Below are 51,851 nucleotides of genomic sequence, written 5' to 3' on the forward strand. Positions count from 1 at the left end.
CCCCCCCCCCCCCCCCCCCCCCCCCCCCCCCCCCCCCCCCCCCCCCCCCCCCCCCCCCCCCCCCCCCCCCCCCCCCCCCCCCCCCCCCCCCCCCCCCCCCCCCTTTTCCAGATGTGTATAAGAGACAGCTTCTATCTTACGGTCTACGATCTTGCCATCTCGGCCAGCCTGAGCCACCCCGTTTTTAAAACTATACACTAAATCGTATTTTAAAGGAACAACCTGTTTTCCTGTTTTGTCAATAGCTCCGTACTTGCCATCAACAAGCACAACTGCCAGCCCTTCTTTAAAGTCGTAAGCATCGTCATATTTAAACGGGATCACTGGTTTATCGTTTCGGTCTATATAACCCATTTTGCCATTTAAGGTAACGACAACAAGCCCTTCGGAGAAAGAGCTAGAAGGGCCATATTTAAACGGAATGACAACTTTCCCAGCCTTATCAATAAAACCAACCCTTTCTTCGGCAACCATAGCCAATCCCTCCGAAAAACTTCCTCCACTTTTGTATATAAAAGGTATTACCAAATGGTTTTCTTTATCAATATACCCTACTTTATTATCGCGAACTACCTTTGCCAAACCCTCCGAGAAATTAGTGGACCCTTCATATTCGAAAGGGATTACTGTTTTTCCTGTTTTGTCTATAAACCCTCTTTTTTTATCCTTTACTACCCTGGCAAGCCCTTCCGAAAAAGCCGATGCTTCATCATACAGGTAAGGGATAACCGTTATGCCTTTCTGGTCGACATAACCATAACGTATACTTACCTTTTTGGGCTTCAGCTCTTGCGAAAACGTTGCCCTAGCTAAAGTTAGACTAAACAATAAAAGGATTAAGGTGCTTTTCATCGGATTGATTTATGACAGGAATTATCTTTATCCTGCTAAAGTAGACCTATCGCATACCGGGTACAATACCTAAAAACGGGTATTTTTTAGAGTCTTTAGTCCATAATTAATAGGACATGGTTAGAAGTCCAAGTGTTGGAGGGTACACCTAAAAATTGTTCATGTAACATGAAAGAGGGAGGATGGAAGTGTGCATCCACAATCAACGAATGACTACTCAGCTAACTCGTTAATTAGCTGGCAGTTTTCTCACAATGGGTACCGAGAGGTCAGTTTGCAACCAGCCAATGCCTAATGAACCACCGATTAACCAGCACCCAACCTCTCTTCTACAAAACCAAAAGGCAGCAAGCTTTTCACGCTTTTCACTTTGATGATTTGGCCACCGATGCAATAAAACAGTACCTCGATCGGCGAATTTTGACGCTTTTCGCATTCGGCCATCACCTGCAGGCAGGAGCCGCAGGAAGTAACCGGGTTTTCGATCTTAAAATTATGGGTAAAGGCCGTAATCGCCATGGTTTTGATTACGGCATTTGGATTATTGGCGCCAATGGCAAAAAGTGCCACCCGCTCGGCGCAAAGGCCTGATGGATAAGCTACGTTTTCTTGGTTGCTGCCCAAAACAACCTGTCCATCGGCCAACAAAATAGCCGTACCCACTTTAAATTTAGAATATGGAGAATAGGAAGTAGACAGAGCTTCTTCCGCTTTTTTGCATAAGATTTGGTCGCCTGCATCGAGCTCGCCCAGGCTTTCGAAAGTCTGATAGCTAATGCTAAAACTAAGTGTGTTCATAAACTAAACATACAGATTATTTGCGTAAAACTTAAAATACCTATATTTAAATAGCATTTTTGATGTTTTATCGAACATTTTAAAATTTTGTTTGTTCTTTTGAGTAGACAGACGGCACGGTTTTGGCTAAGGGTTCGAGATCGATTATCACAAATTACAGCGCTTGAAGAAGTATTTACGCAAAGGTTTAAAAATTATCCTATGGACTATCGTCGGCATATTGGCGCTGTTCATCCTATTGGCCATTTCGCTCAACATTCCGGCGGTGCAAAATTTTGTGAAAGACCAGGCCATTACCTATCTTAAAAAGAAAACTAAAACCGAAGTCAGGCTCGAGAGCATTAAAATTGCCCTGCCCAAAGATGTAGTGCTCAACAAATTCTACATCGAAGACCAAAAGAAAGATACGCTGTTATACGCCGAAAAGCTCAGTGTTGACATCAGCCTGTTCAAGCTGCTCAAAAACACCATCGAAATTAACAATATCGAGCTCAAAAACATACGTGCCCATGTAAAGCGCATCAATCCCGATACCAGTTTCAACTTTTCTTTTTTAGTTCAGGCCTTTATGTCAGAACAAAAAAAGCCTGAAGAAAAGGTAGACAAAGACACCACCTCTACGCTTAAGTTTTCGGTAGATAAAGTCCTGTTTCAAGACATCGGCATTACCTACCGTGACGATGTAGCCGGCAACGACGTGAAATTGTACTTGGGCGAGTTCAGCACCAAAATCAAGGATTTCGACCTCAACAACCAGCGCTACATCATCAAGCAACTGAGCCTCAAAAACACCTCGCTCAACTACTTGCAACAGAAACCGTTGACCCAATTGGTGCAGCATATTGCCCAAAGCGTTGACAGTACCGAAAAAGCGCAGGGCAAATTACCTTATATCGAGGTGCAGGATTTTGCCTTCAACAACGTAAAGGTCAACTACGACGACCGGTTATCGACCATGAAGGCAGTAGCGGCCATCAATACCCTGGGCTTTGTTAATTTAAAGGTAGACCTGACCAACAGCAAATACGAAACCGATGAGGCCAAGCTGAGCCAATCCAATATCTTGTTTGCTTTTAAGCCTGCTCCGACCAACACAGCCAAAACCACGAAGGCCGATACGCCTGCCAAACCATCGCCACTGGCATTGCTCATTAAAAAAATCGACTTGCAGCAAAACAGTTTCCAATTCGACAACCTGGGAGCCAAGCCCACCAATACAGGCATCGATTTTAATCATTTGAATATTACCGCGCTCAATTTAGGGGCAAATCAGGTAAGCTATAGTGCAGCGGGCATTAAGGCCAATGTGGTTAACGGCTCTCTAAAAGACAAAAGCGGCTTTATTTTGAATACCTTAAAAGGCGATGCCGTGTATAACGATAAGCAAATCAGGCTGAACAATTTTACTTTGGCTACGCCAAATACCCACATCGAAAACGTTACTTCGCTCGATTATACTTCTTTAAACGACCTGACCAAACATCCCGAAAAGGTAAAACTAAGCCTATTGTTCAAAAATACAACGATTGGCTTAAAGGATGCGGGCTTTTTCAGCAATGCCATTCCGGCCAATTACCGCAACGAAAAAATAAAGGTTAATGCCAAAATCAATGGCTACCTGAACAACCTCGATATACCGCAGCTGCAGGTGAGCGGCTTAAAGAATACGCAGATCGACATCAGTGGCAAGGCCAAGGGACTGCCCGACATCAACAAGGCCTGGCTCGACCTGAACATCAAAAAATTGCATCTTACCAAGGCCGACGTGCTGGTGGCCGTACCCAAAAACACCTTGCCCAGCAATTTGCAGCTACCCAACGTAATTGATGCCAAAGGCAATTTTACCGGTTCGATGAGCGATTTCAACACCAAGCTCAACATACAAACCGACATGGGGTCGGCGCTGTTAACGGCCAGTATGAAAGGGCCGAAAGGCAGGGAAAGCTACAAAGCCGATGTAAGCCTGAACAACTTTAACGTGGGGCGCCTGTTGAAACAGGAACCAACCTTGGGACGCATTACGGTTAAGGCCGATGTAAGCGGCACGGGATTGGACCCTAAAAAAATCAATGCCAAATTTAACGCCAAGGTACTTAACGCCTACTACAACAAATACAACTACCGCAACTTGAGCATTAGCGGCAACTATGCTAACCAGCGCATCGCCATTAAAGGCAGCATGCCCGATAGCAATGCCAATTTTGACCTCGATGCACAAGTTGACATGGCCGGTAAATATCCTGCGGTAAAAGCCGATTTAGACTTGAAACAGCTTGACCTGCAAAAGCTCAATTTTATGGCTTCAGAACTTAAGTTGGCGGGCAATGTAAAAGCTAACGTCACTACCGCCGATGTAGATTACCTGAACGGCGATATTTTCGTTACCAGTCTGCAAATGGTTAAAGACGGCAGGAGATTCAACGTTGATACCATCCAGCTTCATGCCGTTTCTACGGCCGATGCCAATAGGCTTACCTTAAAATCGGAACTGCTGAGCGCCAAGGTAGATGGCAAGTACCAGTTGAGCAAAGTGGGCTATGCTGTAATCAACCAGATCAACAAATATTACCAATTTGGCCAGGTTACGCCTGTTCCCGATCAACGCATCAGGTTCGATGTACATTTTTATAATCCTAAATTTTTACAGGATTTTGTACCCGAGCTCACCACTTTCGCCCCATCAACGCTTAATGGCTTAATCGACACCCAGAAAGACAGCCTGCAGCTCAATGCCTTTTTTCCGAAGGTGGTTTATGGCGATTTCAGGATAGACACTGCGCGCCTCACCGCAAGCAACACCGGTCAGCAACTCAATTACAAACTATTGGTCAATAGCCTACAAAGTTCGTCTATCGCCTTGTTCAACACCGAAATTTCTGGTATGGCAGCCAATAACCAGCTTGGGCTTAATGTTTTCTTGCGCGACAGGCAACGTAAAGACAAATATGTAATCGGGGGTATTTTCAGGTCGATGAACAAGGATTTCAGGTTCAACATCGACCCGGCCAAATTGATGCTCGATTATGAAAAATGGACCATTGCCCCAGAAAACTTTATCCAGTTTGGTGCATCGGGTATCTTGGCCAATCAGTTCAACATCAGTAAAAACGAGCAGTTGCTGGGCATCAATAGCATCAGCAACACGCCAAATTCGCCGATCAAGGTCGAGTTCAAAAACTTCCAGATAGAAACCCTCACTAAATTTGCCGAAACGGATACGACTTTGGTGGGCGGTATCATTAATGGGCAGGTAGACGTCAAAGACCTGGCCACCAATCCCAAATTCGAAGCCAATGTCAACATCAACAAGCTGCGTTACCAAAAAGACCAGTTGGGCGACCTGAGCGTTTTGGTTAACAACAATACCACCAACGCCTTCGAAGTTGATGTGCGCTTAAAAGGTGTTCATGAATTGAGGGCAAGTGGCTTCTATTACACGGCACCAGAAAGTGCGCTCGACCTAACGCTCACCATCGATAAAATAGACCTCAAGGCTATCCAAAGCTTAAGCATGGGGCAGATCAGGTATGGCAGAGGCACAGTGAGTGGCCAGCTTACGGCCAAAGGCGCGCTAGCCAGCCCGAAAATATTAGGGGCTTTGAAATTCAACAATGCCGGCTTCAATGTGGCTTATATCAATTCGTTTTTTACCATCCCCGACCAAGAGCTTACATTTAACAACGACGGCATTAAATTCAACAACTTTACCTTGGTCGATTCGCTGGGCAAAAAAGCAACCGTCAACGGAATGATCTATACGTCCAGCCTGAGCAATGTAGGATTTGGCCTCGATATCAGAACCAACAATTTCAGGGCGCTTAACTCTACGGTTGCCGATAACGACATGATTTATGGAACGGTGTTCTTAACCAGCAACATCAAGCTGAGAGGAACGCTGAAACGCCCAGATGTAAACATGAATATCAATGTAGACAAAGGCACACAGTTTTTCTATGCCTTGCCTCCCGACGACCCATCGGTTATTGAACAGGAAGGAATCGTGGAATTTATAGATGCTGATGCGCCGCCATTTAATGGAAAGAAAGCCTTAAAAACCGACAGCGTAACCAAATCAGATATCCAGGGCATGAACCTTACCGCAAGGATAACTACCGATCCAGAAGCCGACCTTACCGTGGTAGTGGATCCTAGCAATGGCGACGCCCTACACGTAAAAGGCGATGCCAACCTGAACGTTACCATTGATCAAAGTGGCAAAATCAGCATGACAGGCAGGTATGAAGTGGTAGACGGTTCTTACAACCTATCGATTGGCCCACTTAGCAAAAAAGAATTTAAGCTGGTTAAAGGCAGTACCATTATCTGGACCGGCGAACCTACCGCCGCCAATGTAGACCTTACGGCACTTTACGAAGTGAACGCGGCGCCAATTGATCTTTTAAACGGCTCTGAAAAAGCGGAAGCCAAAAACAAATTGCCTTTCCAGGTGTATTTGTACATGAAAAACGAATTGCTTAAACCTTCCATTTCATTTAAAATAGATCTGCCCGAAAATGAAAGAGGCGCTTTAGACGGTGATGTTTATACCAAGTTGCAAAATGTAAACCGCGACGAAAACGAGCTGAACAAACAGGTTTTCGCCTTGCTGGGCTTTGGCAGGTTCTTCGCCAACAATCCGTTCCAAAGCTTGGCAGGTGGCAGCAGCGCCTCGTCAATTGCCCGCCAGAGCGTGAGCAAGCTCTTAACCGAACAGCTCAACAACCTGGCTTCCGATCTGATCAAGGGCGTAGACATTAACCTGGGCCTCAACTCTTCTGAAGACTACAGCAGCGGTGCCATGGAGCAACGGACCGATTTGGAAGTTGGCCTTTCTAAAAAACTATTGAGCGACAGGCTGACCGTAACCGTGGGTAGCTCTTTTGCCCTCGAAGGTGCCAAAACCCCAGGACGCGATGCCAACAACATTGCTGGCAACGTAAATATAGAATATGCCCTATCGGCCGATGGCAGGTACCGGTTGCGCGCTTATCGACGTAACCAAAACGATGTGATTGTACAGGGCCAGATCATCGAAACCGGCATTGGCTTTACCCTGGTTATCGATTATAACAAGTTTAGGGAGATTTTCCAGAAACGCAACAAAAGAAACAGAGCCAATGTTGAACAGAAACCGAAAAATGAAAAAGTTAATTAAATCCCTTGTTTTGATCGGACTTTGTTTTGTTTTAGGCAGCTGCAGCAACCTGAAATACCTCAAACCTGGAGAAAGCCTGTACGTAGGTGCAGAGGTTAACATCAAAACCGACAGCGCCAAACGTATTGACGACCAAAAAGCGGTGAAACAAAGCCTGGAAGACAAGACCCGGCCCAAACCCAACAAAACATTTTTGGGGCTCAGACCGAAACTGTATATCTATAATCTGGCCGGCGAACCTACCAAACCCAAAGGCATACGCCATTGGTTGCGCACCAAAGTTGGCGAACCGCCAGTGTTGCTGAGCCAGGTAAACCTAAAGTACAACAACAGCGTATTGAAAAGCTACCTGATCAGCCAAGGTTACCTACAGGCCGATGTAATCGGCGAAACCGTGGTGAAGAACAAAAAAGGGAAAGCCATTTATACGGCTTCTCCGGGCAAGCGCTATAAAATCAGTCAGGTTACCTTTCCGCCTGATACGGGCGTATTGACCAAGATCATTAACCAGTACAAAGGCAATACCCTCTTAAAAGTTGGCAATTTCTATGATCTCGACACCTATAAAAACGAACGCATCAGAATAGATAATGATTTAAAGGAAAACGGCTATTTCTATTTCAATCCCGACTATCTAATTATGCAGGTAGACAGTACCATTGGCAAAAATTTGGTAACCGTGCATGTCAGCATTAAGAAATCGGCACCCGATGCCGGCCTTAAGCCCTATTCCATTAAAAACATTAATATTTACCCAAGCTATAGCCTAAGGCGCGATTCGGTGCTAAGGCATTTAAAGCCCTTTGTTTATAAAGATTTTAACATTTACGACGACCGCAATACGTTTAAACCGGGCGTATTTGATCGCCTGGTGTTTTTTAAGAAAAACGAATACTATAACCGCAAAGACCATAACCAATCGCTGAACAGGATGGTAAATATTGGTTCTTTTCAGGATGTAAGGGCCGAGTTTCTGCCCGTAGACAGCTTTAAGAACAATCAGCTTAACCTGAATATCTACCTTACGCCGTTGAAAAAGAACTCGCTCTCGTTTTCGGTAACCGGTACCAGCAAGTCGAACAACTTTGTGGGTTCTGAAATCAAGCTCACCCAAACTACGCGCAACTTGTTTAGGGGTGCCGAGCAATTAGACATCAGCCTTAGCGGTGGTTTCGAAACACAAGTAAAAGGTACGGCACAGGGCAAAAATTCCTATTCGTTTACTGCCGATGCCAAGCTGACCTGGCCAAGGTTCATCATCCCTTTCTTCAAGTTCAACAGCACTACGGCTTTTATTCCCAAAACCATTGTTACCGGATCTTATCAGTTGCTCAGCAGGGGCTCTTTGTATAGCCTTTATGCTTTTAAGGGCGAGTTTGGCTATAATTTTAAGGAAAACCTTTACAAAGAACATACTTTCAATCCTATTTCGGTGAGCTACATCAGGCCTGGCTTTCCCTCAACCCAGGTAAGAGACAGCTTGTTTAACGCCAACCCGCTGTTGCGTACCTCGCTCGACAGGCAGTTTATCATTGGAAGCAACTACAATTTTACGTACACCAACCAAATGGAAAACCAAAGGCGCAACAATACGTACTTTAACGGCAGCATTGAAACAGGCGGCAATGTTTGGGGCCTGTTTGTACAAAAAAATGCAGCCGGAGAACGCGCACTTTTCAATGTACCTATTTCACAGTTTGTACGTCTGGAGGCCGATTTGAGGGATTATTACAAGGTTACGCGCAATGTAACCTGGGCCAATAGGCTAAATGTAGGCTATGGCTATGCCTATGGCAACAGCACTTCGCTCCCTTTTATTCGTCAGTTTTTTGCTGGGGGAAGCAACGATATCAGGGCTTTTCCGGCCCGGACATTGGGACCCGGAACATTTAAGGTTAAGCCAGAGGAAAAATTTGCCGACCAAGGCGGTGACGTCAAAATTATGCTCAACACCGAATTGCGGTTCAAACTGGTTAGCGTGCTCTATGGCGCCGCCTTTATTGATGCCGGAAACATTTGGTTAAGAAAAGAAGATCCAGATAGGCCGGGTTCTGCCTTTAAGGCCAAGAATATTTTAAGCGAAATGGCCGTGGGCACCGGATTGGGCCTCAGGGTTGATGCCTCTATTTTTGTGGTTAGGCTTGATGGCGCCTTCCCGATCCGGAAACCTTACCTGCCTAGCGGCCAGCGTTGGGTGCTGAACCAGGTAGATTTTGGCAGCAAGAGCTGGAGAAAAGAAAATCTAATTTTAAACATCGGCATCGGATATCCGTTTTAATAACATGATGAAATTAGCAACCAAGATCAAGAACTTCTTTGTGGATACCGGGCACTTGTTTATCGCTGCCGGAAAGGGCTTTGTAGAGGATCGGGTAACCAAGTTGAGTGCGGCCCTAGCCTACTACACCATATTTTCGCTTTCGCCTTTAATTATTATCATTATTTCTTCGGCCAGTTTGATTTATAGTCAGGATGCCATTGAAAACCGGCTTTTTTCGCAGATCAACAAACTGGTGGGCCACGATGCCGCCGTACAAATACAGAGCTTTGTAGCCAATGCCAGTTTATCGGGCAAGAGTTCTTTTGCCCTTGTAATTGGTATTGTGGTGCTGGTTATAGGTGCTACCGCGGTATTTACCGAGATACAAGACAGCATCAACCTGATTTGGAAAGTAAAGGCTGTACCCAAAAAAGGCTGGAAAAAACTGGTAACCAATCGCCTGCTTTCTTTTTCGCTGATTGTATCGTTGGGCTTTTTGCTCCTGGTATCGCTCGTGGTAAACAGTTTGGTATTGAGCCTGGGCAACAAGCTTTCGCAGTTCATCCCCGAAATTACAAGCACCACTGCCGTCATCATCCTGGTGCTGAACAACGTGCTTACCTTTGCGGTAGTAACGGGTGTATTTGCCGTAATATTTAAAGTATTACCCGATGTCATTCTGCGCTGGAAGTCGGCACTGGTGGGCGCAGCCTTTACGGCATTGCTTTTCGGTTTGGGCAAATACCTGATTGGGCTTTACCTCCAAAAATCCAATCCCGGATTGGTTTTTGGTTCGGCAAGTTCCATCATCATCATCTTGCTATGGATTTACTATACTTCTATTATCCTGTACTTTGGCGCCGAATTTACACAGGTTTATGCCGAAAAATACGACCATGGCATTGCCCCTACCAAATATGCGGTACACCTTAAAACCGTTGTGGTAGAGAAGAAGGTTGATGTACTGCCCCCGCAGCATCCGGAAGACACGGCTTAGTTTTTAGTTTGCAGTTTTCGGTTAACAGTTAACAGTTGATAGTTTAACAATTCTAGGCAGCAATGCTCCTTAAAAGTAGGAAGCTATCTTATCAATAAGTTCTTTTTCCGAAAAAGGTTTGAGCACCAAATCATTAATACCCGATTCGATATACTTTTGGCGATCTTCCTGCAATACGTTGGCCGTAACACCCAAAATAACAATGTTACGCTTGACGGGATTCACGTAGGTTCTGATCCGGCGCGTTAGCTCTACCCCACCCATTTCGGGCATCTGAATATCTGTTAAAATCAGATCGTACGGGTTTTTTTCGAACAATTCGTAGGCTTCCTTGCCATCATAGGCTACATCGGTATGCAGCTTATATTTTTTAAGCACGGTTTGCGCCAGCAAAATATTCATTTTATTGTCGTCGGCCAGCAAAATGCGCTTGCCTTCTAAATGGCTCACGCCCTGGCCAACCACAAAGCTCTTCACTTCTTCGCTGTTTTCCTTGCATATTTCGTAGGGAATCTCAAAACTGAAAGTAGAGCCTTTGCCTACTTCGCTTTTTACGCCGATACGCCCCCCATGGAATTCTACAATTTTTTTGCAGATGGCCAGGCCTAAACCGGTGCCTTTTTGTTTGAGCTTACTCGACGAGTAATAGACCTGCGCAAACTCATCGAATATCATATCCAGATCTTGCGGGGCAATACCAATGCCGGTGTCGATTACCTGAACCTGCAATACCGCCTGTTTTTTGGTATTGGGAATGATTTCGGCCTTGATGGTTACGGAACCCTGCTCGGTAAATTTGATGGCATTGCTCAACAAATTCATGACAACCTGCTTCAAGCGAAGCGAATCGCCCATAAAGCAAACGTTCTTTTTAAACGACAGTTCCTTATTAAGCTTCAGGTTCTTGTTAGCAGCCTGAATGCTGATGCTGTTCACGACTTCGCTAATGGCATCGAGTGGCACAAAGGCAATCTTGTCGAAATTTACCTTTCCGGTTTCATATTTAGAAAAATCAAGGATGTCGTTTACCACATCTAACAGCATGACCGACGAACTTCTGATGGCGCTAACCTGTTCGCTCTGTTGCGGATTAAGCTGGCCCTGGCTCAACTGCTCCGAAAACCCGATAACCGAGTTGAGCGGCGTTCTGATCTCGTGGCTCATGTTGGCCAAAAACCGGCTCTTTGAAATGGCATATTGAGAAGCTTTTTGACTGTAATTGATCAGCTCGTTCTCGTTTTTGTAGATTTTCCAAAGGTTATACAAAATGGCCAGTACCAATACCAGCAACAGCACAATGCTGAGTACAAACATTTTGTCGATGCTCTTTACCGTGGTTTCGATATTGCCTTTGAGTTCCGTACGGTTTATGGCTACGAATTTCCGTTCATAGCTTTTGTAGTCGCGCAACAGCGTAACCAGTTCGGTAATGATCTGGTTATTGAGCTCGAGTATTTCGGCCTCATGCTTATTCAGCGTACGATTAGTGGCATAAAGGTTACGAAAATAATCGTTCATCTTTTGCCATTGCAGCTTGTTAAAGTCTTTGCTTTTTGACGAGGTATCGAGCTTTACTTCGGTACGTACCAGTTTTTTGCTGGTATCGGCGGCTTTGCCTTTCTCTTTTTTCCTCGAAAATGCATCGGCTAAACGGCCAAAAAGATTTTTTTCTGGACCCTTTTGCTGTGCCGTATGGATGGTATCAACAGAAACCATGGTTTTCAGCTTGCTGTAGGTCATTTGCCTGGCATTGGTTGGCTGAAACTGGTTACGGGTCGAATCTATGCCCAGCGAAACCTTGATCAGGCTATCGGCCAATATCCTTAGCCTTAGGTACAGGTCGGTTCTTGCCTTTTTCTGCTCAACCAGTCCCTTTAAGCTTTTTGGCGCATTTTTTTCCTTCTCCACATCAATATTGTGGATGTTTTCTAAAGTGGTTGAAACAAAATTGATGCTTTCCCAATAGGCCTTGATGTATTTTTTTTCGCCGGTTGCGGTATACAGCCTACAATTGTTGTCGGCTTTGTACAGCATCACAATCGCAGAATCGATTTGGGTATAATCTTCTTTTAAGGAGGTAAACTGATTGGTAAAATACCTCAGATCGTCTGTCTTGCTATTTCGTACGTAGAAGAATATCGCACATAAGAACAGCGTCAATATGAGGAATACAACAAGGCTATAGCGTGTTGAACGGTTTTTAGCGGATGTAAGAGGCATAGGAGCTCGTTATTATAAATCTTAAACCCAATGCAGGGATTTTTCAATAACAAATAGGGACATACAAGTATACGCTAAAAAAGCGTTGCCCAATAGTTAAAATTTAAAAAATCTAGAATCTTTCTATGCTTGGTTGCCTAACCAACTAGGCCACTTCCAAATCCTCTGGGGCTGTCTCTTTGTTTTCCGCTTCTTTAATTTCGTCTTTTTCTATCCTTAGGTTTTTGATAATATGCTGCTGCCTTTCCGGCGTATTTTTGCCCATGTAATATTCCAGCAAGCTTTTAATGGTCTGCTCTTTGAGGATTACAGGATCCAGCCTGATGTCTTTGCCGATAAAGAGGCCGAATTCGTCGGGAGAGATTTCGCCCAAACCCTTAAACCGGGTAATTTCTGGCCTGGCGCCCAATTTGGCAATCGCCTCTTTGCGTTCTTCTTCGCTATAGCAATAAATGGTTTCTTTTTTATTGCGCACCCTGAACAATGGCGTTTGCAGGATGTAAACATGCCCGGCTTTTACCAAATCTGGGAAAAACTGCAAAAAGAAAGTCATCATCAGCAAACGGATGTGCATGCCATCTACATCGGCATCGGTAGCGATAACGATATTGTTGTAGTGCAAGCCCTCCAAACCGTCTTCAATATTCAGTGCGTGCTGCAACAAGTTAAATTCTTCGTTCTCGTATACTACTTTTTTGGTGAGCTCGTAACAGTTGAGCGGTTTGCCTTTTAGGCTGAATACGGCCTGGCACTCTACGTCTCTCGATTTGGTGATCGAACCCGAAGCCGAATCGCCCTCGGTAATGAAAAGCGTGGTTTCGTATCGCCTATCGTGCGTGCTGTTGAAGTGGATTTTGCAATCCCTCAGTTTTTTATTATGCAAAGAAGCTTTTTTGGCGCGGTCGTTGGCCAGTTTTTTAATGCCTGCAATATCCTTGCGCTCGCGCTCCGATTGCAAAATCCTTTTTTGCAGGGCATCGGCTACATCGGCGTGTTTATGCAGGTAATCATCCAGCTCCTTTTTCACGAAATCGTTGATGAAAGTACGTACCGACGGCCCGTCTGGCCCGATGTTTTGCGAACCCAGTTTAGTTTTGGTCTGCGATTCGAAAACCGGCTCCTGTACCCTAATGGCAATGGCGGCAATGATCGAAGCCCTGACATCGGAAGCATCAAACTCTTTTTTGTAAAACTCGCGAATGGTTTTCACCACAGCCTCCCTGAAGGCGGCCTGGTGCGTACCTCCCTGGGTAGTATGCTGGCCGTTGACAAACGAGTGGTAATCTTCGCCGTACTGCTGACCGTGGGTCATGGCAATTTCGATATCGTGTCCTTTGAGGTGGATAATCGGATAGCGAATTTCTTCGGGCTTGTTTTCTTTAGAAAGCAGGTCGTAAAGTCCGCGTTCCGAAAAATATTTTTGGTTGTTGAAGTTGATGGTCAGTCCGGTGTTCAGGAAAACATAATTCCAGATCATGCTTTCTACAAAATCGGGAATATAGTGGTAGTTTCTGAAAATGGTTTCGTCAGGATAAAAAGTAATGGCGGTACCGTTACGCTGCGTAGTTTCGATAATAGGGTTGTCTACAACGATTTCCCCTTTAGAAAATTCCACTTTTTTGGTTTTGCCATCGCGGTACGACTGCACGGTAAAGGCGGTCGACAAGGCATTTACCGCCTTGGTACCCACGCCGTTCAAACCTACCGATTTTTGGAAGGCATTGCTATCGTATTTGCCCCCGGTGTTGATTTTCGATACGCAGTCGATCACTTTGCCCAATGGAATGCCCCGGCCATAATCGCGCACATTTACCTTGTGGTCTGACAGGGTAATTTCGATGGTCTTGCCGGAACCCATTACAAATTCGTCGATAGAGTTATCTACAATTTCTTTTAGCAATACGTAAATCCCGTCGTCCTGAGCCGAGCCATCGCCCAGCTTGCCAATGTACATCCCTGGACGCAAGCGAATGTGCTCTTTCCAGTCGAGTGAACGTATACTATCGTCGTTATAGATTGGTTCTGCCATAATTTTTATCAGTTTTATGCGTCTCTGCAGTCGTGCGAAATGGAAATATGCCGAAAGAGGATCTCCTTTGGCACCTTAGATTCTCCATTCCTACAAATTTAATCAAATCTGATGGGGTTTTAATCATTAGATTTCAACAATTGCACATCTTGAGGTTCGCAGGTTCATTAGGCGATGGGGCTGTTGCAGGATTTGAGGAATAACTGACTGGGCTAATCAACTACTCGTTGCAACTAAAAGTCATAGCTATTGCTAAATTGTGGCTGTTGTTAGGTAATCCGCCCTAAGCTTTCGGCTCAAGAAACCCTTTCGGCTTTGTACTCCACACTAAAATCCCTATCTTCCAAACATCAAACCTTAATGCATGCAACCTAAAAAGCAGCTATCTCTCTTTGACCTTTCGATGATTGTGGTGAGCCTCGTTATCGGAATGGGCATTTTCCGTACCCCAGTAAACGTAGCCAACAAGGCACAAATTCCAGAATTATTTTTCGGGGCTTGGGCCATAGGCGGCTTTGTGGCGCTTTGCGGGGCACTAACCTATGCCGAAATCGGGTCGCGCTATCCGGTTACCGGTGGCTATTACAAAATTTTTTCGGTGTGCTACCATCCTTCCATTGCCTTTGCCATCAACTGCATCATTGTGGTTTCTAATGCGGCATCGGTGGCGGGTGTTTCGCTCATCGGTGCCGAGTACATCAGCAAAGTGATCCTCAGTACCGAAATGCAAACCCAAGAGTACCGCATCCTCATTGCCGCCATCAGTATCATTGTTTTTTATGCCATTAATCTTTTGGGGCTCAAAACCAGTTCTAAAACGCAGAATGTATTGACCATCATTAAAATCGTGATGGTTTTGACATTGATTGCGGCCGTATTTTTTGGCAGTCATGGCGCAAGTGCTCCTTCGGTATTTAAAACCGCCACAGGTGCTGCTGCCGGTTGGGCCGATTATGGCAAGGCTCTGGGGCTTTGCTTAATCGCCGTATCTTTCAGCTTTGGAGGCTACCAGCAAACCATCAATTTTGGGGGCGAAGCCAAAGAGGCCAAAACGGTTATTCCGCGTGCCATCATCGTGGGCTTGGGCATCATCATTACGCTTTACCTGGCTATTAACTACGCTTATGTAAAGGTAATCGGCTTTGAGCAACTGAAAAGCGCCGAGAGCATTGCCGCCATCTTGGCCGGTCAGATTTTTGGTCCCGCAGGCTTCGTTTTGCTTTCGGTACTGATTTATTTTTCGGTGCTGGGCTATGTCAATGTAAATCTGCTGAGCAACCCCAGGGCCATGTATGCCATGGGCGAAGAGCGGGCCTTGCCAAGTATATTTGCCAAAAAAACCAAGAAACACGACGTAATGATCGTGAGCCTGACGGTTTTTACCATCATCTCGATTTTTACCATTTTCTACGCCAAAACTTTTGATAAGATACTCAACTACACGATTTTTTTAGACAGCATCGGCATGGCGTTTTCGGCCGCTACCATTTTCTACCTGCGCAAAACCACAGCGCATTTAGACAAAAGCACTATCTACACCATGAAGCTTTACCCCATTTTGCCTATCATTTTTATCGCGGCCTATTTGTTTGTGGCCGTTAGCATTTACAGCGACGACCCGAATGCGGCCCTGAATGGGCTTTACATTTTCAGTGGCTTTGTGCTCATTTATTTTATCAACCGATATGTTAACCGTAAAAAAACAATAGCCTAACCTATGGACCTGTCCTATATTTTAAATGAATTGGGAGAAGAAAGGGCCAATTATTTCAACGCCGTAGCCCCTCCTATTGTACAAACGAGCAATTTTTGCTTCGATACTGTAGCCAATTTCAGAAATGCATTGGCCGATGAATACCAAGGCAACCTGTATTCGCGTGGCTTTAACCCCACCATTGATATTTTAAGAAAAAAGCTAGCGGCTTTAGATGGTGCCGAAGATGCCCTGGTTTTTGCCAGTGGCATAGCCGCAGTAAGCATTCCGGTAATGGCTTTGCTGCAGCAAGGCGATGAAGTGATCTGCGTAGAAAATCCATACAGCTGGACCATTAAGCTTTTTAAGGATTTGCTGCCCAAATTTGGCATTAGCTGCACCTTTGTTGATGGAACAGACCTGCATCAGTTTGAAGATGCCATTACGGCAAAAACCCGGCTCATTTATCTCGAATCGCCTAACACCTTTAGTTTTGATGTACAAGACTTAACAGCAATTGCCCAGCTGGCCAAGGCACATGGCATTTTAACCATGATAGACAACAGCTACTGTTCGCCGATTTACCAACAACCCATTGCGCATGGCATCGACTTGGTAGCCCAATCGGCCACCAAATACCTGGGCGGGCATAGCGATGTAGTAGCGGGTGTACTTACGGGAAGCAAAGCGCTGCTCGAACAGATCTTCAACAACGAATACATGAACATCGGGGCATGCCTGGCTCCTCAAAACGCCTGGCTCTTGTTGCGTGGCTTGCGCACCCTGCCCATTAGGCTTGAGAAAACAAGCGCAACGGCCGAGCAGGTAATCTACTACTTGGAACAGCACCCCAAAGTAGCCCAGGTGCTTTATCCTTTCAGTAAGGCCAACAAAGACCTGGCCCTCGCCAAAAAACAAATGAAGAAATGCGGCGGTTTATTTAGCATCCTACTCAAAGATGCTTCGCTAGAAAACATAGAAAAGTTTTGCAACAGGCTGCAGCATTTTTTAATGGCTGTATCGTGGGGTGGTTACGAAAGCTTGGTTTTTCCGGCCTGTGCAGGCATCAGCAAAAATGATTTCGACCAAAACAACAAACGCCACATCCTCATCCGGTTGTATATCGGACTTGAAGATGCCAATTATTTGATCAAAGATTTAGAACAAGCATTAGCCCCTTTATAAATGCCTTTAAAAAAACTCTCTTTTAAGAAGCAGCTGGCTTATGCCTCCGGAATGATGGGTTGGAGCATCATGACCAACCTCATTATTGTGATGCTGCTGTATTTTTACCTGCCCCCCAACAACTCGGGCCTGGTGCCTTTGGTACCGCAGCTGCTGGTTTTTGGGGCATTCAATATTCTTTCGCTCATTACCGCTTCCGGACGTTTGTTGGATGCGGCCTATGACCCTTTTATTGCTTCGGTAAGCGATGCGAGCAAAAATCCCAAAGGGAGGCGCTTTCCGATTATGAAATGGGCCATTTTGCCGGCCATTGTATTTTGCGGACTGGTTTTTCACCCGCTGGTAAAAGGCGAAAGCCTAACCAATGCCTGGTGGCTGGTTTTTGTGCTGGCCGGTTTCTTTGTTTCGGTAACCACTTATATTATTCCGTACAATGCCCTATTGGCCGAACTGACGCATACGCCCGAGGAAAAAGTAAAACTTTCCTCCTTTCAGCAGGTAGGGTTTGTGCTGGGCATGATTATTGGCGCGCTGTGCAATAACTTTGCCGACCTCATCCAAACCGCTTTTCATGTAACCGAACGTTTTGAGGCGCTGCAATATACCATTTGGGCATTGAGCGTTTTTTCTGGATTGGTGATGGTTTTGCCTATCCTCTTGATCAAAGAAAGAGAATATGTGGCCAGCAAACCTACGCATACGCCACTGTGGCCGGCCATTAAAAACACCTTCAGGAATTCGAATTTCAAATATTACCTCATTTCCGACTTTGCTTATTATACGGCTTTAAGCCTTATGTCGAGCGGACTGCTGTATTTTGTAACCGTACTGTTGGGGTTACCCGACTCTGACGGGGGGATGTTTATGGGCCTCATGGTAGTGCTTTCGCTGTTTTTTTATCCCTTTGTCAATTACGGCTCGAAAAAATTTGGCAAAAAGGCCCTGGTATTGATTGCCTTTGGCATTTTAAGCCTCATTTTTGTGACCATTTTCTTTTTAGGCAAGCTGCCCTTTCAACCGGCCAACCAAATGTATATCTTGGTTGTTTTTGCCTCCTTTCCTTTAGCGGCACTAGGCATTTTGCCCAACGCCATATTGGCCGACATTGCCCAAAAAGAGGCAAAGGAAACAGGCGAGAACCACGAAGGCATGTACTTTGCCATTAAATACCTTTTTGTAAAACTGGGTCAGACCTTGGGTATTACCGTTTTTGCCATGCTCACCATTTACGGCAAAGACCCTGGACATGATTTTGGTTTGCGCCTGAGTGGCGTGGTGGGTTTTGCACTCTGTGTACTGGCGCTGCTGTTCTTTACCCGTTTTAAGGAGAAAGCCTAAGGCAATTTATCATTTAAAATGTTATAATTTTGCGTTTATCAAAACCCAGGAGGAGTTTAAAAACCTCGCAAGTATTTTAACAGCTGTGATTATTAACCATGAACATACAATTTAAAGCCGCTACTACAGATCAGCATTTTGAAGGCATACTGGCTCTTCAGCAAAAAAACATCTATACTTCGCTCAGCATTGCAGAACAACAGCAACAAGGTTTTGTATTTGCCGAGCACAACATGGAACTGCTCAAAACCCTGGCCGCCGAACTGCCTCAGGTGGTTGCGCTGGCCAACGAAAAGGTGGTGGGCTATAACTTGGCGATGACAGCCAGCATGAAATCGATTATACCGAGCATCATCCCGATGTTTGATGCCTTTGAACGTTGTACTTACCAGAACAAAGCATTAACCAGCTATCCATACATCGTGGGTGGACAGGTTTGCGTAGACCAAAATTTTAGAGGCAATGGCCTATTGAGCAAACTGTACCATGCCACAAAAGATTTGGTGGATAAAGATTACCAGCTATGCGTAACCGAAATCTCGACCCGCAATCATTTATCACTAAAAATACACCAACGGATGGGCTTTGAGGTGATAAACACCTACCAAGACGACAAAGAGCTTTGGAACATTGTGCTTTGGGATTTCGGCAAGTAGTTTTCAACGAGCAGTATTCGGTTTGCAGTTCACCGTATTCAGTTTGCAGTTCGCAGTTTGCAACTTATCGGCAAAGGCGAGCGAAGCCATCGATTAAGCGTCCATAATCCCCTAAAGCCTTATTCTTAAGTTGATTTCAAAATCGCCATTGGTGTAATTAGACAGGGATGCGGTTTGTAGGGTATGCGAAAAACCAATGAGGTATTTTTTCTGATAATCCATTGCAACGCCAAAACTCGTACTGCCGCTGCTGTGGTAAATGCCGTTGAGCATAAGCTGTTTTTTGGCAAAGCTCAATTGGGCTCCGGCATCCCAAATGTTATCGAGGCCTTTAATACCTCTAAAGGCTATTTTGGGTTCGAGTTCAGTATCCTGTATCGGTATTTTATAACTCAGGGCCGAATAAAAAGTAGGCAAGTCGGCCACATTGCCATTATCTTTCCACAGCAAGTTCCGCAGGTTGGGCAAAGCGGCTTCGATGCTGATTCTTGCTGTGGTTAGGGCCAGGCCAAAATCGCCATCAAAGTGGGTTTGGCGCTGGTTGTAAAGACCAATCAGGTTGTCGTTTGGATTACCGTTGACATCATCGGTTGACAGGCGCTGGTTCATCACGCCCGCCGAAAGCCCGAAATGCAGCGTCGAATTTTCGTTTAAGGGCAAGTGATAGGCATAACTGGCCAAGACACGCACAAAGCGTTGCAAACCTGCCTTATCTAAAGTTACGTTTAAGCCCAGTCCCACCCTATTGTGCCCATAGGCTGCCGTCAGGTTCTGCGATACCGGCGCTCCCGGAATATCGCTAAACAGAGCACGATAGTTGAGACTAAGGGCCAAGCCACTTTCGGCACCCGCCAAAGCAGGATTACCCAAATACCGGTTGGCAAAATATTGTGCCTGAAAAGGGTTTAATTGAGCTTTTAAGGGAGATGAAGCGCCTATTAAAACCATAAGCCCAAATAAAACAAAAAGTTTCTTTTTCATATCATGAACAGTTAGCGTATTTCAACTGGTTTACTGTTGCCTAATCAAGGTGATGAATCCCTTTTGCTTAAGTTTACCGGTTCCAAAATCAATAATATAATAATAAGTGCCCTCGGCAAGAGGCTGTCCGTTTACGGTTCCGTCCCAGGTGTTGTTATAGCCTTTTTTGGTAAACAATATTCGGCCAGCACGGTCAAATACCTGTACCGTATTATTCGGATAGGCATCGATATTGGCCACTACCCAAAAATCATTTACTCCATCGCCATTTGGCGTAAGGATATTGGTAGCCTGTACGGCTTGAAAATCGTCTCGCACTTGGATGGTTATGCTCGCTGTTTGGCTACAGCCGCTGGCACTGGTCGCCGTTACCATATAGGTTGTGGTTTGGCTTGGCCTGATGTTGAGCACGGCGGCCTGTTGCCCAGAAATAATGCCATTGGCCATTGTCCAGCTATAATTACCACCGCCGGTTGCCGTTAAGCTTAGGGTTTCGCCTTTACTGATACTTAAGCCTTTGCTGCTGCCAATAGCCACTACCGGCAAAGCATTAATGGTTAAGCTACCTGTAGCATAGCTGATGTTGTAATTGCCGGCAACCGCACCCGAGGGGCTAAGCACATAAACACCTGCCTGCGAGTTGCTATTGGCGGTTGTACCTACGGTTGGTTTGGCGCCGAGGCTATTTTCGGTATCTCCGTTTTTAAAGCCCGAATAAACCACACTAAAGCTAGGCAGATTACTGCTTTGGCACATTACGCTGTTATTAGCCGTAATTAAAAGCGCTGCTTTTGCAATGTTTAGGTTGGCTGGAACATAGCTGATGGTATAATTATTTCCGGCGGCGAGCGTACCTTGCCCGATGACATAAGACCCTACGTTTTCGCCTGCTGCCCTGGTTAAACTGCCCGTAATCGCATCGGTACCCACCAAGCCGGTGCTGGTATAGGTAAGCGCTGGATCGGCATCGCCATATACCTTGGTTTTGCTTTGGGCAATAATGGTTAGCGTTTTGCTGCTGATGGTTAACCCGGCCGGCACATAAGTAACGGCATAGTTGTTTCCGGCAGCGAGCGTACCCTGCCCGATGGCATAAGACCCTACGTTTTCGCCTGTTGCCCTGGCTAATGCACCCGTAATCGCATCGGTACCCACCAAGCCGGTGCTGGTATAGGTAAGCGCTGGATCGGCATCGCCATACACCTTGGTTTTGCTTTGGGCAACAATGGTTAGCGCTCTACTGCTGATGGTTAAATCGGCCGGCACATAAGTAACGGCATAGTTGTTTCCGGCAGCAAGCGTACCCTGCCCGATGGCATAAGACCCTACGTTTTCGCCTGTTGCCCTGGCTAATGCACCCGTAACCGCATCGCCATTGAGAAGACCTGAACTAGTATAGGTCAATACCGGATCAGGCGAACCATACACCTTGGTTCTCGCATCGGCGGTAAGGGTTAGCGCCGCTTTGGTAATGGTAAGGCTGCCATCTTGATAGGTGATGGCATAATTTGCGGAGGTATATCCACCAGGTGTGATGAAATAGCTGCCCACGTTTTTGGCGCCGATAGCTGTGCCGGCATAGCTTAAACTTCCCTGCAAACTTTGTTCGTTTTCGCCGTTTACAAAACCATTATAGGTTACGCCGTTGCCTGTGGCATAGGGCTGCCCATCGTACACCTTGTTAAAATTATTGGCTGTTACGGTTAGTGCTTTTTGCTGCACGTTGATGGCAAAGCTGACCGGAGTTGCCGGTGTATGGTTCCCATCGCCGGGCTGGCTGGCTGTAATGATTGCCGTTCCGGTCGCCAAAATCTGCACCTGCCCGGAGGCATTGACCGAAGCCACCGCCGGGTTATTGCTGGCATAGCTTACCGCCAATCCGGAAGAGGCAACGGCCGAAGCGTTGATGGCCGGATTGCCGTAGGTTAGCTGCAGCGTGGCGCCAGCTACCTGGCTATTAAACGTAATGACATTCGCTCCCGACTGCACAATGCTCAGCGTTCCGTTCTTATAGTCGAAATCGTAATTTGGCGAAGCCAATCCACCCGGCGTAATCGAATAGTTTCCGGTATTAACAGCGCCTTGAGAAGTGCCGCTATAAACCAAAGTACCAGCCAATACCGATGAGGTTTCGCCATTGGCAAAGCCATTGTAGCTGACACCGTTTCCGCCAACATAGGCAACGCCATCGTAGGTTTTGCTCAAATCGTTTGCCGTAACGGTTAACAGTTTTTTGGCTACCTGCACCTGGAAGGCGATTGGGCTTGCCGCACCATAATTGGCATCTCCAGCCTGGCTTACGGTGATGGTAGCTGTACCTGTTTGCAACAGGCTCACCTGCCCTGACGCGTTGACGGCCGCTACCGCCGGATTGCTGCTCTGGTAGGTTGCTGTTAGGCCCGAGCTGGCAATAGCCGAGGCATTGATGTTGGCATCGCCATAGGTCTTGGCCAAGGTGCTGCCCGTAGTTTGAGCATTAAAAGTTAGCACGTTTACGTTATTGAGCGAAATGGTCAACTGTCCGTTTGCATAGCTGATGGCGTAATTAGGCGAGCTTAACCCGCTTGGCACAATGGTATAATTGCCTGTATTGATTGCTCCCTGCGAAGTGCCACCATAAGCCAAGGTTCCGGATAGCACCGTTGGATCTTCGCCAAGCGCAAAGGCACCGTAACTTACGCCATTACCACCGCTATAGCCAAAACCATCGTACACCTTACTGAAATTGTTGGCGGTAATGGTCAATGGTTTTGGCGTAATGGTTGCAGTGGCGTTTGAGAGATCGCTAATATTGGCTACTTTATAATTTCCTGCCTGCGCACCAGCTAACACTACACTGGTTATGGGCAGGGTAATGGTCTTCGCAGTTCCTACATCTTTGGTATCGTATTGGGCGATGGCCGAATTGAGGCTGATTTGCACATCGTCGCCGTTGATGATATCGCCGTTGGCCAGCATCAGGTCGGCAACCTGCATGGTTCCGGCTGTACCTGCATCATAAACTTTGCTAAATACAGTATTGGGTTTGATACTAACCGTTACTGGCTTTGGATTAACGAGAAGGGCAAAAACAACATCGCTGGCCGGATCGTAGCCGTTGCCTCCGCCCTGACTTGCGGTAATGTTGACCGTTCCCACCTTCTTGATGTTCAGTTTCCATTTGTTGCCGTCTGCGGCATCCTGATAAGCTTCGGCAATACTGTTATCAGCTGATGCATAACTAACTACAAGGCTCGAACTGGCCGTTGCCCCGGGCTCGAAAGCGGCCTCGCCATAGGTTTTGGTGAGGTTGCCGGCCGTAATGGTTTGTGACTGGGTCAATGCTTCGTAGGCACCCAGATCGATGTTGGCTCCTGTCAGGCGCGGGTTGCCCGCCAGGTCTTTGGTATTGGTATTGAGGCCAGCAAAAAGCGTTTGATCGCCCGTATTGATAACCGGGCTGCCGACTTTAGGCCTATAATCTCCTCCGGTTGCCAGGGCCGGCGCAAGCGGTGCCACGAAAACATCTGCAACCGTGCCATTAAAAGTGATCAGTCCGGCGTCACTTGCACCTTGTACCAGGCTGTTTTTATAAGTGGGCACATCTACACCCGCATTATTCGCTACACCTGCACTATTGCCAAACACAATGGTATTTTGCAACTGCGGGGCGGAACCGTTGGTATTAAAAATTACACCGCCTGTGTTCGATTGGTTTCCTGCAACGGTAACATTGGTTAACACCGGCGAAGAACCACTATTGTAAATACCTGCACCATTATCAGCTGTATTGCCGCTAATGAGTACATTATAAAGCGCCGGCATTGTACCAGGGCCATTGTACATGGCTCCGCCGTTAGCACCGGCACTGTTTCCATTCATCAACACATTAGTCAGCATAATGGTACCTGTGCTTGAGTTGGCCATTCCACCACCTCCGCTATTTGTTCCCGCCGCCACATTATTGCTGATGGTTACCCGGTTAAATTGAGCTGTTGCCCCCATATTAAGGACAGCGCCACCCAATCGACCACCGGTAACCAAGTTGCCGGTAAAGCTGCAATCGGAAATAACAGCACTTGAGCCGGCATTGTACATGGCGCCTCCGCCCTCGTCGCCCCAACCCTGACCGGCAACGTTCATACTTTTATTATTGATAAAGCTGCATTTGGCAATTGAGGGGTTTGCGGCTGCGCCATTGGTAACTACACCTATAAAAATAGCCCCTCCCATTCCTGTTTCTACGCTATTATGCTCGAAAACACAATTGGCAATTGAGGGGCTCGACGACGAGATGTTCATTCCGCCTCCCTGAGATTTATAGATAGCGAGGCCATTAACCGTGATATTCCCTCCATTTCCATTGCCGCCCTTAATGGTAAAGCCATCTAATTCGGCAGTACCTATGGCATTGGCAGCAATCATGACACGGTAGGCATTTTCGCCGTTGTTGGCAAAGCTGAGTGCGGCACCTGAGCCGGTCACCACATCGTCGTTGTTAAAATCGCCGCTTAAAACGGTGGTCAATTGCGGGTTACGGGTGGTGAGGCCGGTAATACCATTATCCGGGTCGAAGCCACCATAGAGCTTTACATTATTTACCATTAAGAAGGCTTTATTCCTAGGATCGGCAGGTGTGGCAGAAAAATTTTGACCATCTTCTGGCGTATATTTAGGATAATAAGTACCCTTGGCTACCCATATTTGTTTAATAGCAGTATTATTTTTGGCGGCCAACAGGGCATCGGCCAGTTCTGAAGCGGCATTGGCCCAGCTGTCGCCAAATCCATTGCTTCCCTTTTTCACATAAATAACCCCATTGGCGTCTGGTTTCAGCACATTGACCACGATTCGAAACTGTTGCGAGGTACCTGCACAAGTTGTTGCGCCGGGATTATAGGTACGAAAAGCAAAATCAAAATTTGGAAACGATTGATAACCATTATTGGCATAGACCTGTCCATTGGGATAAGTATTGCTGGAAGCACCAGCAATACAATTTCCTACATTTGTTCCAGATAATACTAAATAATAGGTATTACCGGGGATAACCGAAACCGGAGGCCAATAAACATCTACCCACGAATTTGGGGTCGAAGCGGCCGTGCCGCTTGCCAGTTGCACACCTCCGGCATTGGGCAATTTATCCCATAAGGAAATGGTCACACTTCCATTGCCACCATTTGAACTCAAAAAAATACCTGCTCCTGTAATGGCATTGGCTACAGGCTTAAAAGATTGCGCCAGATTAAGCTGACTCAATAATGCTACACAATTTGTTGTTGTTACTTGATTAACATCGAGTAAGCCAACGGTTAGTTTTGGCGTAACGGTAATAGTGGCCGTTACCGGAGCATTACTGGCATTAACCGCTACAAAAGCAGGGATATTACCGGTACCATTAGCGGCCAAACCTATAGCCGGAGTATTGTTGGTCCAATCATAGCTAACATAACCACCGATTGTAGGGCTACTGAAGTTTACAGTTGCGGTACTAATGCCGGCCAATACGCTTTGGTCTGATGACTGGCCTACGGTTGGCGTTGGGATAACGGTATAAGTAAAAGTTTTGGTAGCCGGACTAGCACAAGGCATATCATAAGCAATAACTACTTGGCCCCAACCTGTTTGGAAACCTTGTGTATGTACTACCGAAATTGCTTGCAGATCTGTATAGCTGCTGCCACCGCCGCCACCGCCATAAACAGCACCGCCACCTCCATAATAGCCTCCGCCACCACCGCCAGCAGCCGAACCATAAAATGTGCCTGCATTTCCGCCAAAACCCAATTGACCTGCAGTTGCCGGAACACTAATTCCATTACCAGGGCTAGTACCTGCTGTTCCTCCTGCAGATTGGGTTCCCCCTCTCCCCATATAGACTTCGGCTTGATTACCACATTGATAACCAGTTTCACCGATAAGGCCACCTCCCGCTCCTCCAGGTTCAGCAATCGTAGCACAGTTGTTGCCACCGCCACCGCCGCCACCAGCAACAATTACCCGGTTAATTAATGCTGTTCCCCCTATCCTGATATCAGATGCATCGCCACCTCTAGGTTGCGCAATACTACCACCGCCACTGCCGCCACCGTTATAACCACTATTTCCTCCTACCACAATATAAAGCGTTTGGCCGGGCGTAACTGGATATTCGGCCGTAACCCTGCCTCCTTTCCCTCCAATATCGTCGGGCCTATTGGGATCGTTATAAGTGGCGCTTCCGCCCTGTGCACCTCTTACATCGACCCTGATGCTGGTTACCCCTGCTGGCACTACAAATGTTTGCATAGTAGCCGTATAATTAAAAATTTGGGTAGTTTCTAGCTTTGGCGTAACCGTTATGTTTGCTGTTACGGCTCCTGTTCCAGTATTTACGGCATTAAAAGCCGGTAGGTTTCCCCTGCCACTTGAAGCCAAGCCTATAGCCGGGTTTGAATTGGTCCATGCATACACCACGTTAGCTGCACTGCTGGTAAAATTGACCGGAGTGGTAGTCGTTCCATTACAGGCTTGCTTGTTTGGCGGCTGGTCCATTGGCGGACATTGGGCATATCCATATTTGGCTATTGTACAGTACAGCAAAAGCAGAAACAAATTCTTCATCATTTGGAAAGGTTAATCGAGGCTTATCAAACAATTAAATACAAACTAAATTTGTGCTAACCGATAGGAAAAATACAACCAGATCAACACCATAAGGCCTATGGCCAAAAGGATAATTATGACCGAAATATTGGGTTTGCCCTTAGGTTTTAGCATGTACAAATTTTGGCATCCGAGAACGAGGATTACAAATTTTGGGGCGGACAAAAAGCGGACATTTAGGTTGAAGGTTGGAAGGGAGAAGGATGGAGGGCTGGAAGGCTGGAAGGGAGAGGGCTGGAAGGGCAAACAGGTTTTCAGATCACAGTTGGCAACTAGCTAATTCCCCCAATCAGCCGATGAACCCATTTTCGGTTAACAATATGTTACGCTCAAACGAACCAGGGCAAGTAACTAATGACCATCGAACCTAATCATTCAAAGCACAGATGTAATCTTCAAGAATGGAATCATCTGGCACATTGATTCGCTTTTTCAATCTTCTTTTGCTTCGCGAAACACTGTCTACGCTGATGCCGAGCATATTGGCAATTTGCCCATTGTTCAGTTGCAGGCAAATTAAACTGGCCAAACGCTCTTCTGCCGGATTAATATGGACCAACAATTGTTTGAGCCGGGGGAAAAACAAAGGATATGCCTTGCTGAAAGCTTCTTTAAACCTGCTCCATTCCTCATCGGTTAACAGCACATAATTGAGCAAGCTATCGTTTAGGTTTTCTGTACCGTTCGCCTTAATTGTTCGCTCTAAATTCTTGATCAGTTTTTCCTTTTCGCTGATGTTTTTGGCGAAGGTGCCGAGCCTTTCCCTGGCTTCTTTAATTTCCAGATCTTTGGCCATCCGGTCGCGGTTTAAGATTTCGGTCTGGTGCTTGGTTTTCAGCTTTTGCCTGTTGTACAGCAAAAGACTGATCACCGTTAACAAAAAAATACCGGCTAATATAGAGTTCCTCACCAGTTTCTCCTGTTGAAGCTTGGCATTGATATTTTCCAGGCTGTTCTGAATATTGTCAAATTCTATTTTTGTTTTTACGTCTGAAAGTTTTTTAGAACTGATGTCGAGCAGGCGTTTGCTGCTCAGTTCATGGTAAATATCGCCATATTTATAGGCACTATCTGGAACATTCAGTTTTTGATAGCTTTTTTCAATGCCCTTTGCAGCCAATAATTGCTGTTCTACTACATAAAGTTCCGACTTGAATGTCCATTGGTAAGCTTCTTTCCATTTGGCTAAGGCTTCCTGATAGCGCCGATGTTCAAAATCAATTGCGGCCAAAATGTTCTGTGCCATGGCCATGTTGTTGTACGAGCCCAATCTGCGGCTCTCGTTAAGCTGCAACTTGACGAGGGGAATGCCTTCCTGTTCACGACCCTGCAACACAAGCGCATGGCCAATGTTTCCTTTGGCTATAGCTAGCCAAAGTGTCTGTATATAGGGTTCTTGATCGGGCTTTTTAACCAGTGTATCTATAATTTGCCGGTAATAGTACTTGGCGCTGTCGTATTGGTTAAGCTTGAGGTACGATGCACCTACAATGTCTAACTGGAAGAGATATACCCTCGGATCCCAGGTTTTTTTTGCGGTATTTTTAAAAGCAAGACACTGTAATCCGTAATTGATGCTTTGCCTATAATCATTACTTTGATAGAGGCCAAAGCTTACGTTAAAGAAGCGGTTATGTACATATTTAAAATGCGAAAAACCGATTTTCCGTTGCAGTTCGATGGCTTTCAGGTTATACAGGATATACCGGTTGGTGCCTCTGCCAATCTCTGCACAAAGCGTATACACCTCTGCTTTCAACTGGTCGTCTTTGAGTTTATGGGCCAGTTTGATGCAATTGTAGATATTTACCGAATCTTGGACAAGGCGTTTTTGTTCAAATTCGAATTTGCCCAGGATTTCGTACATGATCAGCCTGATCTTCAACCTGTCGTCGGGATTTTGATCAACATAGGCATGCAACATGCCCAGCAGTTGCTGATGTTTGGGCAGGTTTAGCCGGCGGTTTTCTTTTTGCGCCTTCAATTGTGCATAACCTACTTCGGCGCGATGCGTTTGGCTGGTATCGGCTACCCGCCAGGCATCGATCAGTGGCCTGATTGGTTTTGGCTGGGCAAAACCCAAGGCAAAGCAGCTGCACCAAAGTGCCAAAAGCAACAACAGCTTGTTCATTGGAGATGCAAAATTAGGTTGGCTAAGATAATATTATTGATCGAGAATAGGCAATAGCGGGCCTGGCATTTGAAAATGCCTACAACTGATATATTTTTAGTACCTTTGCTCACGAAGCAGAATTTCTTTAATCATTTTAAAGCAACTCGCAAGTTAGTCTTTCCCACAATGATTGTTCTAGCTTCTTCAATTTACATTAAACAGACCTACTTTGTTATTTACAGATTTAAGACTCATTCCGCCTATTTTAAAGGCGCTTGAAACCGAGGGTTATACCCAACCAACCCCTATACAGGAAAAAGCCATACCCAGTATCCTCAAAATAAAGGATTTGCTGGGTTGCGCACAAACCGGAACTGGCAAAACCGCCGCTTTTGCCATTCCCATGCTGCAGATTTTGCATATGCGCCACCTCAACACCAACAAAAGGGCCATCAAAGCGCTGGTACTTACCCCTACCCGCGAATTGGCCATCCAGATTCAGGAAAGCTTTAATGCCTATGGCAAAAACGTAAACCTCAAAAACCTGGTTATTTTCGGTGGCGTAGGCCAACAGCCACAGGTAGATGCCCTCAAAAAAGGTGTTGATATTCTGGTAGCCACGCCAGGCCGTTTGCTCGACCTGATGAACCAAGGTTACATCAGCCTTAAGGAAATCGAAATTTTTGTGCTCGACGAGGCTGACCGCATGCTCGACATGGGCTTTATCCACGACGTGAAAAGAGTGGTAGCCAAACTGCCAGAGAAAAGACAAACACTTTTCTTTTCGGCAACCATGCCAACCGAAATCCAAAAACTGGCCAATACCATTCTCCAAGATCCGGTTACAGTTGAAGTGACCCCGGTTTCTTCAACCGCAGAAACCATTAACCAATCGGTTTATTTTGTAGATAAGCCGGATAAAAAGAAATTGCTAAGTCATTTGCTCGACGAGTTGAACATAGACCATGCCCTGGTGTTTACACGCACCAAACACGGTGCCGACCGTATTGCCAAAGATTTGGTGAAACTGGGCGTCAAGGCCGCCGCTATTCACGGCGACAAATCGCAAAATGCCAGACAAAGAGCGCTAAACAGCTTTAAAGACAGGGAATTGCGGGTTTTGGTAGCCACCGATATTGCCGCCAGGGGAATCGATATCGACGATTTGCAGTATGTGTTCAACTACGATTTGCCCAACATTCCGGAAACCTATGTACACCGCATTGGCCGTACAGGCAGAGCAGGTGCCAGCGGTAGCGCCATTTCTTTTGTAGACGGCGAGGAGAACGAATACCTGATCGATATCCACAAGCTCATTAAACGGGTTATTCCTATTGTAGAAGACCATCCTTTTCCCTTGAGCTGGCAAGGCATGATGGCCAAAAAAGAGGTGGTGCGCCAACCGCAGAAAGATTCGAAAGGCAGCGGTACCAAACCCAACAAGAAAAAATTCCACAAACGCGGCCCAAGAAGGAACTAGCTCACGGGCCAATGGCCAATAGTCCTTCGCTAAGCTGATCAATGCTTCTTCCGGTATTCATCGGGAGAAGCATTTTTTAACGAAATAAAAATGGCTTCAGCCAGTTATTCTTCGCCATGATAATTGGGGGCAACCAACAACTACCTGTTGATATTGTTCGGCCTTACATACACCATTTGCATCACATTGATGTTCCGCATTTCGAAGGCTGCTTCGCAATAGTTGAGGTAATAGTTCCATTTGCGAACAAATCGCTCATCAAAACCCAAAGCCTTCACTTTGGCTATTTGCTGGTTAAAATTTTCGTACCACAGTCTTAATGTTCGGGCATAATCGAGCCCAAGATCTTTTAAATCAACCAAAGTCAATTCGCTGGTTTGGTTAATGGCCTTGTTAAGCGCAGCGACCGACGGCAGCAAAGAGCCCGGAAAAATATGTTTTTGTATCCAATCTACCCCATTGCGCAGGCTTTCGTAACGGCTATCTGGACTGGTAATCACCTGAAAAGCCAAAATACCATCCTTTTTAAGCACTTCGTTGCATTTGGCAAAATAGGATTTGAAATAGTGGTGGCCTACAGCTTCCAACATTTCTACGGAAACGATTTTATCAAACCGTCCCTCAATGTTGCGATAATCTTGGATGATAATTTCCACTTTATCGGCTAATCCGGCTTCGGCTACGCGTTGTTGCGCCAGTTGCTGCTGTTCTACAGAAATGGTAACCGAAGTTACTTTGCAACCATAGTTTTTAGCCATAAAAATGGCATTGGCACCCCAACCACTGCCTATTTCGAGTACATGGTCGCTGGCTTTGAGCTGCAGCTGCTCGCAAAGCCGACGGTATTTTTCGTCTTGGGCCTGGGCCAAAGAAAGATCGGGCGTTTTGAAATAAGCCGATGAATAGGTCATGGAAGGATCGAGGAAAAGCGCAAAAAAATCGTTGCTGAGATCATAATGTTCAGCGATGTTCTTCTGCGAGCCGGTAATACTGTTTGCCCGATGGTTATGCCCCAGGCGATTAAGCCATTTGAGTAAATTGAGGCCGATATTTTTGATTTTGCTACCCGATACTGAAGGGGCATTCTCAATATTGAGGATCACCCATTTAATCACGCTGGCAATGCTGTCGGTTTCCCATAAGCCATTTACATAAGCCTCACCAAAACCAATATCTCCATAAAGCACAATATTCTTAAAAAAGGTATTGTCTTTTACTACAATCCTGGCCTGAATGGCGGCATACTGCTGGCCAAAGGCCAAGCTCTCGCCGTTGGGCAAATGCAGCTGCAAATAGCCTTCCTGCATCTTATCCAATGCCCGTAATACTGCGTTTTCGTAAAATCCTGATTGCTGTTTGGCTAGAGAGATGGAAGACATTGATTATAGATTAGGTTTATAGGGTTTATATACGTCTTTTTGCAAATGCTGGTTTGCGTCCTTGGCATGGTATTTTATTTTTTTTGTCCACAGCAGCAGGGCCTGCCAATGGATCATCCACATGACCCGCAACGGAATAAGGGGCATCGCAAAGAAATAGCGAAGCATGCTGGCATTGCTAAGCGCTTTTTGCTTTCCTTTTAAGGTACTGACAAAAAACAGTTGTCCCTTTTTATCGTGATCGTTGATTTTGATATCGAGTTCCTGACCGGGAATGGCCAAATCAAAGTCGAAAAAATCGTCGAGGTCTGTAAATGGCGAAACATAGAACAACTTAGCTGTCCTGAGTCTGAAATGTCCGTTTTGGAGTTCATCTTTGCCAAAAAAGAACATTTTCATTTCATGGAAGGTATTGCTGATTTCTGCCACTGCACAAAGAGGCCTATCCTCCTCGTCGAAGCAGAAGTAGAAAGAAACGGGATTGAAATTATAGCCCAGCACGGAAAGATTGGTTAACAGCATAATTTTGCCTCCCCCTATTTCGACGCCATTTTGGGCCAAATATCTACTTATTTGTTCTTTGGTGGAGCCAAAAGACTTGGCATGGGCAATTGGTGGACTTCCGGCTTTCTTTTCGAGCTGGATATGGTCCTTGTCTCTAAAACTAAAAAGATTAAACCGATTATGGCCAAACCAGCGCAATTTTTTATCGAGCAGTTCCAGCTCGTCCAAGTTGATGTAGAACAGGTATATCCTGTACCAAAAGCTGTGTTTTTTAGGCCACAGCCTGTGGTGCATCACTTTTGCAGTATATAGGCCAGAGGTGAAATTCATGATGGCTATCAAATGGAAGATGGTTTATGGAAAAGGGCTTCCAGATTGTACCTATTTAACCGATGAAATCTTGATAGCCACAAATATTTTTTTGAGCCCGAAGGCTTCCTCCCTAAATTTTTTACCTTCTGTTTCAATTTGTTGATCATCATCTAATTTCTTAAGCACGCTTAACCAATCAATGTTCGGCCTGACAGCTGTTCAGTTTTTGTATTCGCAGCACGATGTTTTTAGGTATAGGCTAAATATACCAAAAACCTATTTCATATGCCACTTCCGCTGTGTCCTTTTCCATTTCCCAGCGCCTTCATTTTCCGTCTTACATCGCTCTGCACAACTCAACCGCACTTTTATAGGCATCTTCGTGGAAACCGTATTTGAAATAGCTGCCACAAAAGTACACCGGTCCACTTTCGTTGAGCAGATACAATTCAGACTGGGCCTTCATGGCAGGCACATCGAACAAGGGATGTTCGTAGGCGATTTCCATAATGACCTTTTCCCGGTCTAGGCTTGGTCCGGGATTAATCGACACGAAATAGTCTTTCTTTTTGGAAACACCCTGCAATTTGTTCATCCAGTAAATGGTGCTTGGCACCAGCGTATCGCCCTGCTTTTCTATCCTGTAGTTCCAGCTGCTCCAAGCCATTTTCTTTTGGGGCATCTGTCCTTTATCGGTATGCAATACCGCCAAATTGGGCTGGTATTTAAACTTGGCTAAGAGCCGTTGCTCAGCTGCTGTTTTATCCTGCAATATTTCGAAGGCCTGATTGGCATGGCAAGCCAAGATCACCTTGTCGAAAACAATTTCTTCGCCTTTCGAGGTAACCACCATTACTTTGCCATCGCTAAGGCGTCTAACGGCAACAATCTTGGTATTGATGCGGATCTGGTTCCTGAACGGAGCAATCAGCTTTTCTCGGTACGACTGGCTGCCATTATGCAAGGTGTACCACTGATGCTGCGTATTCAAGCCCAAAAAACCATGGTTCTTGAAAAAACGTACAAGCGATACCACCGGAAAATCGAGTACCTGCTCCATGGGGGTAGACCATACTGCCGAACTCATCGGAATGAGGTATTTCCACAACATATCTTCGCCATAGCCAAATTCTTTGATGTATTGGCTTAGCGAATAATCCATATACTTCGGATTGTCGAGTATCTGCACGCTCTCCCGATTAAACCGATTGATCTGCAGCAACATCTTCAGGAAAGCAGGATTGAACAGGTTGCGTTTCTGGGCAAAAAGATGCCTGAGGCTCGAACCACAATATTCCAATCCGTCGGGAACATGCTGCACACTGAATGACATATCGGTCTTTTTTACTGGCGCCTCTATCTCCTCAAAAAGTGCACAAAGATTGGGATAGGTTTGGTAATTGAACACCATAAATCCAGTGTCGATGTACACCGGCTTGCCCTCTTCTTCGAGGGTGATGGTATTGGTATGTCCGCCCACATAATTTAGGGATTCGAAAATGGTAAGGTCGTATTTCTTGTAGAGGTGGTGTGCACAGCCCATTCCGGCTATGCCGGTTCCTATAACAGCAACTTTCTGCATAAAATCCTTGTGCTTTTAATTATTTTTTTCGAACAGGTAATGGCATACCATCCACTCGTTGCCTTGATTATAGTTGAACAGTTCGGCGCAGGCCATGTAAAAAAGGCGCCAATACACCCACCATTTTACCGCATTTTTTGGCCCATAGGTCTCTTGTAAAATAGGCATGATCTCTTTTTTGTGCCTGTCCATATTGGCCAGCCAGGCTTCTGATGTTCTGCCATAATGTGTACCGTTAACCACCCAATGTTCGCTTACTTGCAAATGGTCGTTAAAATAGAACAGCAAGTGGTTGGAAGGCATGATGCCCCCGGTAAAGAAATACTTGCTCATCCAGTCGGTTTCGTCAACTACTTCATATTTATAGGCCAGGGTACGATGGGTAAAGATATGAACGAAGAGCTTTCCATCGGGTTTTAAAAAAGAAGCTACCTTGGCCAACAGCAATTGGTAGTTGCGCATGTGTTCGAACATTTCGACCGAAACAACACGGTCAAACGAATCGGCAATGGCGAAAGTATTCATATCGGCAGTTAGCACGGTTAGGTTAGCGATGCCCCGCTTATTTGCCTCATCATCGATGAAGGCTTTTTGCGTTGCCGAATTGGAAACAACGGTAAATTTGCTTTCCGGAAATTTGGCAGCCATGTAAAGCGACAGCGAACCCCAGCCACAACCTAATTCCAACACATTTTGCCCATTTTGCAACTGGGCCCTTTCGCAGGTTAAGGCCAGCATGTCGTTTTCCGAAGTATCAATATCGCGTACACCCGGGTTCCAATATCCGCTGCTATATTTGAGGTTTTTGCCCAGGCAATATTTGAAAAACTGGGTGGGAAGTTCGTAATGCTGCTGGTTGGCATCGGCGGTATTGATTGCTATGGGCGAAGACTTTAAATCTGCTATGAGCGTCATCAATTTACGTTGCTGCAGTTCTTCGTTGCCTAAGGTTTCGTCTTTAAGTCGCTGCCTCAGCAGCTTTCTGATTCCCGCGCGAAGCAGCGAATCTGGTAATTTATCGTTTTCAAGAAGTTGGTCGTACCACATAGATTATTGTTGTTGTAAAAGCGCTATGATTGTTTTTTAAACCATGGCCAGAAGGCGCTGGTTGTTTCCTGGTATTTTTTATAAGCTATGGGCTTGCTGCGTAAATTTTGTTCTTCGTTGTTTGGCACCCCCGTAACGTTAAGCAAAAGGTATAAAATAATGGCCGGGCCAATGATGGCGACGAAGCCCCAGGGCGAGGCCAGTGCAAACACAAAATAAGCCATCCAGCACAGCCATTCGAAAAAATAATTGGGATGCCTGCTGTAACGCCAGAGGCCTGTATCGCATACCTTGCCTTTATTGTTTGGATTGCGCTTAAAACTGGCCAGTTGCTTGTCTGCCACCATTTCGCCAATAAAAGCCACCAACCAAATACCCAAGCCAACATATTCGATCGCATCTATCTTTGGCGCTGGATTAGCCATTACCAATAAGAAAGGAATGGCCAGCAGCACATTGGAAATGGCTTGAAACTGAAAAAAGAAAAAGAAATTACGCGTTGCCTTGTCGCCCCAGTCTTTCCGCAGCTGCTGGTAACGGCCTTCTTCTTGATCCAAATGACCGATTACCCGTTGCCACAGGTGAAGTCCCAACCTTAATTCGGCCAACAGGAACATACCTCCAATCAGTAGCTTGCGTGTTTCGAAGCCATCAGACAGCCAATAAATGAGGAGGGTGATTACCGGAAAGTTGAGTGCCCAAAACACATCGACCACCCCGGCATTTTTGATGCGTCGGGCCCAGAGCCAAACCAAAGCCATAATGGCACAGCAGACCAGCAGGCAAATGAGTGCGATAAATAGAAGATTCTTATGATCCATTCGAGTAGCAAGTATCGAGCAGCAAGACAGATTAACCCCACACCTTTCACCCGCTGCCTTCTGGCCATCTATCTTTCTACAAGCAGTTCTTTAACACCTTGGCCCGGCTTTAGTTTGAATAATTTGATCAAAACATAAGCACAAGTAGCCAAGCTACCTAAACATACGAATAAAATTGTCCAAAGGATTTTAATTGGGATGTATTTTTCTTTATAAAACATCCACAAAGCAATGATCAGGATATTCGCATAGAAATCCCATAAGGTTGCGCGCATCCAAGGGATAGCTCCCAAAAAATCCCATTGCTCAAATAGAGAGCTTGCTAAACTGGTGCTAATCACCACATAGGCCATCCATACCAAAACAACAGAAAAAATAATCTTTAAGGTGGTGATTGTTTTCATGGCGCTTAGATTTTTCTGATTCTGATGATACGCATCCAGTGCAGCACCTTCATGACCGGATAGGTTGGATCGAACTCGAACCACCTGGTGGCAAAATTGGGACTGTTTGGCTTTTTATGATGGTTGTTCTGAAACAGCTCGCCCATGAGCAGAAAATCCCAAGGCAAAGAATTTTTGCTGTGATCGTCGTTGTCGTGGTTCGCATACCCGTACTTGTGGCCGCACCAGTTGACGATGGCTCCATGCAGGGGGCCCATTAAAAAATGGATCGGCAACAACAGGAACATCCACCAATGGGTAGCAAATACTACGTAGAACCAAATATAGAAAAGTGCGCAGCCGATGCGCCAGAACCAGGAATCGCCAATACGGTCAACCAAAGGCCACTCGGGATAGTTGCCCCGAAAAGCAGGCTCTGGTTCTATTTTATTGTGCAGGTAGTTAAGATACATGTTTTTAGTGGCGATCATCATGCCAAATACATCCTTAAAAAAATGTGGCGAATGCGGATCTTTCTCGGTGTCGCTGTAGGCATGGTGCATGCGGTGCAATATGGCATAGGCCCTTGGATTTAAAAAAGACGAGCCCTGCGAAACCAGCAAAACCAGGTAAAAGAATTTTTCCCAAAAAGGCTCCATCTTGAACATCTTGTGCGATGAGTAACGGTGCAGAAAAAAGGTCTGGCTAAATAGCGACAGGAACCAATGGGCTAAAAAGAATATTAAAATAATCATGAAATATGTAGTACTATATAAACGGCAATTAAAGGAATTTGGTTTTTTAAGCTTTTGTTAAGTGGGTAAACACCAGGTATAAAATTGTTCCGCCCGCACTTAGCACACTCATGGCCACCGTCATGATGAGGTAGCTGAGCAAAGTGAGCCAAAACACTTTTACCCGCGAAAGCTTATCAAAAAACTGGATGTTGACCCAAAGATTAAGGCCAAAGCCTATAAATGCCACGACAGTGCTCATTACTTTGAGCAAAGGGCTGTCGGCCAATAAATAGTTGAGCGGAAAGAACAGCAGCATTACCACCAAAGCCTGCCCCAATAAAAAAGCAGCCATCACAAAATGCTCAACAAAATTATAGCGCTGGCTTCTGAAGGCGAGAAAAGAGCCCAATGCTGAAAACGGCAAGGCGATCATCATGTAAGCTACATAGTGCTGCGAAGCCCACTCGTTAAGTCGTTGAAAAGCAGCCGCTCCATTTTCGCTAAATTCGTACTTTATGCCACCTGCAACATCGGTATGAAAATAGAGGCTTAAAATTCCGTACAGCGTGGCCAGCAAAATCACCAATGAAATCGGCCTAAAATGCCTGATCCTCTTCCCTTCGATGTATTCGCGGATGGAATAGCCCGGGCGGGTAAAAAGCTCTTTAATGGTGTAGAACACCCCTTTATCAAAATGCAACAGGTGATGCTGGATATCGTGCCATAAATAATGGGCACTTAATCGATGGGTATCTGTGGCTTGGCCGCAATTACTGCAATAGTTGCCCGCCGTTAAGGCCTGGCAATTCTTACAACTTGTAGATTCTTGCATGCAGTTTTATTACCTCCCGAAATCGTCTTGTACGCGTACGATATCACTCTCGTCTGATGGATTTTGGGCATCGGTATGTTGCCAGATTTCGGCTACTACGCCCCAGTCTTCTAAGCCGATCAAACGGTGGCGCTCGCCTTGCTGCAATTTGATCTGGTCTTTGGGATAGTAGGTTTTTACTTCGCCCTCCTCGTCGGTGGCGCTGGTTTTAATGCCAACGGTACCACTTACCACTTGCCAAATTTCGGCTCTGCGGTGATGGTATTGCCACGAAAGGCGGGTATTTGGGGCAACAATTAAAATCTTAGGGCTTAATTTTCCGCCTATTTTAAGACTGTTTACATCCAGACCGTCAAAATAAGTATCGGCAAACTGCTGGGCCTGGTCTTCGTCTATTACAAAAAAACCGCCCCACGGACGGGTCTCATCACGGTTTACGACGTTAAAACCTTCTATCTGCAAACGTTGTGCAACGGTATCGAATATTTCTGTTTTTTGAGTTTCCATATCGCCGTAAAAATAAGAAAAAAGCCCTTTCGGGCTTCATCTTTTTTCAACAAACATCTTACTAGCTACAGATTGGCAGGCCATTAGCTTAGTTTTGCTACTTGATTTCGTGTATCACTACATCGAGACCCAAACCTGCAGATTGCAAAATAAGCGGAAAATTGGGGTTATTCAAGATCCAAAGCTCTATTTTGCCGTCTTCGCTGGCTACCTGCGTAGCGTCGATTTCCTTGCCGTCTAGTTTCATGGGATTTAAACCGGTTTCCTTAGGCTTAAACTTCAGGCCATTGTAGGTAAACGACTTATTAGCAGTTAAGGATTTATAGGCATCTTTCGAAATCAGTCCATAGGTTTCGCTATCGCTTAATTTGGTGGTTCCCTGCGGCGGCTGTTGCGTATAAATTTCCTTGCCGCTTTCGTAGGCCTTTTGGCTGAGCTCGAAAGCACCTTCGCCGTAGCCATCTACAAACCAGGCCAAGGTAATTGGTGTTTCTATACGCTTTATGGTAAAGGTTACAGGCACCTCCTGACTTTGTACAAACACCGTTGCGTTTAGCGTGGTTCCGGCCTTGATTTCGGGCATGAATTTCTGTGCAAAGCCCGTTATCGCAAGGCCTAGGCCACATAAGGTAAAAACAATTTTTCTGATCATGGTTTTAGTTTTTGGGTTAAAGGTTTACCCGATCAATTTATACAATTTAAGTGGCTTCAAAAACAAGGCATTGTTATTTTTAGTATAAATCTTCAACCCAAAAATCAAACCGCTAAATATTGCTGTAGGCTTTTTTTGCCAACGAATTAGCTTTGAGGTAAACAAAAGTGCGTTGGGCATCGAAAATGATATTGAATCGTTTAAGCACATCGCCACCAATGATACTCATTTTTTGCCTGCCGATAGCACCTGCAAAAAACCCAACCGGCACATTGTCCAGTTCTATTTTGCCAAGGGCGAAACCCGGCAAGATGGCTTTTTGGGTTTTGATGACATTGCCATATGAGTCTTTCAGCGATTTTTCGCCAACGATCTCAAGCTTTTTGTCTAACTGGTTGGTGGCCGTAAAGACATCGTCGAACAAAATGGCACCGGCATAGCCCGAATGTATCAAAAACTTATTGCTGAGGCTCTTGCCATCCAATTTGCTTGTGCCTGCTATAAACATGTTGCCGTTGATATAGCTTAGGGGCATTTTTTCATATTTTTTCGCCTTGGCCGGCAATTTTTCGTAAACCAGGATCTGGCTTTTGTCGAAATCGATTTCTACCACCTTGTTCTTAAAAAGATCAGGGCCGAATTTGCCCTCGGTTTGCTGGCCGGAATTTTTGTCTTCCCATACCTCCAGGTTTTCCCACACCAAGTCGCCTATTTTAAGGCTGTTGCTTTTGCTGTACCTCGACTCGCTCTCGCCACCCCAGCTTTTTACGCTGTCTACCCTATCAAAAACCAGGCTTTTCATTCTTTTGGTGGCTTCTTCGGTGAGCATTAACGAACTTGCTGCGGTATGGAACATCAGGCTTACAGTATCTTTATGATTAACCAGGGCCTTTACTGCCATGTTGTTGTATTTGGTAAGCTGAAAAGGGATGATGGCAGGTTTTGAGCTTTGTGCCCAAAGCAACTGGTTGCAAAAGGCAAGCAAGACGAATAGCAAAGATTTGAATTTGTTCATGGGATTGGTTTCTTTGTTGTGTTATTGATTAAAACAAAGCCCTCGGAATGGCTCCGAAGGCTTTACAAATTAGAGATTTAATGCCTGATTGGGCAATTCTATCCTACATTTTACTTTATTTCTTCGAAACTGATGGCATAGCCGCCCGCAGCTGCACAAAACTGCGCCAACTTACTTTTGCTGGTTACCGTTATTTTACGGATGTTGTAAGCCTGCGGATTGGTTTTGTAATTGGTTTCCTGGGTATCGGCATAAATAGTTGCCATGTATTTTTTGCCTTTTTCCAAGAAGTCGAGCGTAATATTCGATGTCCGCACATTATCGCCGTTTACACTACCCAAAAACCATTTGCCTGTGCCTTTGGCCTTGCGGGCTACGGTAAGGTACTGGCCGGGCTCGGCTTCGAGGTATTTGCTGTCGTCCCAATCAACCGCCACATCTTTGATAAACTGAAAAGCATCCGGAAAGCGCTCGTAATGCTCGGGCATATCTGCCGCCATTTGCAAAGGGCTGTACAATGTTAAATACAAAGCCAATTGGTTGGCCAGCGTACTGTTTACGTGCGAATTGTTGTTCGGGCTGAACTTGCTGATGTCCATTTCGAAAATCCCAGGCGTATAATCCATCGGGCCACCCAACAACCTGGTAAACGGCAGGATGGTAACGTGGTTGGGCTTTGAACCCCCAAAGGCCTGGTATTCGGTGCCTCTGGCCGATTCGTTGCCAATCAGGTTGGGGTAGGTACGGGCAATGCCTGTTGGGCGTACGGCCTCGTGCGCATTGACCATGATGTGGTAGTCGGCCGCCTTTTCTATGGCATATTGGTAGTGATTGATCATCCATTGGCTGTAATGGTTTTCGCCTACCGGCAAAATGTTACCTACATAACCGCTCTTAACCGCATCGTAGCCATTGGCCTTCATAAATTTGTAGGCGGTATCGATGTGGCGCTCATAATTTCGAACCGACGATGAGGTTTCGTGGTGCATGATGAGTTTAATGCCTTTGGCTTTGGCATAAGCCTGCAGTTCTTGCACATTAAAATCGGGATACGGCGTTACAAAATCGAACACATAATCTTTCAAATGGCCAAACCAGTCTTCCCATCCCACATTCCAACCTTCAACCAATACGGCATCAAAACCGTTTTTAGCGGCAAAGTCGATGTATTTTTTAACATTGGCCGTGGTGGCGCCATGTTTGCCGTTGGGTTTGGCCTTGTTGTAGTTGGTGATGCCCAATTCAACCGTCGGGTAATCGTCGGTATAGGCCCAGGTGCTTTTGCCGGTAATCATTTCCCACCAAACCCCCATGTATTTTACGGGCTTGATCCACGAAACATCCTTGATTTTTGAAGGTTCGTTCAGATTATAGATCATTTTTGAGGCTACAATATCACGGGCATCATCGCTAACCATTACGGTACGCCAAGGGGTGTTGAACGGCACCTGAACATAACCCTTATCGCCTTTGGCATCGGGCGTTAGCCACGATTGGAAAGTCATGGTACGGTCGTCGAGGTTAAGGTGCATGCACGGATAGTTGAGGAGCGCGGCTTCGTGGATATTGAGGTACAAGCCGTCGTTGGTTTTCATCATCAGCGAAGTTTGAACGCCTGTTGGCGAAAACCCCTGCTGCGATACATTGGCGGTTCTGGCCTTTTCGCCCAAAGCCCTGATTTCGCTCAGCTTGGTGGTATTGTAATCATATTCCTGGGTATCGTAATCGCCCGGAATCCAAAAAGCGGTATGATCGCCGGCCATGGCAAATTCGGTTTTTTCTTCTTTTACCACAAAGTAAGTGAGGTTCTTTTGCGTAGGGAATTCGTAGCGAAAGCCCAGGCCTTCATCAAAAAGACGGAAACGGATCCGAATTTTCCGGTCGGTTTCTTTTTGGGCAAGCGTTACGGCCAATTCGTTGTAATGGTTGCGAATGATGTTTACTTCGCCCCAAACCGGTTTCCAGGTTTCGTCGAAGGTAGAAGTCTGGGTGTCGGCAATGGTAAAATCGCTTAACAGGGATTTTTTATCGTCTTTCAGTTCAAGTCCCAGCTTACTGGTTTTAACCACGTCTTTTTGCTTGTATTGCAGCCTGTAAGTCGGCGTTCCGTTGGCATTGAGCGCAAAGCTCATGGTGATATTTCCATTTGGCGATTTGAGTTGCTGCGCCTTAACCGCACAGGTAAACACAAATACCCAAACCATTAACAGTTGTAGTTTCTTCATATTGCTGAATTTGGCAATAAAATTAGCCTAATATTTCTAGAAAAAATAATCTTGTAACAAAGACCGTGATTTTAGGGTGAGCACCTCACATCAACAACAAGGCGATGGCTTTGCGACCACCTTAGCTGCCTTAGAAAAGAAAGGCTGAGGAAAGGAAAAATCTTTTTGTTATCCATCCTATTTACTTAAATAACCGTAACTTTAACCTCCTCATGAAAATCGAAAGCCACCAAGTAAACGGCGCCCAAATTGCCGAAATCATAGCCGACACCACCATTATTAAAACCGCCGAAGATGGCCTCGATTTACTGGGAAACTTGTATTATCAGGGCTTCGACAAAATTATTGTTCGCGAAAGCCAGCTTACACCGGCATTTTTCGACCTGAAGAACGGCATGGCCGGAGAAATCCTGCAAAAATTCTCAAACTATCGGGTTCAGCTGGCCATCGTTGGCGATTTTTCGCCTTATACCAGCAAAAGCATCAGGGATTTCATGTTGGAAAGCAATACCAGAAAACACGTCAATTTCGTGGACTCGCTGGCAACTGCCATTCAGGTACTTTCGGAAAATAACCGAACTTCGTGATTTCCTTGCCTAGTTTCCTGGCAGCCTGACCGATTTTTCGGCAGGGGTTTCGTTGAAATAGGATACCTTGCCCTCGCCTTCTCTTTCGGTACGCCCGCTGCGTTGCAAAACCAATGCGGTACGGTTGCCATTAGCGCCGATGCTAAAAGTGTAGGTATATTTTTCCAGTTTCCGTGGACTGCTTTTCAGCCTTTTACCCCAGGTTTCGTTAATGGCGCGATTGGTTACGTCGCTGTTTCCATTAGATGTCTTTCCCATTTTACTCCATTCCTCATTTTGTCCGTTGATAGGATTGACGGTAAGCTGATTACCATTTACCGACCACGTACCGGTTTCGTGTTCATAAGTTTTGGTAGTAGTATAATGTGAGGCTAAAACCTGAACAAACCTGTAAGTACCGTCGGCATTGAACTGGTATTGGCCGGTAAAAAACCCTCCGGTGTTATAGCCGGTCATGCTTCCTGCCCCTGTAAATTTTTCGGTAGAAGTTCCCTCCCATATCCTTCCCGCAAGCGGCGCATTACTGCTGTTACCTGTGGTTAAGGTTTTTTGCGAGGTTGCGGGCAAAACCGGATTGCCGTGCTCATCTTGCCCAGTTTTCGACAGCTCTAAGGAGTTCAGAAAATCAGCCAAATCTTTTTCATACTGCTGGCTGTTGGCCATAACCACCACGCTCACTGTTTGTCCGTTGCCCGTGGCCGAAAGCAAGGCCACCTTACCTTTATTGCCTTTATCGGTATAGGTGCTGCTTCCCGTTACAATTCCCCAGCCGTTTTCATGGGTGGCGGGCTGCATTACAGGCTCTCCATCTACCTGGATCTGGCCTTTGATGGCTGCCGTCCATTTGCGGTTAAAATTTTCATCGGCAGAAGCGGCAGAAGGTTTTGCCTTGGTGATGATAACCATGGCGTAGGCTCCGGTTTTTTGATCAGAAACCGCCAACTGAACCGCCACTTCGTTTTGTTGTGGCTGCCAGCCTTTGGGCTGGATAAAAGAGATGACATCAAAGGTTTGCCTTTGGGCAAAGCTGGTACAGCTCATCAGCAAAAATGAATGAAGGAGAAGGATGATTTTGAGCAGTTTCATGGCTATGGATTCTTCGGCTTATTGATAATTGTCTATGGTGAAGTTAATGGTGTTGTTCCGATAAGGCCAAAGCAGGTATTAAGCAATACGAGAACTATCTTTTTCATGACTTAACGTTTAACAGGATAAAATTAGACCAGCTGACCAGGGAAATCAATCGTTAAAAAGGATGATTTTATGCCTAGCGTATCGTTAGGATATCGTTATTTGGGAGTGTACAAACACATTGGCGCTGTTGCTTCCAGCAATAAGGCTCATCCGTCCCGAAACACTGAACTTTACGCCTTTATCGCTCAACTGTGCATCGCCCATTGGCTGATTGGCTTCGGCAATATGCTGGTCGACTGTTTATCCAATTGCCGCTGCGCCTGTTTGATTTTAGCTTGTACTTCCTTATTTGTGGTTGGATTTTTGGACTGGGCCAACACTATTGTGGCTGGCAACAAAGCGATTAGTATGAGGGATAAAAATTTCATAGCCGTTAAATTTGGTGAGACAGACATTGGCATTATTTTACTGTGGCAACTGTTTATTTTCGAAGCCAGTTTTAAATCCGGGCGGATTATCGATGATTGATTTGTTAGCTTCCATCAGCTTGTAGCTAACTTCATATTGATGGCTATTGGAGTTGCCTTCCCTTTGGGTTGGCCCAGTCATTTTGAGGATAAGACAATAATCCTGGCTTCCTGAAAAATATTTGATTTCAAAAGCATAGGTTGCTTTTTCCAATTTATAATCAGCTGTTTTTACAGGGTTGCCCCAAACCTTGGTGCTTTGTCCCTTAGCCCACCAACCGCCCTTGCCCTGTTTGGGGGTAACGGTAAGCTGGTTGCCATTAACCGAGTAAGTTCCGGTTTCGTAAACGAATAAAATATCCTTCATCAGGGTTTGCCATTGCTTGTTGCGGAACAGGTAGGTGCCATCGGGATAAAAAGCATATTCTTTTCTCATGTAGCCCGCGGTATATTGCGGAAAGCCATTGACGTAACTCCCTGTCGTTTCCAAGGTATTATCGCACCATAAGCCCACTATAGAAGTTTTTCCGGCTCCGCCTTTGACAACAGGCTTTGCGGCAACCACATTGGCTTGCGCCACTTTTGCCCATTCGAGCGAGTTGATTAATGCCAACAGTTCTTTTTCGTAGACCCTGGTATTGGCTATTGCAACCACGCTTACCATTTGTCCGCCACCTGTAGCAGTTAACAAAGTAGCCATTCCCTGATTGGCTCCTTCGGTGTAATTGGCGCGGCCAGAAATTACAGTCCACCCGTTTTGCTTGGTGGCTTGTTGCAGGCTCGGTTCACCGTTTACCTGTACTGAGCCCTTTACTAACCTGAGCCAATCATTGCTGAAATTTTCATTGGCTGATGCAGTTGATGCATTGGCCTTGGTAATAACGGCAATGGCATAGCTACCGGTTTTGCTATCCATAACCGAAAGCTGCAGGCCACCTTCGCCTTGCTGCTGCTGCCAGCCCTTGGGCATCGTAAAAAAGACGGCATCAAAGCTTTGCTTTTGGGCAAAACCCGCATAGCCCATTAATAAAAATAAATTCATCAGCAACATATTTTTAATCAGTTTCATAGCGGTGTTTTTAAACATAAACCATAGGATAAAACTAGATTGGATGACATGGGGAAACAATCATCAAAAAAGATGATTTTATCGTTTCGAACCACCCCTGTTATTGAATTTCAAACCCATATGACCAACCATGCTCGAAAAGAGATAAAACCGCAAGGCTTACATTGCTGTACGGGTGGCGGATTGGTAAAATGAAAATGGAACTTAACTGATTGCCGTCCTTTTTAACGACGGCTTTTTTACCGCAAACCCAAAAAATCATTAAAAAAGATGATGAAAAATACGGCGCCACAATATTTTATTTGCATTGTAGAAAAGCGTAAATTAACGTATGAAAAAATCATTGCTCTTCTTATTAGTAGGTTTCATCAGTTTTGCTGCGCAGGCGCAGACGGCCATGCGTAAAGACAGCTTACTGCAATTGCTCCCCAACGCCAAAGAAGATACCAACAAAGTGCAACTGTATCTGAATATAGGCAACGTATACGAGCTTGACGACACAAAAACCGCTGAAAAATACTATAAAATGGCCGGCGACCTCAGCAAACGGCTAAATTACAAGAAGGGTATTATCAAATTCATCTCTAATTACACGGGTATTTTAAATGCGAAAGGTGCGCTTGACAGTTCCTTGCTGCTTAACAAGCAGGCCCTTCAAATTGCCAAACAACTTAACGATGCCGTAATTATTGCAAAAACAACGGCTAATGTGGGCAACAGCTTCAACTTTCTGGGCCAATATGAAGACGCCGTCTATTATTATGAAATTGCTAAAAAGAATTTTGACCAAATCAATGACCCGTATTTGGCCGCGCGGATGAACGACCTGATCCAAAATGTATATTTCCATCTGTATCAGTATGAAAAAGGGATACAGTATGGCAAAGAGGCTGTTCGTTATTTTAGAACAGCAGGAAAAGAGATAGAGCTGGGGCAAGCCTCGCTCAACTTGGCCAACAACTATCAGTCGCTCAACAATAATGCCTCTGCCTTGGCCTGTTATCAAGAAGGGCTTGCCATTTCCAAAAAAACAGGCTACAAAGCCTTGGAACTCGCCTGTCTGATTGGTATCGGTAATATTTATTTTCACCGCTACGATGCCGATGGCATGCGCAAATACCATGAAGCGGCACTAACGCTCAGCAAGCAACTCAACGACTCGGAAGGCGAAGTCATTGCTGGACGAGGCATGGCCCTGCATTTCCTCCTCAAAAAAGACTTCAAAACAGCGAAAAGCTATATTTCGGCTTCGCTTAAACTGGCCGACAGCCTTGATTTGAAACAGGAAAAATTTGAAGGTCTAAAGGTGATGTCGGGTATTTTATTCGGCCTGCACGACGTTGTTGCTGCAGAGCAGTATTTAGACAGCGCATCCGCTATCGAAACCAAACTGCGGGGCGAAGAAATCCAGAGCAAAACCTTGTTGCTAGAGAAGAAATTTGAAACAGCAAAAAAAGAAACGCAAATCAAACTCCAACAGGCACAACTCAGGCAAAAGAGCAACCTGATCTATTTCCTGATTGTTGGCGCCATAGCCTTGCTGGTTATTTCGCTGCTGGGCTACCGCAATTACAGGCATCGCCGCAAACTACAACAAGCAAAAATTGACGAATTGGAAACCGAGAAACAACTCACTGCTACAGAAGCCGTGCTCAAAGGCGAAGAACAGGAACGCACCCGTTTGGCCAAAGACCTGCACGATGGCTTGGGAGGCCTGCTGAGCGGCATCAAATACTCATTAAGTAACATGAAAGGCAACCTGATTTTAACCCCCGACAATGCCCAGGCTTTTGAACGCAGCATGGATATGCTAGATAGCTCTATACGCGAAATGCGCCGCGTAGCCCACAACATGATGCCCGAAATACTGGTGCGATATGGGCTAGACACTGCACTAAAAGAGTTTTGCCACGAAATTAACCAAAGCGGCGTGCTGGCCATAAACTATCAATCGGTTGGCATGAACAAGGCCGCCATCGAACAAACCACTGCCGTGGCTGTTTATCGAATTGTGCAGGAATTGGTCAACAATTCCATTAAGCATGCCTACGCCAAAAATGTACTGGTACAGCTGCACCTGTCAGAACAGGAAAGATTGTTGGCGATTACCGTAGAAGATGATGGCAATGGTTTCGACACCGCCACATTAAACGAGGCCACCGGTATGGGCTGGCAGAACATCCAAAACCGGGTCGAGTTTTTAAAAGGCAAGCTCGATGTGCAGTCGGCTGCCAACAAGGGTACTTCTGTAATGATTGAAATCGCGATCTGATGAAAGCTGGCATTTTTATAGTTGACGATCATTACATGGTGATCGAGGGCATCCGCTCCTTGCTGCAAAACGAAAAAACCATCGATTGGATGGGCCACGCCACCAACGCAGCCTCCTGTTTGGCTTTTCTCAAGCAGCACCAGCCCGACGTTATCCTCATGGATGTAAACCTGCCCGACAGGAGTGGTACCGATCTTTGCAAAGAGGTACGGCAGCTATATCCGTCGGTACTGGTGTTGGGTTTGAGCACCTTTAACCAGCAAACCATTATTCAAAATATGATGGCCAACGGCGCTTCTGGCTATCTATTGAAAAACGCCACCAAAGAAGAGCTGCTCGAAGCCATTAGCGAGGTGCTGAAAGGCAAAAACTACTTCAGTTTTGAAGCTGCCGTAGCCTTAAGAGAGCCCCAAGAGAAGCATCCGCTCATTACCCGGCGCGAAAAGGAAGTACTGCAACTCATTGCCGAAGGCTTAACCAATGCCGAAATATCGGAAAAGCTCTTCATCAGCATGCCTACGGTAAATACCCATCGCAAAAGTCTGCTCGAAAAATTCGAAGTCAAGAATACGGCTACGCTGATAGGTAAAGCCATCAAAATTGGCTTGCTCTAATATGTTGGCTTTGTTCGTGTCCGGAATTATTTATCGGCCATTGAAATCGCCTTTTCCAACACTTCGTCTTTTCCCTTTTTAATGCCATTTATGCTTGGCTTTACCACAAGATTAGGCACGATGCCAATTCTCTGCGTTTCTTTTCCATCGGGATAATAAACCCCGATTTGGGTAAAACTGGCAGCCAAGCCGCCCGGAAAAGCAACAGCCATACCCACACTTCCGTCGGCGCCAGCCGTTTGGCTGCCCATAATGGTGGTATTTGGCCTGGTACTTAAAGCCATAGCCGATAGCTCGGCCAAGCTTTGGGTTTCTTCATTAACCAAAACAATTAGTTTTCCCTTGTAGTTATCGGTCCTTTCCTCGCCTATCCGCAGGTTTTTCATGTATTCGTCGGGCATGTACGTGAAAAGTCCTGGTGTTTCCGTACTGCCACCCGTATACCTGGCAATATCCATAGGCTTAGCAAACAGGTATTTACCAATTTCCCATACAAACGCCGATTCTTTCGGGTAGCTACGCAAATCGATGATCATGGCTTTGGTTTTCATGGCCAATGGCATGACCTGAGCCAACTGTTTAAGGCCTAACCTTTCGGGATTGAAATAAGCAATGTTGGTATTGATGATTTTAAAACCGGTATCTGCAGGCAGCGGTTTTTTGTAATTGGTTTTATTAACCGAAAAACATTTGAGACTGGTGCTTTCCATGTGGCCATCACGCAGGTAAGTTACCTGCATCAGGGTATCATTGGTCCTCATCAGCCGACTGGTCAGTTTCCTGAGCTGGGTGGGATAATTCGAGGCGATTGCATAAGGCAGCTTGTCTTTTAAGAGCTGTTCTACCGGAACATTGTTGATGCTTTTTATCACATCTCCCCTTTTTAGCGTATTGATACCCACTACTTCGTCGTTGCTGTAGCTCACCACTGGCTTGTTGTCAACAAAAACAATTTCGATATTAGGCCTCAAGCCGCCATAAAATGTTTTGAGCGCACTATCATAAGGCGAAACATCGGTATGCGAATCCTTAATCTCGCCAACGAACTCTACCACTGCAAGCTTGTAGCTCAATTCGTCTTTGGCCGCGATAATTTTGGGAATGTATTCGTTCAGCACGTTGCCCCAAGGCTTATCTGTTAAATTTTTATAAGGCGCAAAATATTCAAAAATGCTCCAGAACCTGAATAGGCCCAGCAACCTGTAACCCGCATCTGGATATTTAAAACTGGCATATGGTGCTTCGTTCTTAAAAATGGCCACCGGTGTTTCGGCATCGTACAATTTCACATAGTAGCTTTCTTCGGTCCTGTCGGCAGTTTTAATGGCATTCAATTGCTCAATAAGGGGCTTGCTTAAACCCGAAGTCTTAAACCAATCGAAATTAGGCCTGTATTTGATTTGCCTGGCATCAATCACTCGGGGTGCAGCCGTTTTAAAAGCACCCAAACCAGCTATCCATTGATGCAGTATTTCGTTTCTTTCGGCATTCGTTTTAACCGCCAATATTTTGGGCATGATCCTGAAAAGTTCGAAATCCCAATTGTAATTGCCTTGGGCAATTGCCGGATGATGGTATTTTAAAAAGCCCCATAGCTTGCCCAGCAACGCCAAATTGCTGGTTTGGGCGGGGGTTAGCGTATTGATGGCAATGGCAGAACCCGCCACAAATTCCTTGTCAAAAGCCGCCTTTTTAGCCTTGTCGTTGGCAGCGGGCTGTTGGGCATTTACCTTAAATACAATCAAAAAAGCGAAGAGAGCTAAAAAAATCTTTTTCATCCTAAAATTATCTCCTGTTAAAAAACTTGCCTAAAAGTAAGCCCGCCCAACTTAAAACAAACTTTAAAATTGATATCCGCAAGGATTGGATTAATATCCGTTGAAAGGAATAGCATTTGCCAAAGGCCAGAGGCAGGCTAAGAAGCCTAAGATCTTGGATAAGCCTTCAGCAGTTCGCGTATATCTTTGAGCTTTCTAACAGATACCGGAATTTTGATACCGTTGGTCAACATAATCGTATTGCCTTTGGTTAAGCTGAGGATATGCTGCAGGTTAATGATATAGGATTGATGGCAGCGCACAAAAAGGGAGCTTGGCAATATGGCCTCGTAATGCTTCAGGATTTTCGACACAACGATTTCCTTGCCGTCTTTCAGGAAAAAGGTGGTATAGCCCCCGTCGGATTTACAATAAACCAGGTCTTTATAATCGACCAAATAGATGTTGTTTAGCGTGCTTAGGGTAATCTTGCTAGAATCTCCGGTAAAATTATTCACGGCCCCCTTTATTTGTAAGGCATGGAGGGCATTTCTTTTGAGCGCCTTTTCAATGGCCACTTCAAACTCATCATCGATAAGGGGTTTCAACAGGTAATCGATAGCCCCTGCTTTTAACGCCTTAATGGCATATTCGTCAAAACTGGTCATAATGATCACGGCGAAATCAGGATCTTCAAATTTCTCAAGCAAATCGAAACCTGTGCCGTCTGTTAGCTGTACATCGAGCAAAATTACATCAGGTTTGTGCTTAATGATGGCCGGATAAGCGGTGCTGATGTCGCGACATTCGGCAACGATGCTTACATCTTTTCGCTTTTCGAGCAAAATACGGCAAACTGCGCCTACATGGGGCTCGTCGTCAATCAGTACAATCTTAGTCATAAGCTGTTATAAACGGGATTATCAACTTTACGGTCAGGCCTGGCTGGCCGTTGCGGCGTGGTTCTATTACCAGGGATGATTTGATCTTATGCTGCTTATTCAACAAAGCTAAGCGTTCTTTGATGATTTGAATAGAAAATGATTTTTTGGTTGGCTGTTGTACCTTATCCTGCAGGCCGATGCCATTATCTATAATTTCGCAACTTAGGCAACGCTGTTCCAATGCCATTTTAATTGTTAGCAAACCTTTATAAGCTATGGGCTTAAAAGCATGCTCAATGGCGTTTTCAAGCAGAGGCTGCAACAGCATATTGGGGATTTTGATTTCCTCGGCCATTGCCTCAACTTCCTCAGACAGGCTAAATTGATAGTCGAATTTATCTGCCACCCGCAGTTGCTGCAGTTCGATATATTTTTGCAGGATATCTAGTTCGTCGCTCAAATAAATAAACTTGTTTCTTGAATTTTCAAAGATCAGCCTGTTGAGCACCTGTCTCTTATACACATCTGACGCTGCCGACGAACCACGACAAAAAAAATGTTTGTGGGGGGGGGGGGGGGGGGGGGGGGGGGGGGGGGGGGGGGGGGGGGGGGGGGGGGGGGGGGGGGGGGGGGGGGGGGGGGGGGGGGGGGGGGGGGGGGGGGGGGGGGGGGGGGGGGGGGGGGGGG

Annotated in this window: 37 protein-coding genes; 13 read left to right on the forward strand and 24 right to left on the reverse strand. The window is 45.7% G+C overall.

Translation table 11 applies throughout. The features are described 5' to 3' along the window. Positions 1 to 852 (reverse strand): WG repeat-containing protein (locus JHD69_RS08345; protein ID WP_199139255.1); only part of this gene is annotated, 852 nt, incomplete at its 3' end. Between the two features lie 306 nt (positions 853 to 1,158). Further along, complete coding sequence (locus tag JHD69_RS08350) at positions 1,159 to 1,650, reverse strand: cytidine deaminase (protein WP_199139257.1); 492 nt, start codon at positions 1,648 to 1,650, stop codon at positions 1,159 to 1,161. A gap of 163 nt (positions 1,651 to 1,813) precedes the next feature. Between JHD69_RS08350 and JHD69_RS08355 the strand changes: the two genes are divergently transcribed. The 3 genes from JHD69_RS08355 to JHD69_RS08365 are packed head-to-tail and all read left to right on the forward strand — an operon-like array spanning position 1,814 to position 10,062. Next, a complete protein-coding gene (locus JHD69_RS08355; RefSeq protein WP_199139259.1) occupies positions 1,814 to 6,805 on the forward strand; it encodes a translocation/assembly module TamB domain-containing protein in 4,992 nt (1,663 codons plus the stop codon). Then, a complete protein-coding gene (gene tamL, locus JHD69_RS08360; RefSeq protein ID WP_199139261.1) occupies positions 6,789 to 9,083 on the forward strand; it encodes a translocation and assembly module lipoprotein TamL in 2,295 nt (764 codons plus the stop codon). Before JHD69_RS08355 ends, tamL begins: the two co-directional genes overlap by 17 nt. Positions 9,084 to 9,090: 7 nt before the next feature. Then, positions 9,091 to 10,062 carry a YihY/virulence factor BrkB family protein gene (locus tag JHD69_RS08365; protein ID WP_199139319.1) on the forward strand — a complete coding sequence of 324 codons (972 nt, stop codon included), beginning with the start codon at positions 9,091 to 9,093 and terminating at the stop codon, positions 10,060 to 10,062. A gap of 69 nt (positions 10,063 to 10,131) precedes the next feature. Here the strand turns inward: JHD69_RS08365 and JHD69_RS08370 are convergent, their stop codons facing one another. Both JHD69_RS08370 and JHD69_RS08375 read right to left on the reverse strand, forming a co-directional pair. Next, positions 10,132 to 12,282 (reverse strand): ATP-binding protein, encoded by a 2,151-nt coding sequence (locus tag JHD69_RS08370; RefSeq protein ID WP_199139262.1) that lies wholly within the window; start codon positions 12,280 to 12,282, stop codon positions 10,132 to 10,134. A 145-nt stretch (positions 12,283 to 12,427) separates the two neighbouring features. Continuing rightward, positions 12,428 to 14,311 carry a DNA topoisomerase IV subunit B gene (locus tag JHD69_RS08375; RefSeq protein ID WP_199139263.1) on the reverse strand — a complete coding sequence of 628 codons (1,884 nt, stop codon included), beginning with the start codon at positions 14,309 to 14,311 and terminating at the stop codon, positions 12,428 to 12,430. A gap of 364 nt (positions 14,312 to 14,675) precedes the next feature. Here JHD69_RS08375 and JHD69_RS08380 point away from each other — a divergent pair, with 364 nt between their 5' ends. From JHD69_RS08380 to JHD69_RS08395, 4 genes are all read left to right on the forward strand, one after another. Beyond that, positions 14,676 to 16,025: an APC family permease gene (locus JHD69_RS08380; RefSeq protein ID WP_199139264.1), complete on the forward strand. Its 1,350-nt coding sequence runs from the start codon at positions 14,676 to 14,678 to the stop codon at positions 16,023 to 16,025. Between the two features lie 3 nt (positions 16,026 to 16,028). Continuing rightward, on the forward strand, positions 16,029 to 17,189 hold the full coding sequence (locus JHD69_RS08385) for a trans-sulfuration enzyme family protein (protein ID WP_199139265.1): 1,161 nt from the start codon (positions 16,029 to 16,031) through the stop codon (positions 17,187 to 17,189). Continuing rightward, a complete protein-coding gene (locus JHD69_RS08390; protein WP_199139266.1) occupies positions 17,190 to 18,527 on the forward strand; it encodes an MFS transporter in 1,338 nt (445 codons plus the stop codon). A gap of 98 nt (positions 18,528 to 18,625) precedes the next feature. Next, on the forward strand, positions 18,626 to 19,183 hold the full coding sequence (locus tag JHD69_RS08395; protein WP_199139267.1) for a GNAT family N-acetyltransferase: 558 nt from the start codon (positions 18,626 to 18,628) through the stop codon (positions 19,181 to 19,183). A 111-nt stretch (positions 19,184 to 19,294) separates the two neighbouring features. Here the strand turns inward: JHD69_RS08395 and JHD69_RS08400 are convergent, their stop codons facing one another. The 3 genes from JHD69_RS08400 to JHD69_RS08410 form a co-directional block, all read right to left on the reverse strand. Next, positions 19,295 to 20,164, reverse strand: coding sequence for a PorP/SprF family type IX secretion system membrane protein (locus JHD69_RS08400; protein WP_199139269.1), 870 nt, complete (start codon positions 20,162 to 20,164; stop codon positions 19,295 to 19,297). A gap of 30 nt (positions 20,165 to 20,194) precedes the next feature. Beyond that, the gene (locus tag JHD69_RS08405; RefSeq protein WP_233165787.1) at positions 20,195 to 26,752 is read right to left on the reverse strand and encodes an MBG domain-containing protein; all 6,558 of its coding nucleotides are present in this window, start codon (positions 26,750 to 26,752) and stop codon (positions 20,195 to 20,197) included. 406 nt (positions 26,753 to 27,158) lie between these two features. Beyond that, positions 27,159 to 28,922 carry a helix-turn-helix transcriptional regulator gene (locus JHD69_RS08410; RefSeq protein ID WP_233165788.1) on the reverse strand — a complete coding sequence of 588 codons (1,764 nt, stop codon included), beginning with the start codon at positions 28,920 to 28,922 and terminating at the stop codon, positions 27,159 to 27,161. A gap of 211 nt (positions 28,923 to 29,133) precedes the next feature. On the opposite strand from JHD69_RS08410, the gene JHD69_RS08415 reads away from it, so the two are divergent. Further along, positions 29,134 to 30,384: a DEAD/DEAH box helicase gene (locus JHD69_RS08415; RefSeq protein WP_199139273.1), complete on the forward strand. Its 1,251-nt coding sequence runs from the start codon at positions 29,134 to 29,136 to the stop codon at positions 30,382 to 30,384. Positions 30,385 to 30,524: 140 nt separating this feature from the next. Here JHD69_RS08415 and JHD69_RS08420 read toward each other — a convergent pair whose 3' ends face one another. From JHD69_RS08420 to JHD69_RS08475, 12 genes are all read right to left on the reverse strand, one after another. Then, a complete protein-coding gene (locus JHD69_RS08420) occupies positions 30,525 to 31,763 on the reverse strand; it encodes an SAM-dependent methyltransferase (protein WP_199139275.1) in 1,239 nt (412 codons plus the stop codon). 3 nt (positions 31,764 to 31,766) lie between these two features. Continuing rightward, complete coding sequence (locus tag JHD69_RS08425; RefSeq protein WP_199139278.1) at positions 31,767 to 32,597, reverse strand: DUF1365 domain-containing protein; 831 nt, start codon at positions 32,595 to 32,597, stop codon at positions 31,767 to 31,769. Between the two features lie 319 nt (positions 32,598 to 32,916). Further along, positions 32,917 to 34,161 carry an NAD(P)/FAD-dependent oxidoreductase gene (locus tag JHD69_RS08430; RefSeq protein ID WP_199139280.1) on the reverse strand — a complete coding sequence of 415 codons (1,245 nt, stop codon included), beginning with the start codon at positions 34,159 to 34,161 and terminating at the stop codon, positions 32,917 to 32,919. Positions 34,162 to 34,176: 15 nt separating this feature from the next. After that, entirely contained in the window at positions 34,177 to 35,208 is a 1,032-nt protein-coding gene (locus tag JHD69_RS08435; protein WP_199139282.1) for an SAM-dependent methyltransferase, read from the reverse strand. Between the two features lie 23 nt (positions 35,209 to 35,231). Next, positions 35,232 to 36,029, reverse strand: a complete 798-nt coding sequence (locus JHD69_RS08440) for a DUF1295 domain-containing protein (RefSeq protein WP_199139284.1) — start codon at positions 36,027 to 36,029, stop codon at positions 35,232 to 35,234. Between the two features lie 68 nt (positions 36,030 to 36,097). Then, a complete protein-coding gene (locus JHD69_RS08445) occupies positions 36,098 to 36,517 on the reverse strand; it encodes a DUF1475 family protein (protein WP_199139286.1) in 420 nt (139 codons plus the stop codon). Further along, positions 36,439 to 37,167 (reverse strand): acyl-CoA desaturase, encoded by a 729-nt coding sequence (locus tag JHD69_RS08450; protein WP_199139288.1) that lies wholly within the window; start codon positions 37,165 to 37,167, stop codon positions 36,439 to 36,441. Before JHD69_RS08450 ends, JHD69_RS08445 begins: the two co-directional genes overlap by 79 nt. Positions 37,168 to 37,213: 46 nt before the next feature. Next, positions 37,214 to 37,981 (reverse strand): DUF3667 domain-containing protein, encoded by a 768-nt coding sequence (locus JHD69_RS08455; protein ID WP_199139290.1) that lies wholly within the window; start codon positions 37,979 to 37,981, stop codon positions 37,214 to 37,216. Between the two features lie 9 nt (positions 37,982 to 37,990). Further along, positions 37,991 to 38,488, reverse strand: coding sequence for a phosphoheptose isomerase (locus JHD69_RS08460; protein ID WP_199139292.1), 498 nt, complete (start codon positions 38,486 to 38,488; stop codon positions 37,991 to 37,993). A 97-nt stretch (positions 38,489 to 38,585) separates the two neighbouring features. Further along, complete coding sequence (locus JHD69_RS08465) at positions 38,586 to 39,140, reverse strand: hypothetical protein (RefSeq protein WP_199139294.1); 555 nt, start codon at positions 39,138 to 39,140, stop codon at positions 38,586 to 38,588. A gap of 112 nt (positions 39,141 to 39,252) precedes the next feature. Further along, positions 39,253 to 40,155, reverse strand: coding sequence for a retropepsin-like aspartic protease (locus JHD69_RS08470; protein WP_199139296.1), 903 nt, complete (start codon positions 40,153 to 40,155; stop codon positions 39,253 to 39,255). Positions 40,156 to 40,265: 110 nt separating this feature from the next. Next, positions 40,266 to 42,380, reverse strand: coding sequence for a glycoside hydrolase family 97 protein (locus JHD69_RS08475; RefSeq protein WP_199139298.1), 2,115 nt, complete (start codon positions 42,378 to 42,380; stop codon positions 40,266 to 40,268). Between the two features lie 212 nt (positions 42,381 to 42,592). Between JHD69_RS08475 and JHD69_RS08480 the strand changes: the two genes are divergently transcribed. Continuing rightward, positions 42,593 to 42,967, forward strand: coding sequence for a DUF4180 domain-containing protein (locus tag JHD69_RS08480; protein WP_199139299.1), 375 nt, complete (start codon positions 42,593 to 42,595; stop codon positions 42,965 to 42,967). 9 nt (positions 42,968 to 42,976) lie between these two features. On the opposite strand, the gene JHD69_RS08485 is transcribed toward JHD69_RS08480, so the two are convergent. Further along, complete coding sequence (locus JHD69_RS08485; protein WP_199139301.1) at positions 42,977 to 44,053, reverse strand: hypothetical protein; 1,077 nt, start codon at positions 44,051 to 44,053, stop codon at positions 42,977 to 42,979. Positions 44,054 to 44,230: 177 nt separating this feature from the next. Between JHD69_RS08485 and JHD69_RS08490 the strand changes: the two genes are divergently transcribed. Beyond that, on the forward strand, positions 44,231 to 44,629 hold the full coding sequence (locus JHD69_RS08490; protein WP_199139303.1) for a hypothetical protein: 399 nt from the start codon (positions 44,231 to 44,233) through the stop codon (positions 44,627 to 44,629). Here the strand turns inward: JHD69_RS08490 and JHD69_RS08495 are convergent. Beyond that, the gene (locus JHD69_RS08495; protein WP_199139305.1) at positions 44,567 to 45,637 is read right to left on the reverse strand and encodes a hypothetical protein; all 1,071 of its coding nucleotides are present in this window, start codon (positions 45,635 to 45,637) and stop codon (positions 44,567 to 44,569) included. The genes JHD69_RS08490 and JHD69_RS08495 overlap by 63 nt on opposite strands. Positions 45,638 to 45,968: 331 nt before the next feature. Between JHD69_RS08495 and JHD69_RS08500 the strand changes: the two genes are divergently transcribed. Both JHD69_RS08500 and JHD69_RS08505 read left to right on the forward strand, forming a co-directional pair. Further along, positions 45,969 to 47,909, forward strand: coding sequence for a tetratricopeptide repeat-containing sensor histidine kinase (locus JHD69_RS08500; protein ID WP_199139307.1), 1,941 nt, complete (start codon positions 45,969 to 45,971; stop codon positions 47,907 to 47,909). After that, entirely contained in the window at positions 47,909 to 48,523 is a 615-nt protein-coding gene (locus tag JHD69_RS08505) for a response regulator (RefSeq protein ID WP_199139309.1), read from the forward strand. Before JHD69_RS08500 ends, JHD69_RS08505 begins: the two co-directional genes overlap by 1 nt. Before the next feature lie 26 nt (positions 48,524 to 48,549). On the opposite strand, the gene JHD69_RS08510 is transcribed toward JHD69_RS08505, so the two are convergent. The 3 genes from JHD69_RS08510 to JHD69_RS08520 all read right to left on the reverse strand — a co-directional run bounded on the left by JHD69_RS08510 (position 48,550) and on the right by JHD69_RS08520 (position 51,624). Beyond that, complete coding sequence (locus tag JHD69_RS08510) at positions 48,550 to 50,301, reverse strand: S41 family peptidase (protein ID WP_199139311.1); 1,752 nt, start codon at positions 50,299 to 50,301, stop codon at positions 48,550 to 48,552. Between the two features lie 146 nt (positions 50,302 to 50,447). Continuing rightward, positions 50,448 to 51,182: a LytR/AlgR family response regulator transcription factor gene (locus JHD69_RS08515; protein WP_199139313.1), complete on the reverse strand. Its 735-nt coding sequence runs from the start codon at positions 51,180 to 51,182 to the stop codon at positions 50,448 to 50,450. Further along, entirely contained in the window at positions 51,175 to 51,624 is a 450-nt protein-coding gene (locus JHD69_RS08520) for a hypothetical protein (RefSeq protein WP_199139315.1), read from the reverse strand. Before JHD69_RS08520 ends, JHD69_RS08515 begins: the two co-directional genes overlap by 8 nt. Positions 51,625 to 51,634: 10 nt before the next feature. Between JHD69_RS08520 and JHD69_RS08525 the strand changes: the two genes are divergently transcribed. Next, the coding region (locus JHD69_RS08525) for a hypothetical protein (RefSeq protein WP_199139317.1) at positions 51,635 to 51,851 on the forward strand (217 nt) is incomplete at its 3' end.

This window comes from Pedobacter sp. ASV12, assembly GCF_016429155.1.
Classification (GTDB): Bacteria; Bacteroidota; Bacteroidia; order Sphingobacteriales; family Sphingobacteriaceae; genus Pedobacter.

Coding starts and splice junctions, on each gene's coding strand:
- JHD69_RS08390 (WP_199139266.1), top strand. CDS start 17,190: ATGCCTTTAAAAAAACTCTCTTTTAAGAAGCAGCTGGCTTATGCCTCC.
- JHD69_RS08400 (WP_199139269.1), bottom strand. CDS start 20,164: ATGAAAAAGAAACTTTTTGTTTTATTTGGGCTTATGGTTTTAATAGGC.
- tamL (WP_199139261.1), top strand. CDS start 6,789: ATGAAAAAGTTAATTAAATCCCTTGTTTTGATCGGACTTTGTTTTGTT.
- JHD69_RS08425 (WP_199139278.1), bottom strand. CDS start 32,597: ATGAATTTCACCTCTGGCCTATATACTGCAAAAGTGATGCACCACAGG.
- JHD69_RS08490 (WP_199139303.1), top strand. CDS start 44,231: ATGCCTAGCGTATCGTTAGGATATCGTTATTTGGGAGTGTACAAACAC.
- JHD69_RS08465 (WP_199139294.1), bottom strand. CDS start 39,140: ATGATCAGAAAAATTGTTTTTACCTTATGTGGCCTAGGCCTTGCGATA.
- JHD69_RS08405 (WP_233165787.1), bottom strand. CDS start 26,752: ATGATGAAGAATTTGTTTCTGCTTTTGCTGTACTGTACAATAGCCAAA.
- JHD69_RS08450 (WP_199139288.1), bottom strand. CDS start 37,167: ATGATTATTTTAATATTCTTTTTAGCCCATTGGTTCCTGTCGCTATTT.
- JHD69_RS08370 (WP_199139262.1), bottom strand. CDS start 12,282: ATGCCTCTTACATCCGCTAAAAACCGTTCAACACGCTATAGCCTTGTT.
- JHD69_RS08510 (WP_199139311.1), bottom strand. CDS start 50,301: ATGAAAAAGATTTTTTTAGCTCTCTTCGCTTTTTTGATTGTATTTAAG.
- JHD69_RS08365 (WP_199139319.1), top strand. CDS start 9,091: ATGAAATTAGCAACCAAGATCAAGAACTTCTTTGTGGATACCGGGCAC.
- JHD69_RS08495 (WP_199139305.1), bottom strand. CDS start 45,637: ATGAAACTGATTAAAAATATGTTGCTGATGAATTTATTTTTATTAATG.
- JHD69_RS08435 (WP_199139282.1), bottom strand. CDS start 35,208: ATGTGGTACGACCAACTTCTTGAAAACGATAAATTACCAGATTCGCTG.
- JHD69_RS08480 (WP_199139299.1), top strand. CDS start 42,593: ATGAAAATCGAAAGCCACCAAGTAAACGGCGCCCAAATTGCCGAAATC.
- JHD69_RS08460 (WP_199139292.1), bottom strand. CDS start 38,488: ATGGAAACTCAAAAAACAGAAATATTCGATACCGTTGCACAACGTTTG.
- JHD69_RS08375 (WP_199139263.1), bottom strand. CDS start 14,311: ATGGCAGAACCAATCTATAACGACGATAGTATACGTTCACTCGACTGG.
- JHD69_RS08515 (WP_199139313.1), bottom strand. CDS start 51,182: ATGACTAAGATTGTACTGATTGACGACGAGCCCCATGTAGGCGCAGTT.
- JHD69_RS08470 (WP_199139296.1), bottom strand. CDS start 40,155: ATGAACAAATTCAAATCTTTGCTATTCGTCTTGCTTGCCTTTTGCAAC.
- JHD69_RS08505 (WP_199139309.1), top strand. CDS start 47,909: ATGAAAGCTGGCATTTTTATAGTTGACGATCATTACATGGTGATCGAG.
- JHD69_RS08430 (WP_199139280.1), bottom strand. CDS start 34,161: ATGCAGAAAGTTGCTGTTATAGGAACCGGCATAGCCGGAATGGGCTGT.
- JHD69_RS08395 (WP_199139267.1), top strand. CDS start 18,626: ATGAACATACAATTTAAAGCCGCTACTACAGATCAGCATTTTGAAGGC.
- JHD69_RS08385 (WP_199139265.1), top strand. CDS start 16,029: ATGGACCTGTCCTATATTTTAAATGAATTGGGAGAAGAAAGGGCCAAT.
- JHD69_RS08455 (WP_199139290.1), bottom strand. CDS start 37,981: ATGCAAGAATCTACAAGTTGTAAGAATTGCCAGGCCTTAACGGCGGGC.
- JHD69_RS08475 (WP_199139298.1), bottom strand. CDS start 42,380: ATGAAGAAACTACAACTGTTAATGGTTTGGGTATTTGTGTTTACCTGT.
- JHD69_RS08500 (WP_199139307.1), top strand. CDS start 45,969: ATGAAAAAATCATTGCTCTTCTTATTAGTAGGTTTCATCAGTTTTGCT.
- JHD69_RS08440 (WP_199139284.1), bottom strand. CDS start 36,029: ATGGATCATAAGAATCTTCTATTTATCGCACTCATTTGCCTGCTGGTC.
- JHD69_RS08410 (WP_233165788.1), bottom strand. CDS start 28,922: ATGAACAAGCTGTTGTTGCTTTTGGCACTTTGGTGCAGCTGCTTTGCC.
- JHD69_RS08485 (WP_199139301.1), bottom strand. CDS start 44,053: ATGAAACTGCTCAAAATCATCCTTCTCCTTCATTCATTTTTGCTGATG.
- JHD69_RS08350 (WP_199139257.1), bottom strand. CDS start 1,650: ATGAACACACTTAGTTTTAGCATTAGCTATCAGACTTTCGAAAGCCTG.
- JHD69_RS08380 (WP_199139264.1), top strand. CDS start 14,676: ATGCAACCTAAAAAGCAGCTATCTCTCTTTGACCTTTCGATGATTGTG.
- JHD69_RS08420 (WP_199139275.1), bottom strand. CDS start 31,763: ATGTCTTCCATCTCTCTAGCCAAACAGCAATCAGGATTTTACGAAAAC.